Genomic DNA, 56,894 nt, shown 5'->3' on the forward strand with positions numbered 1-56,894 from the left:
AGCACGGCGATCAGCGTTCCGGTGCCGATGGCGGCGACGATCGCGAGGCGGCGAAAATCCGATGCGCGCCGCGTGGTGACGAGGGCCAGCCACACGGCGACCAGCAGCGAGAGCGCGGTCGAGATCCATGCGCCGCGCGAGAACGTGAGGAGAAGCGCAAGGCAGAGCGGCAGGCAGACGGCCGCGGCGATGACTGCATTGCGGATGGGCTCGCGCAATGTCGCCCAGGCTGTTGCCACGATGGCAGGCGCGAGCGCGGCGCCGAGCACGTTCGGGTCCTTGAAGGTGCCGCGTGCGCGCCCGTAGTTCGTGAAGAGGTCGTAGGCGGACGGGATGATGCGGAAATAGCCCGCGAAGGCGGCCGCGGCCGCGAGCAGGCATCCGATGATGTAGAAAATCATGATGAGCCGGAAGCGCGGCTCCGGATCCTGCGCGATGTATCCGGCGAGAACGAAAGCGCCGAGCGCAAGGAACAGCGTCACCACCTGATGCGTGATGGCGGTTCCCATGTTGGTGGAGACCGAGCAGGCGGCAAGGCCGAGCGCGACGAAGATCATCCACATCACGACATTCAGGATCGCGAGGTTGCCGAAGCGGATGACGCCGAGCATCGGCAGGCCGACGATGACGGCCGCCATCAGGATGTCGGCGACGGCCGGTTCCGAGAAGACGATCGAGCTCGTTCCCAACGCAGCGGCCACGGCAATGCCGGCGAGCAGGCTGGCGGAGATGGTCCACGCAGCGCTGCCGTCAACGGGGCGATGGAGGCGTGCGGGTGCCCGGCGTCTGCCGGCCCGCCCGTCGCCCGCCTCTGCGGATGGAAATGAGATGCTGGACGCCACGGTCAGTACGCGTTCTTTCCGGTCATCAGCGCGAACGGCGTGACGGCGATGATGTAGAGGTCGAACAGCAGCGACCAGTTGTCGATGTAGTAGAGATCGGCCTCCACGCGCCGCTGGATCTTCTCATGTGTGTCGGTCTCGCCGCGCCAGCCGTTGATCTGCGCCCATCCGGTCACGCCCGGCTTCATGCGATGGCGTGCGAAGTATTCGCCAACCACGGTCTGGTAGAGGTCGGAGCTGGCCTTGGCCTCGGTGGCGTGCGGGCGGGGGCCCACGAGCGACATCTGGCCTTTGATGACGTTCAGAAGCTGCGGAAGCTCGTCGAGGCTCGTCTTGCGGATGAAGCGGCCGACGGGCGTCACGCGCGGATCGTCCTTGGTGACGAGCTTGCTCGCGGTGGCGTCCGTCTTGTCGGTGTACATCGAGCGGAACTTGTAGACCTCGATCAGCTCGTTGTTGAAGCCGTAGCGGCGCTGCTTGAAGAGGATCGGGCCCTTGCTGTCGATCCGGATGGCAAGCGCGACGAGCGCCATCACCGGGGCTGCCAGCAGGAACAGCAGCGTGCCGAGCACGCGGTCCTCGATGTTCTTGATCACGCGATCCCAGTCGGTCAGCGGGCGGTCCATCAGCGCGAGCATGGGCACGCGACCGATATAGGAGTACGCACGCGAGCTTAGGCGCAGCTTGGAACTCAAGGCGGAGATGCGGATGTCGACCGGCAGCGTGAAGAGAAGCTGCAGGATTTGCATCAAGCGGTTCTCGGCCGTCATGGGGACGGTGACGATCATCAGATCGACGCCAGCGTTTCGGCAGAAGGCCGGAAGCTGATCGAAGGTGCCGAGCTTGGGATAGCCCTTGATGCTGTCGGCCGAGCGCTCATCCGCGCGATCGTCGAATACGCCGAGGATCGAGACTTCCTTCCGGTTGTCGTCCATCAAGGTGGAGATGAGCGTTTCCGCGTCGGGGCCTCCGCCGATGATCACGGTGCGGCGTACGAGCCGCCCGGCGTCGGTGAGGTTTTCCAGAACGCTGGCGAGCGGGAAGCGGAGGGCGGCGATGAGTGCGATCGCAGACATGAGCCACACGGTTCCCGTCAGCGGCTCGAAGGGCGAGAAGCCAATCAGGTAGCCCGCACCTGCAGCCACGCAAAACACGGTGACTGTGCTTTTTACGATTTTTCCGATCTGCTCCGTCGGCAGGCGAAGGGCCTGGATCGAGTAGGACCAGTTGCGGCGCAGCTCCAGCGTGGTGGCGAGCGCGATCAGAGCGATCCAGGTGAGGCTCGCGGGATGTGATGCCGCACTAGCGTCTGCGAACCGGAATGCGAGGAGACCGGTTGCGACGAGAATGAAGGCGTCGGCCAGGCTTGTCGCGAACAGCAGCTTCGGCCGCGAGATGCTGCGGCGCTTGTCGCTGAAGGCGTTGTCGATGACGCGGGCGACGCCCTTTATTGCCTGCTCCAGACCGGAGCGGGCACGGGGCCTCGCGGATGACGAAAGATCGTCTGGTTCATCGTGAGAAAGGATAGCCATGGTCGCACGCCCGCTTACGCAAAACTCTGGCGTCAACCATGAGCAAGGTTCGTCTCAAACCCGTAAAATTATTCCGGATCGGAGTGCGGCAGGGGCGGTTGTGGGCGTAACTCGGAAGTAATGGTTAGGAAAGTCTTGCGGACCGTTTCGGAGTGGGCGAGCGCGTTGCGCAGGCACGGCTTCGCCATGACGCCGGAGCGAGGGAGACACCGGCTTTTGATGCCGCTCAGAGGCGCGAAGCGTCCAGGGCCGCAGAGGGCTTGATGCCGAGGCGGCTTTCGAGTGCCGCTTCGATGGCTGCGGGACCGGCCTTGGCGGCGACGGACTCGGGCACCACCCACGCGCGCCATGTGCTGGTGGCGAACACCTTGTCACAGACGAGTGTGCCACCGGAAACTCGGCAGGAGTGATCGGCCTCCAGCGTCAGCGGCTGGCGGCGGTCGTGACGCATGATCCGGAGATCGATGGGCTGGATCGACGCGGCGCGCGTCTTAAGGTCCACATCGCGAAACACGCAGGCGAGGTGCTGGTTGCACGCGGCCGCGCGGCGGCCGAGCGTGTTGGCCGGGCCGAGCGCCTGGCCGCGCGCCAAGGTGAGCGAACCGCGGCTGGTGCCGGAGCTCACCCAGCAGGTGGGGCCGGAGCAGATGACGGGATCGGCCGTCTTCTTTCCGAAACGGCGGATGCCGTTGGTGCCGGAATCCATGACCAGGAGAATTGTAACGCGCGTGGCCGGCGCGGGGGCCGTGACGACAGCGGTGTGGGGCGACTCCGGCTTTGCGGGTGCCGCGATGAGGGGAGCTGCGGGTGCGCCGAGACCCATGGGGGCTCTCTCCGTGAGCTGCTTGCGCTCGGCTCGTTGCTGCTGGAGCTTCAGAAGCTTCTCAGTCAGGCGAGTGTGCTCAGCCTCCCGTTCGGCCGCGAGACGTTTCTGCCGTTCCTCGGCAATACGTTTTTCTTCAGCGAGACGCTGCTCTTCCGCTACGCGGCGAGCTTCCTCGGCACGCTTCTGTTCGGCGACGCGTTTTTCCTCCGCGAGACGCTGCTCCTCAGCGAGGCGGCTGGCCTCCTCGGCGCGCTTCTCCTCGGCGATGCGTTTTTCCTCGGCGAGACGCTGCTCCTCAGCGAGGCGGCGGGCCTCCTCGGCGCGCTTCTCCTCGGCGATGCGTTTTTCCTCCGCGAGGCGCTGCTCCTCCGCGACGCGGCGGGCCTCCTCTGCGCGTTTCTCCTCGGCGATGCGTTTTTCCTCCGTGAGGCGCTGCTCCTCAGCGATGCGGCGCTCTTCCTCCAGCCGCGCCTCGCGAGCTTCCTCTTCGGCGCGCGCCTTGTCGGCGGCGGCCTTGCGCTCCTCCGCTTCGGCGCGGGCGCGTTTCAGCATCTCGGCTTCCTCGGCCGTCTGGCGCCGGGCGTCCTCAGCCTTTCGTTTGGCCGTTCTCTTCGCCTCCTCCTTCTCGGCGCCTCCGGCGAACCTTTCAGCGAGCGCGTGGGCGGCCTTGTCGTCGGCCGCCGAGATCTCGGCTCCGAGGAAGCACGCCCCAACCATCATCGCCAAGAGCGGAAAGCGTCCTCGACCTGTCATGGAGCGACCTGCATCGGTAAAAAATCACAAATACCAATTGGCTCGAGCCGGACGTTTCCGTGCTCAAACGATATGACTGATCATTCACCGCGATTTCGGCAACAAAGAGGATGGAGCGTGACGGCTTCGCGCCGCTTATCCCTCAGTACCGGCGAGAATGCCGGCAATTCCCTCCCGGTAGGTGGGGAATGCGAGCGTCACGCCAAGGTCGTCGTGCAGGCGCCGGTTCCGGACGCGCCGGTTGTCGGCATAGAAGCTGCGCGCCATCGGAGAGAGGTCGGCGGTCTCGAACGGGATTTCCGGGGGAGCTTCGACGCCCATCAGGCGGGCGGCCAGCAGGATTACATCCTGTGAGGGGGAGGGCTCGTCGTCGGTGACATTGTAGACGCTTTCGCGGCCCGCGCCGTTGGCGGCGGCGGCGAGGACGGTGGCGATGTCCTCCACGTGGATGCGATTGAACACCTGGTTCGGCTTCACGATGCGGCGCGCGGTGCCGTCGCGCAGGTCGTCCACCACGCTGCGGCCGGGACCGTAGATGCCGCCAAGGCGAAACACCTGCACGCGCTTGCCGCTGGCCTCCCCGAATGCCAACCAGCCGTTCTCCGCTTCGAGGCGGCGGCGGGTGCGCTCGGCCCTCGGTTGTGGCGTCGTCGTCTCGTCGATCCATTGGCCGTCCGAGTTGCCGTAGACGCCGATGGTCGACAGGTAGCCGATCCAGCGCAGGTTGGCGGCGCGGGCGAGGTCGTCTCCGTGGAGGCGCAGGACCGGATCGCCCTGCTCGTCGGGGCTCGCGGAGATCAGGACGTGGGTGGCGGATTCGAGAGACGCGGTGGCTTGCGGCGCCGCCGTCAGGCCATCGAACAGGATGGCCTCGTATCCGAACGACGCGATGCGGGCCACGCCCTCCGGCGTGCGGGCGGTTCCCGCGATGGTCCATCCGGCAGTTGCGAGACGGCGCGCGAGGGCTTCGGCGCTATAGCCGAGGCCGAAGCAGAAGAGCTTGGTCATGATGTCGTTCCGGTGTCCCATTCCTTGCGAACGTCGGGGTCGAGCTCACCCGGATAGTGGAGGTTGCGGGCCGCGGCGACGGCCTCGGGTGAAGCGAGGCGCCGGTAAGCCCAGACGGCCATGGCGCGCACGATGGGCGCGGGGTCACCCAAGAGGGAGGCGACGGAGGGAAGCAGGCCGGTGTCGCGGGCGTTTCCGGCCGCAATCAGGCAGTTGCGCACCACGCGGTCGCGGCCTGTTCGTTTCACCGGCGTGCCACGAAAGCGAAGCCTGAATGCCGTGTCGTCGAGCGCCATCAGATCGGCGAGGGGGGGATCGTCCAGCTCGATCCGCGTCGAAAGGCGGGCTTCGCGTGCCTCGCCCGCAAACTTGTTCCAGGGGCAGACCGCGAGGCAGTCGTCGCATCCGAATATCCGGTTGCCGATGGGCTCGCGGAACTCCTCGGCGATATGTCCTTTGTGCTCGATGGTGAGGTAGGCGATGCAGCGGCGCGCATCGAGCTGATAGGGCGCGGGGAATGCCTTCGTGGGGCAGGCGTCGAGGCAGCGGCTGCAGCTTCCGCAGTGGTCGCGCTCGGGTGTGTCGGGCTCAAGATCGGCGGTGGTCAGGATGGCGCCGAGGAACAGCCAGGAGCCCGCATCGCGCGAGACGAGGTTGGTGTGCTTGCCCTGCCAGCCGAGGCCGGCGGCCGCAGCCAGCGGCTTCTCCATGAGGGGAGCGGTGTCGACGAACACCTTCACGGCTTCGCCCGTCTCGCGCTCGAGCGATCCGGCCAGCTCCTTGAGCTTGCGCTTCATCACGTCGTGGTAGTCGGCGCGCTTGGCGTAGGTCGAGACAATGCCGCGCAAGGGCTCGCCGAGCGCTTCCATGGGATCGCGTTCGGGAGCGTAGCTCATGCCGAGCATGATGACCGAGCAGGCTTCGGGCCAAAGCTGCCGCGGGTCGCCGCGCCTGTCGGCATTTGCCTCCATCCAGTCCATGGTGCCGTGGCGGCCATCGGCCAGGAACGCCATCAGCCGCTCGCCCGCCTGCGGAATGGCGCCTGGGCGCGTGATGCGCATGATCTCGAAGCCGGCCGCGCGTGCGCGCTCGCCGAGTGCACGCTTGATAGCGTCGCGCGGGGGAGGGTTCGTCGTTTTCGGTGCGCTGCCGGGCGTGTCGGTCTGCATGTCAGAAATCGAGATCGGCGTAGACAGGTGCGGGCGAGATGCCCGGCATACGGTCGGCCAGAAGCGCGCGGAAGGACGGGCGCGACTTCATGCGGGCGTACCAGGATTTCGCCGACGGGTAGTCCTCCCAGGCAACCTCGCCCAGGTAGTCGATGGAGGAGAGGTGAGCGGCGGCCGCCATGTCCGCAAAGCTCATCTCGTCGCCCGCGAGCCAGCGGCGTTCATGGGCGAGGTGGTTCACGTAGCCGAGGTGGTAGCGGATGTTGGCGCGGATGGCGCGGAGCGCGCCGGGATCGGGCGCGTGGCCCTTGTCCGGGATGAGATGCCCGTATACGCGCTCGTATAGCAGTTCGCGCGTCACCTCGCGATCGAGCTTGCCATGAAACCAGTCCACCAGCCGCCGCTGCTCGGCGCGATCTTCGTTGGAGCCTTGAAACAAGGGGGCGGGCCGGCCTTCCTTCTCGAGATTGTGGAGCAGATCGGCAAAATATTCCGAGACGGCATAGGCGCCGCAGAGGACGAAACCGCCTTCGAGCGCCAGCACCGGCAACTCGCCTGCAGGGTTGAGGGCGAGGAAGGCGGGGCGCCATTCCCAGGGCCGCTCTTCGGCCAGCTCCGCCTCGACGCCGATCTCTGCGAGGGCGATGCGGATGGAGCGCGATTTTGGGCAGAGCCTGAAATGCGTCAACGTGTGCATGGCATCAAAATTCCGCGGGCTTTTCTCGCAGGACCGGAGCTTCTCCCCCGTCGTGTCGAGGGCGGGCAAGTCTCGCGTTGGCGCCGCTTTCCGGTGGCCGACGGCGTGTCATGGGACTGCAGCGCACGAACCGTATCCTCGTTTGGCTAAACGTGCTACCGAGCCTCGTCTCAGTTTTGCCCCTCCCTCCCTGTCCATGTCCCCTGGACTGGATTTCTCGCAACAAACCGGAGAGCGCTCTATATGGCGATCTGGCATGCCATTCTGCTCGGCTTCCTGGAAGGGCTTACGGAGTTCCTGCCCGTCTCGTCTACGGGACACATTCTTCTAGCTGGACATTTTCTGGGCTTCGATAGCCCGGGCAAGACTTTCGAGGTGCTGATCCAGCTTGGCGCCATCCTGGCGATCGTGTTCGTCTACTTCCGGTATCTGCTGGACATGGTGTGGGCGCTGCCGTCCGATCCGCGCATTCAGCGATTTGCGGTCGCTCTCGCCTTGGCGTTCCTGCCGGCGGCGGTCTTGGGCGGCTTGTTGCACGATTTCATCAAGGACGTGCTGTTCGAAACACCGGTGCTCGTGTGCCTGATGCTGATCGCGGGCGGGGTCATCCTGCTCGCCGTCGACAGGCTGGCGCTCACCGTTCGCTATGACGACGCAACGGAAATTCCGCCGGCCCGCGCGTTCGGGATCGGTCTCTTCCAGTGCTTGGCACTGATCCCCGGCGTGTCGCGGTCCGGATCGACCATCGTCGGCGGGCTTCTGCTCGGCGCGGACAAGCGGACGGCGGCTGAGTTCTCTTTCTTCCTCGCCATGCCGACGATGGCGGGCGCCTTCGCCTTCGATCTCTACAAGAACTGGGGGCTGCTCAAGGTGGCAGACGCGCTTCCCATCGGCATTGGCTTCGTGACGGCGTTCCTCACGGCGGTGGTGGTGGTCAAGTTCGCACTCGACTTCATCAGCCGCCACGGGTTCGCCCCGTTCGCCTGGTGGCGCATTGCGGTGGGCTTCGTCGGTCTGGCCGCGCTCGCGGTCTATGGCTAGGGCTGCCTGCCCAAATATCCGGCAAAAAGCAAAAATGGCTGCCTGATTTAACAGGCAGCCAATTTTCTTTTGTGGGTGCCGCGTCTTCACGTCGATTGTGAAGGCGGGGTACTTGGCCGGCGCTCAGGCGGCGTGAGAGGTCGCGGGCTGGAGAAGCGCGCGCTTCAGGCTCGCGAGATCCTTGGCGGTGCGCAGGCGCTCAAGGGCAGCCGGCTCGCGCACCAGGCGGGAGATGCGCGCCAGCGCTTTCAGGTGGTCGCCGCCCGCGTGCTCGGGGGCCAAAAGCAGGAAGATCAGGTCGACGGGCTCGCCGTCCTGGCTCTCGAAGTCGATCGGCTTCGTCAGCCGGGCGAACAGGCAAACAATGCCCTGAATTCCATTGAGTTTGACATGGGGAACGGCAATGCCGCGACCCAGGCCCGTGGATCCCAGACGCTCGCGCTGAAGCAGCGTGTCGTAGATCGTCCGGGGATCGAGGCGGGTCACCTCGGCCGCGTGCGCGGACAGGTCGAGGAGAGCCTGCTTCTTATTCGTTGCTTCGAATGCGGGGTAGATTCCGCCAGGTGCCAGAAGATCGCCTAAGTCCATGTGTCCGGTCCCATCGGGTCTGTGATCGCCAGTGTTCGGCTGTCGATCAACGTTTTCTCTTTGGCGCCTCGGTGCCCCTCGCTAGACGGGGACGCCGTCGTGCGTCTTACCGATCAACGCTCGATTTGCATCAATTTATGCACCAATCGTGCCGCCCGGCAGGCCGGGGCGGCCAAATCGATGTCTGCTGTCAGCTCCAAGACCGCGCTGCCCCTACCTCACTCGTAATGACGCTCAGTTACACGTCCGTCTCGACGAGATTTCAGGTGCTTCAAACGCGTGAGGCCCACCCCACAGTTTCCCCCGACATTGGATCAATCCAGCCGCTTGCCGGCTCGTCGATTTACAACGTTCAGTTCGCCGTGATCTGCGTTCCCTATCCGCCAATCATGGCGATTTGAGTAACATCGAATTCCGCGTCCGGTTCCCGCCGATCTTTTCGGCCTCTGGGGCTCCGGTGCGAAGAGGATACCAGTGTTCGCGGCTCCCGTCTCTCGGGTCATCCCCCGCTGTCTAGCATCAAAATCGGATAGCTTTCCAGCGGCGTCTCGCGTCTATTTTCTTTAATTATTCCAATTCTTTAGTTTTGGGTGTCCGCCTGCGCGGCGCACGATTGCGTCACGCTAGGCCGGGCTGCGGGGGGAGTCAATCTTGCGCCGCGGAACAGGTGATGTGTCGCGGCAACTCACGCGTACAAGCGGCCGTTCGCGTGAAACCAAGCCAGTTCGATTTACGCGCGAACTCAGAATCTTACGCAGTGGTCTGCGTATGTGTTCGCAGGCCCTGGGCGTCTGCGACTTGCGGTTGATAAGTCTGGGATACCCTTTGGGTTTCTGACGCGGGTCAGCGCGCCATGCGCTCGGCGAGCTGTTTTTCGCGCCGCCGCTGCACGGAGGACGGGATGCGCATGGCCTCCCGGTATTTGGCGACGGTGCGCCGGGCGATGTCGATGCCTTCCGCTCTCAGCTTCTCCACCAGCTTGTCGTCCGAGAGGATCGATTTGGCGCTTTCGCCGTCGATCATCTGCTTGATGCGGTGGCGGACGGCTTCCGAGGAATGGGCCTCGCCTTCGCCGGATGCCTGGATGGCTGAGGTAAAAAAGTACTTGAGCTCGAAGATGCCGCGCGGGGTCGCCATGTATTTGTTCGAGGTGACGCGCGAGACGGTGGATTCGTGCATCGAGATGGCGTCGGCGACGGTCTTGAGGTTCAACGGCCTCAGATGCTGGACGCCATAGGTGAAAAAGGCGTCCTGCTGCCGGACGATCTCTTCGGCGACTTTCAGAATGGTGCGGGCCCGCTGGTCGAGGCTTTTGACGAGCCAGTTCGCGGTCTGCAGGCATTCGAGCAGATAGCCGCGATCCTTCTCGGTGCGCGTCGTCTTGTTGACCTGTGCGAAGTAGGTGCGGTTCACGAGAACGCGCGGGAGCGTGTCGCTGTTGAGCTCGATGATCCAGCCGCCGTCCGAACCCTGGCGGACGAGCACGTCGGGCACCACAGGCTGAAGCTGGACGGAGCCGAACTTCAGGCCAGGCTTCGGATTGAGGTGCTTGATCTCCTCGATCATGTCGGTGATCTCGCTCATGTCCGCGCCCACGGCCTTGCGCAGGGCGGGCAGATTGTGAGCGGCCAGGAGATCGAGGTTGTCCAGCAGGGCAGCGATCTGGGGATCGTAGCGGTTCTGCTCCTTGAGCTGGAGGGCGAGGCACTCGGCCAGAGAGCGCGCGAACACGCCAGGGGGATCGAGCGTCTGCAACGTGGCGAGAACTTTCTCGACGAGAGCGAGGGGTGCGCCGAGCTTGGTGGCAAGTTGGTCCAGGTCGGCGTGCAGGTAGCCCGCCTCGTCGACCATGTCGATCAGGTGCTGGCCGATGAGGCGCTCGACGTGATCCTTGACGGCCAGCGGGAGCTGCTCGCTCAGATGATCGCGGAGCGACGGCTCGCTCGAGACGAAGGCTTCGGGATTGATGTCGTCGTCCGAGAACGAGTTGCTGCGCTGGCGCAGGCTGGCCCAGCCCGACTCGCCGCCGTCGGGGCCGTTGGGCGAGGCACCGTTGTCAACGAAAGCGCCGTCATAGTCACCGTCGATGCCGCCGTCGGCTTCGGCCACGGGTTTGCCGAGATCCAGCCATTCGTCGTCGCCCGCCTGCTCGCTGCGCTCGGACGGCGTTTCGGGCTCTGCTTCGCGCTCGGCCTTGGGGGCCGCCTCGGGCGTGTCGTCCATCTCCAGGAGGGGATTGCGTTCAAGCTCGGTTTCCACGAACTGGCCGAGCTCGAGATTGGAAAGCTGAAGCAGGCGGATGGCCTGCTGCAACTGGGGTGTCATCACCAGTTGCTGGCCTTGCCTCAGCTCGAGCTTTGCCGTCAGCGCCATGCTCAGACTTTCAATTCCGGCGGTCGCTCAGACAGCAGCCGAAGGCGCGATACTGCACGAAGAAAGCCCGGGGCGAATTTGTCCCGAGATGCGATGCGCATGCATCGCGGTGTCTGGGTGCGCAAGGCTTCGGGCCTATCCAGGCTCATCAGTCCACGGTCCAAGGCTTGTCCAAGGCCCAGGCTATACTCAACGTGTGTTAACGAACATATCTCCCAGATAGACGCGCCTGACATCTTCATTCGCTATGATTTCCGCGGGCTTACCTTGTGTCAAAACCTGACCATCGTAGATGATGTAGGCGCGATCGATAAGGCTCAGTGTCTCACGTACATTGTGATCCGTGATGAGGACGCCGATGCCGCGGTCCGTCAGGTGGCGGACGAGCTGCTGAATGTCGCCCACCGCAATCGGATCGATGCCCGCGAACGGCTCGTCGAGCAGGATGAACGAGGGGCGAGAGGCGAGTGCGCGCGCGATCTCGCAGCGGCGGCGCTCACCGCCCGAAAGCGCCATGGAGGGCGACTTCCTGAGGCGGGTGATGTGGAATTCCTCAAGCAGGCTGTCGAGCTGCTCTTTGCGCTGCTTGCGGTTCGGCTCCACCAGCTCCAGCACGGCCATGATGTTCTGCTCGACCGACAGGCCGCGGAAAATGGAGGCTTCCTGAGGTAGATAGCCGATGCCGAGGCGGGCCCGCCGGTACATCGGAAGCCGGGTTACGTCCTGGCCGTCGATGGAGATGCGTCCGGCGTCGGCGGGAACGAGGCCGGTAATCATGTAGAAGACGGTGGTCTTGCCGGCGCCGTTGGGGCCGAGGAGGCCGACGGATTCACCCCGGCCGACCGCGAGGCTCACGCCCCGCACGACCATGCGCTTCTTATAGCTTTTCTGAACGTTCTCGGCGACGAGCCATCCCTGGTGGGATGCCAAGGTCTGATCGTCGGCCGTGTATCCGTAGGGGTCGCCCGCTCCGTTTTGCGCGCCGTACGGATCGGCGTCCTGTGCAACGGGTGCGGAGCGGAAGGGCCACAATTTCATGCTGGCAATCTGCCGTGCTCAAAATCCAAAATAGGGCACCATCGACCTCGATGCTCGGTATTCGAGCCGGTTCCGATGGCAGATGTCAATTCGCCGGCGCGGTCGCGGAGTTGGGTTCCGCCGTCGCAGACCAGCCGTCGGTCGCCGCGCTTGGGGCTTTCGCCTTGCTCTTGGCGCTGCTGTCCTCGTCCTTCTTCAGCTCCTGCGGGAAGAACACGGCGCTGGCGCGGCCTTTCCCTTCGCCCGCGGGTTCTGCCGGTGTCTTCGTCACCCATCCGCCGCCCGAGGGGGCCGAGACGGTGTTCTGGGGCGCGGTGTCGATCTTGCTCTCGCCCGTCGTCATGTCGATCAGAAGGCGGGTGCCGCGTACCATGCTCTTGCCTTTCGACAGCACGACGTTGCCGCCCATCGTCACCTTGTTGGTCTTGGTGTCGAAATCGGCCCAGTCGCCGGTCGCCGTCTGGCCGTCCTTGGAGGTGACCTGAACGTCTTTCCGAGCCTCGATGCGGGTCAGCTCCGCACTCGATTTCTCGCCGTTGCCCGGGGTGGCGCCTGGGTTGGCGGCATCCATGAGACCGGCGGCGCCCTTGTAGTAGGCGGAGAGCTGCGCGCAGCGGATCTTGAACGTGTCCTGGGAGGCGTCCACGTCACCGCGGAAGACGGCGACCTTGCGCTGCTCGTTCACGTCGAGGCTGTCGGCGGTGATTTCGACGGGGGCGTTCGGATTGGTCTTGAAGGAGCCGAAAGCGCCTGCGCCATCCGCTTCTGCCTGATCGGATTTGGCCGGCTGCTTCTTGCGATTGGGCGTGTCGGGTCCGCGCAGAAGACGCGCGCTGATCCGTCCCGGTCCGTAGGAGGCTTCGGGAGGGGTGGTCAGCTCGGCCGTTCCCTGCGTGCGGTTGATGGCGAGGCGGCCGCCCCTCAGCTCGTTGCCGCCCTGGGTGACGACGACATCGCCGGTCAGCAGGATGGTTCCCGCCGTCTCGTTGATCTCGACGCGCTCGCTCGCGGCGCGCCGGTCGGTGCCGGAGGTCATGATCACCTCGCCGGTGAGAACGGCGGTTTCGGCCTGGGCATCGAAATCGGCGGTGTCGCTGGTGACGACGTCGCCGTTGGCGCGTTTCATCACCACGGGCTTCTTTGCCACGATACGGCGCACCTTACCGGACTGAGCTGCCGGGCCGGACTGAGACGGCGCGGCGCCGTCGGCGGCCTGCGGGCTCGGCGCCGTTGCGCCCATCATGCCCTCCCCCTCGTAGGAGACCTCGAGCTCGGGCGTGGTGATGTGCGAGTCGCCCTGGCGTGCGCGGACGCTTCCGGTGAACAGCGCGGTCTTGCTGCCGTCGTTGAGGTCGAGGCGGTTGGCGTCGATGTTGATCGGGCCGTTGGCAGGCGTGAACAGCGCGCTGTTGTTCGGATCCTTCGGGGGCGCGGCCTCGGCAGCCGGGTCTTTCTGTTTCTCGTCCGGCGGAGGCGTGAGCTCAACCAGGACGTCTCCGACGAAGGTGGCCTCGCGCGCTTTCTGGCGCAGCGTCATCTCCTTCGAGCGAACGGAGCCGCTCGGAAATTCCACCACCACCGGCTGGGGCGATTTCAGAAGATCCTCGTTGATAAGAATAGTCGCGCGCGTGAGCTTCGCCTTGAGGCCGCTTTGCGAGACGACGTTGATTTCGTCGAAGAGATCGAGCACGCGCTTGGTGTTGTTGAAGATGCCGCGGCTGGCGGCGATGTCGGTTCTTGTCTTGTCGGCCTGGTAGACCTCGCCCGTGATGCCGTTGAGCTTGATGACGTTCGGGGTCTTCAGATCCTGCTGGGCGGTCTTCGCCATGAAGACGTAGCTACCGCCGTCCTTGTTGTAGCCCTCGTAGCGCGGGTTCTTCATCGAGAGGTCTTCGGGGAGGATCTTGCGGACGGCGATCTCTGGCAAAGTCTCGCTGCCGACGAGCCCTGCGGTGCGCGCGATCGTCAGTCCGTAGATGCCGAGCAGGCCGATCGCAAGGATCGGACAGGCGAGGCGAAGCGTGCGAACGACAATGGTGCGGCGGCGTGCCTTGCGAAACTCGCGCGTGCGGTCGACCTCGGCCATGACGAGGCCATCGCCGGTGCGGCGGCCTGCCATCGGTGTCATGTTCTGGTCGGCAGTCATAACCATCGGGGTTTCCCGCGTTCGGACATCACGGACCTTGTCCGCGAGCAAACCGGCGGAGGGCTCCTATGCTCAAGTCCCTGGGTACACGCACACAGCCTATGGCGCGGCGGCTCAAGGCGGGCAGTGTTGCACGTGCGAAGGCTGGCGGACAATCGCGTGAAATTGGGGTGAGATTGGGACTGTAAAAGCGGCCAGCCCCCTGAAATCCTCAGATGTTTCCTTCTTTCAGATGCAACGCCTCCGCCGAGGCGGTACCCCGCTCAGTGGGAAAAAATGTCCATCTCGCCGTAGCCTGCCAGATCGAGCTTGGCTTGTGTGGGCAGGAACTCGAAGGCGGCTTTGGCAAAATGGGTGCGGCCCTCGCGCTCCAGCATGGCGTCCAGTTTCGCCTTGAGGGCGTGCAGATGCAAAACGTCGGCGGCCGCATAGGCCAGCTGCTGCTGGCTGAGCGTCGCGGACGCCCAGTCCGAGCTCTGCTGCTGCTTGGAAAGCTCGATGCCCAGGAGCTCGGAGGTGATGTCCTTCAGGCCGTGACGGTCTGTGTAGGTGCGAACGAGCTTGGAGACGATCTTGGTGCAGTAGACGGGAGACACGGTGACGCCGAGGTACTTCTCGATGACGGCCAGATCGAAGCGCGCGAAGTGAAAAATCTTGGTCACCGAAGGGTCGGTGAGGAGGGCCTTGAGACGCGGGGCGTCGTAGCCGCCGGGATCGAGCTGCACGAGATGGGCGGTGCCGTCGCCGGCGGAGAGCTGGATGAGGCAGAGCCGGTCGCGCTGGGGGTTGAGGCCCTGCGTTTCCGTGTCGATGGCGACGCTGCCCTTGAACGTGACGTTGGCGGGAAGATCGCCTGTGTGGAGCGTGATGGTGGGGGCTGACATGGCTCGGGCCTCGGGGGTCGGAATGGCGGCACACCCACGAATACTCAACCCATTGAAATTTATCGTGGATTTTGCCTTGATCTGTTGCCGGGTGTAGCGGTTCTGCCGGTCAATTGCAAGGGAATGGCGCGCTTCATCCGCTAAATCCCCGTGCGGACGCAGTTATCCTCGCCGATGCGCGCGCCGCCATAGTGTCGATCCAACGCCCTCGCCGATGAGTTTTTGCGACCCATGGATCAGACCTCGAATCTCAAGCTGCCGTACATTCTCGCTGCGCAGTCGCAGAAGCATGTGACGCACAACGAGGCTTTGCGCGCGCTGGATGCGCTCGTGCAGCTGTCGGTGATGGACAAGGATCTCGCTGCGCCTCCGGGCTCGCCTGCGGAGGGAGCCCGCTACATCGTCGCGGGGGCTCCGACGGGGACCTGGGTCGGTCATGCGACTCACATCGCGGCTTACCAGGATGGCGCGTGGGCCTTCCATGTTCCGCTCGAGGGCTGGCGGGCCTGGGTGTCGGACGAGGATACGGTCTACGCGTTCAACGGCACGACCTGGGTGGCGAGCGGCGGAGGCGTGAACCCGGTGCCGCTCGTGGGCGTGAACGCGACCGCGGATACAACCAATCGCCTTTCGGTCGCATCGCCCGCGTCTCTCTTCAATCACGAGGGGGCGGGCCACCAACTCAAGATCAACAAGGCCGCGGCTGCCAATACGGGAAGCGTGCTGTTCCAGACGGGGTTCTCCGGACGGGCGGAGTTCGGTCTCACGGGCGACGACGACTTTCATGTGAAGGTCAGTGCCGACGGGAGCGCCTGGCAAGAAGCCATCGTCATCAGCAGGAGCACGGGCGGCGTTGCGTTCAAGTCCGGTCAGGTGGATGTGGCGTCGGCGGCGACGTGCGACGTCGGGGCGGCGGGCTCTCAGCGCGTGCGCATCACCGGCTCGACGACGATCACGAGCCTCGGCACGGTTCCGAACGTGCTCCGCTGCGTTCTGTTCGCAGGGGCGTTGACCCTCACGCACAATGCGGTGTCGCTCATCCTCCCCGGTTCCGACAACATTCTCACGGAAGCGGGTGATACGGCCGTGCTCGCCTCCGACGCATCCGGCAACTGGACCTGCCATAGCTATACGCGCAGGCGGCAGGCTCCGCGCGCGAATCTCATCTCGAACTTCGCCATCAATCTCTATGCGGATAGCGGCCGCTTCGGCGGAAACTCGGCGGCATCGGAAACCATCGGAGCCTTTTCGTTCCCGTCCTATCTCTCCGTCTACAATGGCTCGGTTGCCGCCGATGCCGGGAAGTTCATCACCAACAACAACGATTATGGCGGTGCGGCAGGAGCGCTGAGCGCGAACATCAAGGCGCTGATCGACAAGATCCGGGGGGCTTCCTATCGCCGCTACGGCGTGGAGTTTCGCGTCGCGCAGATCACGATGGGATCCGGCACCGCGTCGTCGCCTCAGACGCTCGCGAGCACGAACTATTATCTCTCTCTGTTCCCGTCGTTCGGTCCCCGTCCGCCGGCCGCGACCTTTCATATGTACCTGCTCGCGCTCGATGCCCCGGTGCTGTGGCGGGTCGTCGACAATCAACGATCGTACAAGGATGGCGTTCTGCAGTCGGCGGGCAACTATCTCGTGAGCCCTGCCGATGGCTGGGTTTCGCTCTGCAATCAGGACAGCCAGCCTCCCTATCTCACGACCGGCTATCAGCCGTCGGCGATGAACATTTACGCAGCGCTGTCGGGGCACCGCTATCTCATTGCGTGCCCGGCGCTCATGGGCGGCTTGACCGATGTGGACGCGAACATCGGAGTCATTCCGGGTGTCAATCGTTGGCTGGTGTAGGAGGCCCGAATGCAGAGACTGTGGGACGTGGACTTCGGCGGCGGCGCGAGCAACCTTTACACGGAGGAGCAGTATCTGGGTCTCGCGGCTGCGGGCCTGCTCGAAGGCGTTTCAGCGCAGGCGGTCGTCACGGCGGATACGGTGCGGGCCGAAGCTCAGCGTCGGATCATCGCGCTCACGGGCGGAGGCGACCTGCAATCCTGCATCATCAAGCAGCTCAACGCGCAGATGCGTGCGACAGAGCTCGTGAACAAGCGGGCGCTGGGTGACGTGCTGAGCTCAGAGGAGCTTGCGGAGGCCGCCGCGCTGCAGGCGCTGGCGGATGGGATCAAGAGAATACGCGCGCGCTCGAATGAGCTCGAAGCCGATCCGCCCTCCGACTACGCCGACGACAGCCACTGGTCGCCGTGACGGGCCAATAGCGGAGAGTTGGCTAAGCGTGTTAGATAAGGGCTTCGAGCGGAGACGCGAAGGCCTGTCATGCTGAAGTTTCTCGACGATGCGCCTGTGCCGGTTTGGCTGTTTTTCTTGATTTATTTCTCGGGCTCACGGGATCAGCGCTGGCTGCCGTCAGAAGCTTCTCGGCCGATCAAGTTCTGACGGCGTTCGAAGCGGCTCCAAGGGTTCGGACTGATTGCCCGCTTACGCCCGCGGGCCGCGCGTCAGGCCCGAGGGTCCGCTCGCCTATGGAGACGACTATGCGCGCTGGTCTTGCCGTTTTCGCGCCGCGTGTCCTGCTCTTGGCGCTGATCGCGTTCGCCGCCGGCCCGGCTTCGCTCCGGGCCGAGGACCCTCTATCGGATTTGCTGCCCTCCTGGAACGACGGCAAGTCGAAGACGGCGATCGTCGATTTCGTCGACCGCGTGACCCAGGAAGGCGGGCCGGATTTCGTGGCGCCAGCCGAGCGCATCGCCGTGTTCGACAACGACGGGACGCTGTGGGCGGAGCAGCCTGTATATTTCCAGCTCGCTTTCGCGCTGGATCGGATTGCTGCGCTGGCGAGCGAGAATCCTGAATGGAAGCAGAAGCAGCCGTTCAAGAGCGTGCTCGAGGGTGACATCAAGGGCGTCGCGGCGTCCGGGGAGCACGGGCTGCTCGAGATCATGGCGGCCACGCATGCCGGGCTCACGACAGAGAAGTTCGGCGACATCGTCGACGGCTGGCTCGAGAGCGCCGAGCATCCGCGCTTGAAGCGTCCCTACACGTCGCTCGCTTACCAGCCGATGCTGGAGCTTCTTTCCTATCTGCGCGCTCGCGGCTTCAAGACCTTCATCGTCTCCGGCGGCGGAGTGGAGTTCATGCGCCGCTTCGCCGAAAGGGTTTACGGGATACCGCCCGAGCAGGTGGTAGGCTCGTCGGGCGTCGTGAAATTCGATATCGGTCCGGATGGCATCGCGCGGCTGACGAAGGAGCCGAAGATCGAGTTCGTCGACGACGGTCCTGGCAAGCCGGTCGGCATCAACCGCTACATTGGGCGCCGCCCGATCCTCGCCTTCGGCAACTCGGACGGCGATCTGCAGATGCTGCAGTACACGGCAGCGGGACACGGTGCGCGTTTCATGGGGGTCGTCCATCATACCGATGCGGATCGGGAGTGGGCCTATGACCGCGCGTCCCATGTCGGGAAGCTCGACAAAGCGCTTGATGAGGCGACGGCGAAGGGCTGGACGGTCGTCGATATGAAGAGCAATTGGAAGACGGTGTTCCCGGACAAGTGAGACTGGGTTTCCTGACCGCCGCGCATGGCCGGCACGAATGGCGAAGTCTCGAAAATGCTCTCCAGGCTGCCGCTCGCGGGCGCAGTGCCAGAGCGCCGTGTTGAGGAACTGGCCGTAATAGCGGACTCCCAAAAAAAGAGTGCGCCTTCAGGCGACGCGCGCTGAAGTTCGGGTGCGCTCGCCTCTCAGCTCCCTTGTGTCACGCAGGGCTTGCGTTCCGAATTTATATCGTAATACGATATTTATTTCGAGGTGGCGCCGTGCGCGACAGGCGCGTGGAGGGTTTGAGATGATCAACCAGCAGTATGACGAAGATGCCAGCGAGCACGGCCTGTTCGCCTCCCCGCCCTGCCTCATGCACGATATCGATCCCGCGAGCGGCATGATCATGCCGGATGCCGCACAGGCCAGGGATGTCGCCCGATGGCGCAAGGGGGAACGAGAACGTCTCATTGCCGCCCGGCTCGCCCTCTCCCCGCGCGATCGAGAGCTCCATTCCGAGCGCGTCGCCCGTGATCTCGATGCACTCGTACCACGTGCGCGGCACCTGATCGTAAGTCTCTATTGGCCGTTCCGCGGTGAGCCCGATCTCAGGCCGTGGATGGAGAGGGCGTACGCGGCGGGCCTGCGCCCGGCCTTGCCGGAAGTGGCGGGAAAAGGGAAACCTCTACTGTTTCGCGCGTGGGCACCCGGCGCGCGGCTCGAACGGGGCGTCTGGAACATCCCCTATCCGGCCGACGGCGATCTGGTTGCTCCCGCTGTGATCATTGCGCCGCTCGTCGGCTTCGATCGCGCCTGTTACCGGCTGGGCTACGGCGGCGGATTTTTCGACCGCACGCTTTTCAATCTCAGGCCGCGACCGCTCGTCATCGGTGTGGGGCACGAGAGCGGTGCAGTTGCCACCATCTATCCTCAGCCGCATGACATTCCGATGGACTGGATCGTGACCGGGAACTCCGCTCCGCAGCGGCGGCATTTTCCATAGATTACAAACGGAAGGCGAAGGGCGATGTTTAACTTGGGGACTGACTGCTTCGGGGCCGGCTGATTATTTGCCGGCGTCCGGCAGCGAGCCGGTGTCGAGCAGATACTGCTGCAGGCCCGACGCGAAGTTCAGCGCCGCGCGAGCCGATGCAGGAGCCTGCTCGGGCCTGAAGCTCTCCCGGCTTACGAGGCGCGGGCCCTGCACAAGCCGGACGCCCCGGCTCACCGGCCGCGGGGGTGAGCGCAACATCATGAGCTCGCGGGCGAGCGACGGGGAGACAGCAAGTCTCGGCTTCGGCACCAGGGCGGCAATGTCGTCTGCCGCGTCCGCGGGCTGCTGCTCGCCATCCTCACGAACGTCGAGGCGCTCTTGCGCGGCCTCGATAGCCTTGTCGAAGGTCTCGTACTTGCCGAGATGGCCCGGAACGCTCGGGTAGACACGCCGGCGCACGTAGCTCGCCTCGGCCTGGGTGGGAGATTGGAGAACGCTGATGACGAGTGCCGCCACTCCCTGATTGCGGAAGCCGAGCTTTTCCGCGGCCGCGCGCGAGACGTCGAGCTTGCGCTTTCCACTGTAGGGGCCTGCGTTGGTGATGCGCAGCACGGAGGCGTCGCCGGTCTTGGGATTGTAGGCGAGGATGACGGTGCCGTCCGGCAGCAGCGGGCTTGCGGCGTTGTCGGGAAGATCGGGGCGAAACACGGCGCCCGAGCTCGTCAGTCCGCACGGGTTCAAGCGGTCGAGCCGGCAGCTATCGTAGTAGGAAGCAAGCAGGTAGCCGCGCCATCCGACGAGTGTGTCGGTTTGCGCAAGCGTGCCTACGCGGTGACATAGGCCGTGGAAGCAATAGCGCGAGCCGGGAGACTTGGCATCGGCGGTGGTCACGGCGGCAGTTCCGCCGGTCAGGGCCGCGGCGACAGCTATCCAGGCCGGCAGCGTAAGCCGCCGATGCGTGGCAAAACCCGAGGCTGCTCTACGCAGCGGATGCATTTCCCGTGGCATGTGACGCGGGCCCGCTCGCTAAGACGAGTTTCTGACTTGCGAGACAACCGTGGCGAATGTTTGAGCAGCCTCGCTCACACACAGTAAACGCGCGCTTAACGGCCTCGCGCCAAGGCCTTCGTACATGGCCTCAAGTGTGCGGATTGCTGGCCAATTCCGGTGACGACCCCTGCTCAGCCATCCTGGCGGCGCGCCGGGGTGTCACTGCGGTAGGCTGATTGCCGACTTTCCGCTAGACTGGCAGCACACTGGACGAGTTGAGCGCAACGGGGGGCTGCCGATCGGAGGTACCGATGTTTCGCCGGACTACTCTCCTTGCCGCCCTTTTTTGTCTCACGCCCGCTGCCTACGCTGCCGAGCCGCCGGCCCTCACGCTCTTCGAGAACGTTCGTGTTTTTGACGGTAAGAGCGAGCGCCTCGAAGAGGGCATGAATGTCCTTGTTCGCGGCAACACGATCGAAAAGATCTCGAAGGACCCTCTTTCGACCGATGGCACTCCATCTGTTCAGGTCATTGCGGGTGGCGGGCGGACGCTCATGCCAGGTCTCATAGACGCGCATTGGCATGCGATGCTGGTCCGGCCAACGCCGGCCGCGTTGCTCACGGACGATGTCGGCTACCTGAACCTGGTCGCAGGCGCCGAGGCTAGGGATACCCTGATGCGCGGGTTCACCACGGTTCGCGATGTGGGCGGGCCCTCGTTCGGGCTCAAGCGCGCGATCGATGAAGGCATTGTCGCCGGGCCCCGCATCTTTCCATCCGGCGCCATCATCTCGGTCACGAGCGGTCACGGCGATTTCCGCCAAGCCAACGAGCTGCCCCGCGTCGTCGGTGCCCCTCAGTCACGCCAGGAGCAGACCGGGGCTTCCATGATCGCCGACAGCCCGGACGAAGTCCGCGTGCGTGTGCGCGAGCAGCTTCTGAAAGGCGCGTCACAAATCAAACTCACGGCGGGCGGTGGCGTCGCGTCACCCAACAGCCCGCTCGACGTCTCCACGTTCACGGAGGCCGAGCTACGTGCGGCGGTGGAGGCAGCCGAGAACTGGGGCACCTATGTCACGGTGCACGCCTACACGCCCGTCGCGATCCAGCGCGCGATCAGCGCCGGGGTGAAGTGCATCGAGCATGGCCACCTCATGGACGAGGCGACGGCGAAGCTGATCGCGGAGCGAGGCATCTGGCTCAGTACGCAAGCATTTCCGGATGAGATGGCGGATGCCTTTCCTCCGGGGTCTCAGGAGCGGGCCAAGGCATTTACGGTGTTTGCCGGCACGGACACGTCCATCACGCTGGCCAAAAAGTACAAGCTCAAGACGGCGTTCGGCACCGACATCCTGTTTTCAAAAAGGCTCGCGCAGCGCCAGGGCGAATTGCTCGTCAAGTTCACGCGCTGGTATACGCCGGCCGAAACGCTCGCCATGGCGACCGGGACCAACGGCGAGCTGCTGGCCTTGTCGGGAAAACGCAATCCCTACCCGGGCAAGCTCGGCGTCGTAGAGGAAGGTGCGCTCGCCGATCTTCTCCTGGTCGACGGCGATCCCGTTTCCAACATCGAGCTCCTTCAGGACCCGGCGAAGAACCTTCTCGTCATCATGAAGGACGGAAAGATCTACAAGAACAGCCTAGCTCCTTGAATGCGGTTGTTCGCCCTTGCTTCTGTATTGATCTGGCTTCGGGGCGTCCTGCGGACAAATCGCTCTCAGAGTTTTGAAATCCGCCCGTCGACAAGCTCGATGATACGGTCACAGCGCCGTGCCAAATCCAAGTTGTGCGTGACGATCAGGAATGCGGTACCTTCCCTTCGATTGACCACCCGCATCATCTCAAACACTTGATCGGCTGATTTGGTGTCGAGATTTCCAGTCGGCTCGTCGGCGAGGATGAGAGCCGGGTTCATCGCGAGAGCGCGCGCGATAGCGACACGCTGCTGCTGCCCTCCGGACATGTTGTTGGCGAGGTTGTTTTCCCAGGGCGTCAGGCCAACCTCGTGCAAGAGGGCCCGGGCGCGTTCACGGATCTTCTCGCTGGGGAATTCGTTCTCGACGAGCAGCGGCATCATCACGTTCTCGAGGGCCGTGAATGCGCTGATGAGATAGTGGTACTGAAACACGAAACCGAGACTGCGACCGCGGAGCCTGGTAATGGCCGCATCGTCGAGCGTGCTCGTTTCGCTTCCCTCGATAAAGAGGCGGCCCGATGTCGGGCGATCCAAGAGGCCGATGATGTTCAGAAGCGTACTTTTTCCCGAGCCTGACGGACCCATGAGTGCGACGAACTCCCGGCGGCGGAGCACGAGGTCTATGTCGCGCAGCACCTCTACCTCGACAGGCGTTCCGACGTTGTAAGATTTGCAAACGCCTACGAGGCGCAAGACTTCCTGACTTTCCTCATCCACGGATCGCGACCACAGGATCAAGCTTTGCGGCCCCGAAGGCGGGGAACGCCGCTGCGGCCACTCCAGTCACGGCCGCTATCAAAATTGCTTCCACGAACAGCATGGGGTCGATGACTAGCGGAAACAGCTCGGTGCCGTCCGGTTGCCGCAAATAGCTGTGCCAGAAAACTATGGCGCATCCGCCTGTCGATGCTCCGACAATCGCACCGGCAAGAGCGAGAAGGCCGCCCTGCAGCAGAAAAATCCGGAGAATCTGACCCTGGGCTGTACCCATCGCACGCAGGATCCCGATATCCTTCGACCGCTGGATGACCGAGACGACGAGGACGCTGGCAATGCCGAAGGCAACCGACAAGCCGACGAATATCCGGATTACCGTGTTCGACAATGTCTGCGCGTTGACCGCGGTGAAGAACTGGGAATTGGTCTTGATCCAGCTGTCCGCCTCGACTCCGGTGGCCGCACCTATGGTATTGGCAATTTTGTCGGCCGCGTAGACATCCTTCACGGTCAGGTCGATTGTCGTAACGCCGCCGACAAGATTCGATAGGGCCTGGGCCGTTCTCAAGGCAACGAACGTCGAGCGCTGATTGGCGGCCTTGTTGCCAAGATCGAAAATGCCGGTAATCGTCAGAACGCGAGAGGCGCCGGTGGCCGCCGAGACGATCATCTTGTCGCCGAGCTTCACGCCAAGGTCGCGGGCAAGCTCGGTGCCGATCAAAATGTCGTCAGTCAGGACACGCGTCTGCCCCGCTACGATGTAGTCGGGGATCTTCACGATCCTGAAATAGATATCAGGGTCGATCCCGGTGACTGTAATCGACCGGTTTGAATCACCCCGGACGGCGAGTGCGGAGGTCACCATCGTTGGCGACACATTGGTGATATCGGGCCACGTCTTCAGCAACGCGGCGATCTTTTGCCACTGATCGATGGAGCGAATCCGCTGCGCGGGGCGCTGGACCGTTGCGGCTACGGCCAGCCCTGGTCGATCAAAGCGCTGCGGCCGGGCGATCTCGTCGGGCGGAATAAGCTGGATATGCGGCTGAGATGTCAGCACGCGTTTGATGAAATTGGCTTGCAGGCTGGCCAGCAAGGCCGACATGAAAACAATGACGGCTACGCCAATCGCCACCGCGGTGATGATGAAAAGCGTCTGCGTTCGACCCTCCTTGAGAAAGCGGATCGCAGCAATCCATTCGAAGGGCAGCCATCTATTCATGTGGAAGGAGCCGCGATCTTTGCCCTCACTCGGCGCCCATCATAGTCCGATGGGACAGTCGTGGGGACGATCAGGTCATTCACGCTCAGACCGTCGAGGATCTCTGCCTTGCCGTCGCTGACGATACCAACCTTCACCCTTTGCCGCTTAACCCGTCCCCCGTCGATCTTTAAAACAAACGGCTCGATGTCAACGTTCCGCAAGCAGGCCGCAGGAATGATCAATGTGTTGGGATGCTCTGCAACAGCTATATCTACGGAGATCGTCATGTCCTCCCGCAGGTAGCTTGGCGGGTTTTTCGCTCCGAGCTTAACCTCGACCGCTGCTGTCTGCAGATTGACCCCCGGATTGATGTAGACCACCTCGGCTGGGAATGACTGCTTGGGATAGGCATCGGCGGAGGCGATTGCCTTTTGGCCGAGTGCGAGGAGGCCGAGATTTCTCTCGTCTATCTGAACGACGAGCTGAGTATCGCCGAAAGGCGCTAGCTTCATGAGGACATTGGAGGGCTCGACGACATTGCCCTTTTCGACGGAGCGGGAAATCAGGGTGCCGTCGCGGGGCGCAGAAATGACGGTGTAGCTGAGGCGCGACCGGGCTGAAGCCAGATTGGCCGTGGATTGGTTGAGGAGCATCTCGGACATCGTGTAGTCGCTTCCCCCAGGGCGATTGGTGGCGACTTGAAATTCGGCATTGCGGGCCTGGGCCTTCGCGACATCGAGAGATTTCGTCGCGTCATCCAGGGCCGCTTGTGTCCCAAAGCCGTCTTTGGCGAGGGCTTGCGCCCGATCAAAGGACTGCTGTGCGTTGACGAGGTTTGCCTGCGCCTGCTTCAGAGCCTCCTCAGCTTGCGGCAGCGATAACTCGCGCAGCTGTCTCATGCGCGCATCGGCTGCCGACACGACATTCTCGGCCTGACTAACCGCGGCGCGCGCGTCCCGGTCGTCGAGCTCGATCAGTGTATCGCCCGCCTTGACCGTCTGGCCCTCCGAAACGGGAACATTGGCGACGACGCCGGTGATCTGGCTTCCAATATTGATCCGGAAGGGCGCTTCGACGTGGCCGCTCGCGACGACCGTCTGGACGAAATTAGCCCTGACGACGGGCCGCGTCTCGATCAGGGGGCCAAACAGCAAGAATGGGACCGCGTAGATGCCGGCGCCAAGAGCGGCGATTACAGATGCCACTCGCCAGCGATGTGACCATACGCCTCGCAAAATACGCAGAGCAACGTGGGGGTGCGGTGGAGACGCTTTTGAAGGCTCCTGGTCGGTCCTAAAGTGCCGGCTCTTGCCGGGCGCCTCGATTTCCAGCCTCTGGTTCATGGCCAGCCGGTCCTGCATCGCTGCGAAACGCCCCGCTCAATGTTTCAATTAGCAATCGGCTCGGAGCGCTCTATTGACGTCGATCAAGGAGTGCCGCCGATGGACTGCATCCGAGCAGTGTGTCGGCAGCCTAACGTCCGACGCATAATGTCTTTTGTTGGGATCGGGATAGGCCGCAACGGCACGTTCGAATTGCTCCACAGAAACGCCGTGCCGAAGTTGGATCAGGGCCGCGTGTTCGGTGCGGAGCGACATCAGAATATCGGTTCCGGTCTTCGCACGGCAAGCCGCAGCAGAACGCGTTTGTCGGGAGTTTCAACGGTCGGCTTCGCGACACGCTCTTGAACGAGACGTTGTTCTCCACGCTCGACGAAGCGAGAGCGCTGCTGGCGGCATGGCGCGACGATTACAATCGTGTCTCACCCTCTGACTGGATGAGAGAAGGGCAAAAAGAAGGAATGGCGCCGAGTGATGCCGCCAATCCACTTCCTTTACTCCCAGCTCAGTGCGCCACCGTTCTGGTACTCGATGACGCGGGTCTCAAAGAAGTTCTTCTCCTTCTTGGGATCCATGACCTCGCTCATCCATGGGAACGGGTTTTCTGTATCCGCGAACACTGGCGCGAGGCCGAGCTGGCCGCAACGCCGGTTTACGATGAAGCGCATATACTGCTCGCAGAGCTTGGCATTAAGACCGAGAAGCCCTGTCGGCCATCGACGTCATCAATCAGATCAAGGCCGAAAAACCCCATCTCGCTGCGCGCGAGGGCGCGTGTGTCCGGTGACATACCATAAACTCATATTGCTCATTGCGTTGGCGTGATCTCTCGTGGCGCTCGGCGTCGGCAGGGTGACGATGGATGACGGTCCCAAGAACGGAAGCTGGTTCGCCGCGATCGGGGACGCCGCAGCCATCGCCGATCACGTCAGCTTTCTCGGCTTAGCCGTATCGAACTCCGGCACGGTCCATCGGCCACATCGAGGACGACTGTGCTGGCACGTGATCCAAACCAAGTGGCGGGGCGTTGTTGTGAAAACGACAAATGAGGTCCGCCGTGAACTATGCGCTCGCGTATGTCGCCTCTCTTCTTCTGTTTGCCGCTGTCGACATCACTTGGCTCATGACGATGGGCGCGCGTCTTTACAAGCAGACATTGGGCGACATTCTCCTTCCAACCGTCAATATTGCGCCGGCCATTGCCTTCTACGCTATTTATCCGGTCGCTCTCGTCTATTTCGCGATCATGCCGGCCCTGAAGTCGGGCTCGGTAGCACTCGCCCTTTTTAATGGCGCGCTGTTCGGATTTGTCGCCTATGCGACCTATGAGCTGACCAACTTCGCGACACTGCGCAATTGGACGCTCCAGATCACGGTAATAGATATCGTCTATGGGGCGGTTGCCTCTGGCCTGGTCTCCGCGGTTGTGGCCGCGGCACTTATGGCGTGGCGAGGCTAGCGGCGTGCAAGTGCCGGCTTGAGGCGGTAGTGGCTGACGCCCCATTCGCGGCCGCTGTCGAACCCGAACAAGCCAGACGTTGCCAGGAAGAAGTAGCGCCACCGGCGCTGCCAGATGTCCTGCTCTGTGCCGTAAGTCTGATGCAGGATCTGTGCGGCGGCATCGCGCCCCCCGTCCAGGTTCTTGAGCCAGTCTTCAGCCGTGCGCGCATAATGCGTTCCGGCCCAGTACCACTCTTCCTCCACATCGAATAGGTCTGGGAAGCTGCGGATGAGTGTGCGGCTCGGCATGCAACCGCCCGTGAAAAAGTGCTGTGCGATCCAATCGTCCTTCTCGGCGTGATCGAAGCGATACGGCGTGCTGCGGTGGGTAAACACATGCATGAACATGCGCCCGTCAGCCGCAAGCCAGTTCCGGCAACGTCTCAAGAGTTCGCGCCAGTTGGCCATGTGCTCGAACATCTCGATCGACACGACGCGGTCGAACTTTCGCTCGGTATCAAAATGGTTCATGTCGGCGGTGACGAGCTCGATATTGTCCAGACCTTCGTCACGCGCCTTGCCCTCGATGAAGGCACGCTGTGAATGCGAGTTGGAGACCGCCAGGATGCGCGCGCGCGGATAGGTCCGCGCCATCCAGAGGCTGAGGGAGCCCCATCCGCACCCGAGCTCCAGAATAGTCTGGCCGTCGCTCAGACCAGCGTGCTCGGCCGTCAAAGCGAGCGCGCGCTCCTCGGCTTGGGCGAGCGTCGTGTCTGATGCTTCGTAATAGCAGCAGGAGTATTTCCGTTGGGGGCCGAGCACGAGCTCGAAAAAGGAAGCAGGCACCTCGTAATGCTGCTCGTTCGCAGCATCCGTGTGTACCGCGATCGGGAGCAGCTCAAGCTCTCTGGCAAAGCTCTCGGTTGCGGTTTGCCCGGCCAGCGCAAGCTGGCGGCTCGTCCGACCGACAAGGGCCCCAATTCCGAGCCGGACGATGGCGTCAGGAATCGGGACGCGTTCTGCGAGATCGTATGCGCTTTTCCAGAGCGTCATTGAGATGCGTCTCCGTAAGTCGTCCGCTGCGGTAACGGAAAAAACGCGCTTGTGCGCGCCTGATAGCGGCGATAGGCGTCACCGCGCGAGCGGAGCATGTGCTCCTCGAGCGGTGGAACGCCGGAGACATGTCTGAGAAGCCAATACATGCAGATAGGCCCAGCGATGGCGACCCAGCCCAGCGGGTAGCCGCCCGTGATGTCGATGGCGATCAGCGGGTAGGCAATCCAACCCAGCCACTCGAAAAAATAGTTCGGATGGCGCGACCATCGCCACAAGCCCGCGTCGCACACTTTGCCGCGAATGGCAGGAGACGCGCGAAATCGGCGCAACTGATGATCGGCTAAGGCGGCTCCCGCGATTGCCATTAGAAACACGGCTACCCCGAGCCAATCCTGTGGGCGCAACTCTGCGGCTGGGTTGTGCGCAGCTAGGAGCATGGACGCTGCCAGCGGTATCGTTACAAGCGCCTGTTTCTGCAGCAGCCAGAACATCTGCCGGCTCGCGTCCGCACCCCAGCCCCTGATGAGTTCTGCGTACCTTGGATCGTCGGTGATGCGGAGAGACCGGTTCGCAATATGAACGCCGAGCCTCAGCGCCCAAAGCGAAACCATCGTGGCGACGAGAACCTGCCGCGAACCGGCTTCGCTGAAGCCATTCGGAGCGAATGCTGCGATGACGCCCACCAACCCAAGGCCGAAGGTCCAGATCGTATCCACCCAGCCCGAGTTTCCGCTTTTCTGCTGGACGATCCAAGCGCCAGCCATGATGGCCGATAAGGCAACCGACTGAAGCAGAACCGCGATGAGGACTGTCGAAATGGACATCGGTTCGTCACATCCGAACGAACGGCTGCATGACACGTCCCAACGGCCCCAGAAGCCTCAACTGCCCTTCCATCGCGACAAGACAGATACACTCCTCGCCCGGTTGGACGACCGGCTGGTGATCGACCGTTCCGTCCGCTTCTTCGAAGTCGCCGGCGCCGAACCTGCCACCCTCGTGCGCGTACGCGCCTTGCAGGATGAGCGTGAGTTCGGTCCCCGTATGCGTGTGATTAGGCAGGCTCGTACCCGGCGCCGCTTTCAGCATGAACACGCGCGCGCCGCGGTCGGCTGGCACCGAGACCGACCGCCAGTGCACACCAGGACCAATCCAGCGCCACGGACCGAGTTCATAGCTCGAAAGAGCGTTGAGGCCGAATGAGACGCCTTTTGCATTCTGCGCCGCTGGCCGACGCTCCTGGCCAGCCGCATTGGCGTCGATACGCGCGAGCGCGGTTTGCAGGGCATCGCTCCGAAGGGGCGCTGGCTGCGCTGCCTCCAGAATGGATCCCGCAATGTGATCGGAAGCCGCGACTAAGGCTGCACAGGACGCACAAAGCTCGACATGCGCGGCAACGAGCACATGCCTGCCTTCGTCCAGGCTGCCGCGGATGTATGCCGCGAGGGTCTCGTCGGAGGGATGGCGATGTGTGGTTTTCATTGTTCGTCCAACAATTCGCGTAGCCTCTGCATCGCGAGCCGTATGCGCGATTTCACGGTACCAAGCGGAATGCTCAACTCTTTGGCGATTTCTGAGTGAGGCTTCTCTTCAAAAAACGAGAGTGTGATCACGCGGAGCTGTTCGGGGCTGAGTGCTGCGATTGCAGTCCGTACGCGTGCTTCCATATACCGGTCCGAAACGATCGCGTCCGGCTGCGGGACGTCATCGTTCTGCACCGGCAGGTCGGCTGTCGCGGCAGCGGATCGGTGGTCGCGGCGCAGTTCGTCGACATAGAGATTTTTCGCAATCCGATAGATCCATCCTGACGCGCTCGCTCCGGCCGGATCGAACAAGCCCGCCTTCCTCCAGACAGCAAGCATGGCGTCTTGCGTGATCTCTTCGGCCCGTCCAGACGACGCGCCGATACGCATGAGGAGCGTCTTGAGGCGAGGCGCAAAATATTCGAAGAGCTGCGCAAAGGCGGCCCGGTCCCCGGTCTGGGCGATCGCCACAATCAACGCCGCGTGGTCAGCCGGCACAAACGCCCCTTTCTCCTGGCTAGATGTCACCACCGGCCTCGCCTTTTTGACGCCCCAAACCATGGGTGTCGCCCCGGGCCGCTCGCGCGTTCGCGCTCGCGTTCGAGGTCGCCGCGGACCGATATGTCTTGCCTGAGACCACATGCGCAAAACAACGCTCGGGATCGTAACCTGGATCACCGGGCGCTTGTGATCCAACCCCCGCCGCCATTCGTTGGGTTTCTAGATTGTGGTACCGTGCGAGCATAAATGGACGTCTCATCAGCACCAGCTCTCCGGATCGCCGTCGTGGGATCTGGTGTTTCCGGGCTTTCCGCTGCGTGGTTGCTCAGCGCTCGCCATGACGTGACGCTTTTTGAGCAAACGGACCGGCTGGGAGGCCACGCCAACACGGTCGTCGTGGACGGACCCCAAGGGCAGATCGAGGTTGATACGGGCTTTATCGTCTACAATCATCAGACCTATCCAAATCTCGTAGCGCTATTTGACTGCCTCGGTATCGACTCCTACGAAACAGAAATGTCGTTCTCCGTCTCCCGGGATGCTGGGAGGCTCGAATACGCTGGAACGAGCGTTGCGGCGCTGTTCGCCCAGCCCGCAAATATCGTCCGGCCGGGGTTCTGGGCCATGCTGCTCGAGCTGCGCAGGTTCTACGCGAACGCCCCGCGCGACTTGCCGGAACTCGCCGTCCGGCCGCTCAGCCTGGGAGAATACCTCGATCTGCGAAAGTATGGAGCGCAGTTTCGCAACGACCACCTTTTGCCTATGGCGGCAGCAATCTGGTCGGCACCACCCGCTACGATGCTCGACTATCCCGCGGCGTCGTTCATTCGCTTCTACGAAAACCATGGTCTTCTGAAACTTCACGCGCGGCCAGCATGGCATACGGTCGTCGGGGGGAGCAAGGTATACGTCCAGAAACTGGCGCAGCGGCTCGGCGGGAATATCCGGAGCGGAAACAAGGTTGTGGGGGTGGCGCGGGACGCACGCGGCGCCGTTGTGCGCACGGCGGACGGACGAGCAGAGCGCTTCGACCATGTTGTCGTCGCCACTCACGCCGACGAAGCCCTCGCCCTGCTGGGCGATGCTACGGACAAAGAGCGCCGGCTTCTGGGCGCCTTCCGCTATTCGAACAACCGCGCGTTCCTCCACACCGACTCTCGCTTAATGCCCCGGCGCCGGGGCGTCTGGTCGAGCTGGAACTACGTTGAAAGCGGCGACGGCGCCTACGTGACGTACTGGATGAACCGTCTGCAACGCATACCGGCCGCTCCGCCGTTGTTCGTAACGCTTAACCCATCTCGCCCGCCGGAGCAGGCCTCGGTAGTGACAGTCGCTGAATATGCGCACCCAATCTTCGACGGGAAGGCGGTCGAGACTCAGAAGCATCTTTGGTCACTGCAGGGCGAGCGAAACACGTGGTTCTGCGGGGCATATTTCGGGTCGGGCTTCCACGAGGACGGGCTCCAGGCCGGGCTTGCCGTCGCTGAGGATCTTGGTGGCGTTAAGCGGCCGTGGAGCGTGGAAAACGACTCCGGCCGGATCGTGCGCGGTTCACGTGTCACGCCCCCCGTACGTGAGGCCGTGTCATGAGCTTCAGATCATCCATCTACAGCGGATGGGTCATGCACAGCCGCCGTATGCCGCGCGTGCACGCCTTCCGCTATCGCGTCTGGTGGATGCTCGTTGATCTCGACGAACTCGAGGGTGTCGATGGCGCGTTGCGCCTGTTCTCCCACAACCGGTTCAACGTTTTCTCGCTGTACGACAGCGACTACGGGCACGGCAAAGGAAGTCTTCGCCGGTACGTAGAAGAGCGACTGAGCGAAGCCGGCTTATCGCATGCCGGGGCGCGCATCGAGCTTCTCACGATGCCGCGCCTATGCGGCTACGCGTTCAACCCGCTGAGCATCTATTTTTGCCATGACCATTCGGGCGGCGTCGCGGCGGTGATCTACGAGGTTCACAACACGTTCGGCGAACGTCATTCCTACCTTATCGAGGCATCAGCCGATCCTTCGGGTACGCTGCACCAGACCAGTTCGAAAGCATTCTACGTCTCCCCGTTTCTCGACGATGAGCTGACCTACAAGTTTCGATTGCGCGCTCCGGACACGCGGATCGTCGTGACGATAACGGGGCTTGATGGCGGGTCCAAACCTGTAATCCACACGGCCATGCATGGGACGCGGATGCCGCTCACGAGCGCGGAACTGCTGCGCCGATGTCTTTCCCATCCCCTGCTGACGTTCAAAGTCATAGGCGCGATCCACTGGGAAGCTCTCAGAATTTTCTCCAAAGGAATTCGCATCCGGCCACGCACTCCCGTGGACGGTCATGGTGCAACAATTGGGAGCCACACAAGGTACGCGCAGGGGGACAATGGCTGACCAAGCGACGGTAAAGGCTCTGCCGAATAAGGCGTCTGACGCACGGTTGAGCACGGTCTGGGAATGGTTCATGCGCCGGATCGTCGGCCCCTTCCCAACGGGCTCGTTGAGTATCGATCTGCCGTCGGCACGGCGCATCGAGCTCTCAGGTGACCGGCCTGGACACAATGCGCATATCGCGGTGCATAGCTGGCGGGCACTTCCCCGCCTTGCGTTCGGGGGCGATGTTGGGTTTGCCGAGGCATTGGGAGACGGCGACTGTAGCAGTCACGACTTGAGCACGTTGCTGCTTTGGGGCATCGACAACACGGACCCCGGGCGCTCCGTTGGAGACTCGCATGTCGCGTGGCGCATGTTCTCCCGTCTTCGCCACGCGTCGCGTGCCAATACACGCTCGAACAGCCGCCGCAACATCGCGGCTCACTACGACCTCGGAAATGCATTCTATGAGGCATGGCTCGACGACGATCTGAACTACTCGTCCGGGATTTACGACGCCCCGGAAACCACGATCGAAGCAGCGCAGAAGGCCAAACTCAGGCGTGTTGCCGAGCTTCTTGACCTCAGGAGCGGCGAAAGCGTTCTGGAAATTGGATGCGGTTGGGGCGCACTCGCGCAGCTGCTCGTTTCGGAGCATCGCTGCCATGTAACCGGCCTGACGCTCTCCACACAGCAATTGAGCTATGCTCGCAGGCGCTTGAGCGCATTCGACGGTCGCGCCGACATACGCCTCCAAGACTACCGCGATGTGACCGGGACGTTCGACCGGATCGTCAGCATCGAAATGCTGGAAGCGGTGGGAGAAGCGTTCTGGCCGGCCTATTTTTCCAAGATTGCCTCGTGCCTTTCTCCGGGCGGCACGGCGGTGATCCAGGCTATCACCATTGATGAAGCACGATTTGACGGCTACCGGCGTCAGCCGGATTTCATTCAGCTGGCCATCTTCCCCGGTGGCATGTTGCCGACCAAGACCATCATCGCTTCGCAAGCCGAGCGTGCCGGACTTTCTGTCGTGCGATCCGAGCATTTCGGACCGAGCTATGCGCGCACGCTAGCCGACTGGCGCATCCGCTTCGATCGAGCCTGGCCAGCGATCCAAGCCCTGGGCTTTGATGAGCGGTTCCGGAGGCTCTGGGATTACTACCTCGTCTATTGCGAGGTCGGCTTCGAGGCAGGATGGCTGGATGTCGGACTGTACCAGATCCGGCATGCCGCGCGATCGAGTTAATCCACGCCCATTCCTCCACGCCCGTCAATTCAGGAGCCGCCATGCAATTTTCTCAGAAGGAGTTTGACCTGGAAACTCGGAGGGTTCTCAATTCTGCACTCGAGACTGCGCGGGTCAGGCTCAAGCTAGCCCGCAGCGCCAAGCAGGAATTGCAGAGCTTGGCGGACATTATAGCCGCTCATGCCAAGCTAGGCCTTTTCGACGCCGAAGGATTGGCGAGACAGGCCGTACGAGGCTTTCGTGGGGAACACGACAAGTCGTCAGCCGCTTCGCAGAATTGTGAAGCGCCGTAGCTCTAGGCAGGCGCGTCACGGAAGCCCACGACGTTAAGACTGAGTACCTTGGGGCGAGATCTGGACTGGTTTGGTCTCGGACCCTTACCGATCCTGTTCGCTGTGGAGCCAATGCGCTGGTTCAAAGTCAGCTTACTTCAGCTTGGTGATGGGCAGTATTGAAGTCAGCTTTCTCGGCACTGCAGAAGTTTTTCGCGGTACTTCAGCAACGAATCGTCCACTCAGGGTTACCAGCGACGGCTCTGCGATGGGGCCGGACTGCAACAGTTGACCCCTGCGCGCACCTGCTGGAACGTGATCGGACTTGTCCGGGGGCAGCGAGGTGCCCTATCAGGGCTGAAGCGATCAACCGGTTGCGGAGCGCTTATGGAATTGCGCGCAACGTGTTTGGCTTTGGCGGCCTACGTCGCTCTGCTTGCGGGGCCGGCGGAGGCGCAGTTCGTCAGCGACTCTGTCGCTGAGCATGATGCGCAAATGCGGGAAGCGGAGCGCATTGAGCGCGAAGCGCGCCGTGCAGCCTACGAGCCCGTTATCTATCCCAAGCATATGGACGGCGGAGAACGGCCTGACATCGCGCCTGCCGCGCCGCCGGTTGTCTATTTCGACCGCAGCGAAGAGCCCGGCTCCATCATAATCGATACGCAATCGCGCAAGCTGTATTTCGTGCTGCCCAACAAGCAAGCCTACGAGTATCCCATCTCGGTCGGCCGCGAGGGCTTCACCTGGACCGGCACACAGCGCATCAGCCGGATCGCATCCTGGCCATCGTGGACCCCGCCGCCTGAAATGCACGAGCGTGTGCCGGGCCTGCCACTTACGGTCTCGGGCGGGCTCAAGAACCCGCAAGGCGCGCGCGCGCTCTATCTCGGCAATACCGTGTACCGTATCCATGGCACCAACAACGATCGCACCGTCGGGCGCGCGAATTCGTCGGGCTGCTTCCGCCTGACGAACGAGCACGTCGTGCACTTGGCCTCGATTGCGAAGGTCGGCACGAAGGTGAGCGTGCTGCAAGCTTATACCGGTGGCGTGAGCGAGACCATGCCGTTGTCTTCGCTGTTCGACTTCGGCCTTTTCAGCTCCCCTCCCGCAAAGCCCAAGGCGAAAAAGCCGGCGGCGACCAAGAAGAAGCCAGCGGTTACCACGACCGCGGCGACGCCTACGGCAACCCAGCCCGCCGCAGCGGGCGCGGCCGCCGCTCCCGCAGCGAAGAAGTGACCAGCGGGTAGCCGCTAGGTCAACGTGCAGTTTGCGGTAGATTTCTCGGTTTTATGCCCTGTTACGGGTTCGACGCGGCGCCGGCGAGCAGCTTGTTCCAATGCTGTCGCAGCTTGTGATCATGCTGGCGCACGATGATCTTGGCGCGGATCGCACGAGGGTCGTCGTGCACGGCGATGCCCGTGCTCCAGACAACGGTGCCGCGTCCGTCCAAACGTGCGAGGTGCTTCGGCACGCGTCGCACGAAGTACCGGACGTCATTGCGTTCGATGGGGCGTTCGTCTTTGAGCTTGTTGGCTATGTCCGTCCTTCCGCTGGTCGCGGCAATGTGGACGGATGAGCAGTCGACGCATATGTCGACGTAATAGTCCCGCGTTAGTACACTTAGAGCTTAAGTGATGGTGCCCAGAAGAGGACTCGAACCTCCACGCCTCGCGGCGCTAGTACCTGAAACTAGTGCGTCTACCAATTCCGCCATCTGGGCAAGCCGTAAGCTCGCGGGCGCCATGAGTTACGGGGAGTGGCCGCCGTTGTCAATGAGAGTACCGCCTCAAAGGGGGCAAGTGCGCATTTTGCGCGCCCGCGAGGTTGGACTCGTCACGTTTCGGGTCCATAAGCTAGTCCCTGACCTGAGCCGCTTTGGCCTTTGATCGAATCGGTGTCGCGCGCGCAAACGTGCTCTATGTCGTTGTTCTGGAGTCTGATTCACGCGTCTGGTGCGGACATGGAGGCTCGGCTGGCTTGGCGATCAGGTGAGGGCCGCTCTTGCGGATGCTCCGGTTTTGATCGGCGTGCGGGAACGGACTAGACCTTTGTTTTATCGTGCTTCCCGGTGGAAAGCGGGGCCTCGGTTTTCCGGAAGCATATGAGGGACTTACGGCTCCAAAGGCTGAGGCGCCGGGGCGGGAGAAGCGGAATGGCAGCGGGAAGCGGCAACAACAAGCTGGTCACGATTTTCGGAGGGTCGGGTTTCGTCGGCCGTCATACTGTCCGGGCGCTCGCGAGAGAGGGCTACCGCATCCGGGCCGCGTCGCGCCGCCCCGATCTTGCGGGCTATCTGCAACCCATGGGCAATGTGGGGCAGATCCAGCCGGTGCAGGCCAACCTGCGATTCCCCGAGTCGGTGGCCCGCGCGGTGGAAGGCGCCGACATCGTCATCAACGCGGTCGGTATCCTGGCAGGCAGCGGCCGGCAGACCTTCAAGGCCGTGCATGACGAAGGAGCCCGGGCTGTCGCAAAGGCGGCGCGGGCAGCCGGCGCGTCTCACTTCGTCCATATCTCGGCGATCGGGGCGTCTGCCTCCTCGCCCGCGCGCTATGCGCGCTCGAAAGCCGCTGGAGAAGCCGCGGTGCTCGAGGAGTTTCCTGGCGCGATCATTCTGAGGCCGTCGATCGTGTTCGGTCCCGAGGATGAGTTCTTCAACCGGTTCGCTGCGCTTGCGCAGATGTCGCCCGTGCTGCCGCTGATCGGGGGCGGACGCACCCGCTTTCAGCCGGTCTACGTGGGCGACGTCGCCGAAGCGGTCGTGCAGGTTCTCCAAAGCGCGAAGCCCGGCGCGGTCTATGAGCTCGGCGGGCCGGAGGTGCTCTCCTTCCGCGAGCTTCTGGAGCGCACGCTGTCCTATGCGGGACGCAAGCGCGGCTTCATCTCGCTGCCGTTCTGGCTGGCGAAGCTTCAGGCGCTCATGACGTGGCCGTTGCCGAACTCGCTTCGCCCGCTCACCGTCGATCAGGTGCGGCTGCTCCAATCCGACAACGTCGTGAGCGCCGAGGCCGCGAAGGACGGGCGGACGCTGGCTGGGCTCGGTGTCGTGCCGCAGCAGTCGATCGGATCGGTGGTGCCGTCCTATCTCGAACGCTTCAGACCGAAGGGGCAGTATTCGCACTACCGCGGATAGGGCCTGCGCCTGCCGTATTCCGGATGCCTCGGGGGGATCTCATGAGTCGATCGCGCGCACCAGCCACGGGAACGCCGGTTTCGCGGCTTTTCAAGATGCGATCGCTCGGATCGATCGGCTTCGTCGCCGTGCTGGCGTTCTATGTCGCCTGGCCGCTCTATGCGGGCTACGAGATCAAGTCGTCGCTCGAAGGCCACAACGTGGAAGGGCTGGTTGCGAGGATCGATTTTCCGAGCGTGCGGGCTTCTCTCCGCCCCGCCGTTGCGGCCAAGGTCGACAAGGTGATCACGGATACGCTGCACAAGGCGGGAACTGCGGGCGGTGCGCTGAGCGATCAGCTCAAGGCGCGCGTGATGCCCCGGATCGTGGACGGTGTGCTCGCGTCGCTGGTCACGCCGGAGATGCTCATCCGCATTCATGCTAGCGGGAAAACGTTCAAGGAGGCGCTGGACAGCCTCGTGATGGACCGGGCGTCCCGCGCAGATGGGCTCGGCGGGTTCCTGATCGTGTCCGAGGATCAGTCCGGAGGCGGGCGCAGCCGGCTCGACGAAATCGCCGGGAAGCTCGGCATCGATACGCATAAAGTGCTTGGCGGCGCGGATGCGAAGGCAACCGACGTGCAGCCGCAGCCGGGTGCCGAGATCGAGGTTCTGCCGGCGCTCAACGAGTCCCGCGCGCGGCCGAAGTACGGGCTCGGCAACATCAAGCACTTTTCACTGACGGGACCGCTGGGGCTCTCCGTGGGCGTGGCGCGCGACGCGACGGCGAGCAAGGCGGAGATCACGGCGGAGCTGAGCTTCGTCAACGGATCGTGGATGCTGACAGGTCTCGTGCCGCAGACCTGATCCGCATCCTGCCACGCTACGAGGTGGCGGCGCGGCATTCCTCATCGGCGGGAAGAGGATCGCAGGACGCGGAGGCGACGCAGATTTCGAGCGCTTTGCGCACATCGCGCGTGTAAAGGCCGTCGATCGGGCCGGAATAGATGCCCTGTGCCTCCAGTCCGCACTGGTAGAGTTTCACGAGGTGCTCGCCGCCGTAACGCATGGCCTGCTCGTAGTCGCGGAGCGCGGCCGTGCGCTCGCCGAGTGCCTGGCGGATGTGGGCGCGGGTGTCATGCGCGTGCGGACTGGCAGGGGCCAAGCGGAGCGAGCGCTCGACGTCGCTCATGCTCTCGGTCAGCCGGTCGAGCTTGTAGAGCACCCAGGCGCGGTTGTTGAGGGCCATGGCGGAGGCGGGGTCGAGCTTGATGGCTGCGTCGTAGTCGGGCAGGGCGTCGCTCAAGGCGCCGGTGAGCGACAGGGCGAGGGCGCGCATGGCGTAGGCGAGGCTCTTGGTGCCGGCGTCCAGGTTGGGGTTCTCGATGAGCTCCGTGCAGCCGGCGATGCGGCGCTGGTTGTTCTCGCTGAAGCATTCGGCGACGGTGTTCGAAGACGCGACGGAGGGAGCCCCGCACACCGCGAGCAGGGCGGCGATGGCCAATACAAGTTTCCGGCTCTGGCGTTCCATCCTGAGGAGCCTCATCGGTAACCATCGTGGTCCGGTCGTTGAACCGGCAAAGCGCGTGATATGGTAGCATAAATGATAGGGTGCCGGCTGGCCGCAATTGCGGCATGTTTCGGCTTTCAGGGACCGGATGCGCGGATATGCTCGTGCCCGCGTCGTCCGTCCTGCCCTTAATATAGGCGCTCCATCGAGGTCGGCTTGGCTCGAAATTCCATGAAACGCGTGCTGCTCATCATCGGCGGCGGCATTGCCGCCTACAAATGCCTGGATCTCATCCGCAGGCTAGGTGAGCGCGGATTCGCCGTCCGGTGCGTCATGACCAAGGCCGCGCAGGAGTTCATCACGCCGCTGGCGGTGGGGGCGATCAGCAACGAGCGTGTCGCGACAGATCTCTTCGACCTCGAAGGCGAGCGGGAGATCGGACACATCCGCCTCGCGCGGGAAACGGATCTCGTGGTGGTGGCGCCGGCGACGGCCGACCTCCTCGCGCGGATGGCGCAGGGGCAGGGGAACGATCTCGCCACCGCCGTGCTGCTCGCCACGCGGGCACGCGTGCTGGCGGCTCCCGCCATGAACCCCGCCATGTGGAGCCATCCGGCGACGCAGCGCAACGTGCGCCAGCTCGAAGCGGATGGCGTCCAGTTCATCGGACCCAACGCGGGCGAGATGGCGGAGAAGGGCGAGGCTGGTGTCGGGCGCATGGCCGAGGTCGGCGAGATCGTGGCGCGCATCGAGAGCCTTATCGCCGACAACGAGGAGAGCGCGAGTGGCTTCGGCTTTCTCAACGTTTCCGGATCGCGCGCGAAACCAGAGCCGAGCCTTCCGCTGGCGGGGCGCCACGTGCTGGTGACGAGCGGGCCGACGCACGAGCCCATCGATCCGGTGCGCTACATTGCCAATCGTTCTTCAGGAAAGCAGGGTCATGCGATCGCTGTCGCCGCGCGGCGTCTTGGCGCGCGGGTGACGCTCGTCACGGGGCCGGTTCAGCTCGCCGATCCCGATGGTGTCGAGACGCATCACGTGGAGACCGCGAACGAGATGCTGGCTGCCGTCGAGGCGGCGCTTCCCGCGGATGTCGCGGTGTTCGCTGCCGCGGTCGCGGACTGGCGCGTCGCCGCGCCGGGCCGGGGCAAGATCAAGAAGGCGCCCAACGCAGGGCCGCCGCAGCTCGAGCTCGTGGAGAATCCCGATATCCTGCGCACCATCGCCAAGCGTACATCGCGCCGTCCCACGCTCGTCGTCGGGTTCGCCGCCGAGACCAGCGCGGTGATCGAGAACGCACAAGGCAAGCGCAAGTCGAAGTCGGTGGACTGGATCGTCGCGAACGACGTCTCCGAGGAAACCGGGGTGTTCGGCGGCGAGCGGAACCGGGTGCATCTCGTCACACCGCAAGGTGTCGAGAGCTGGCCGGAGATGAGCAAGGCGGAAGTCGCGGATGCGCTGCTCGCGCGCGCCGCCGGTTTTCTGACGGAAGCGCGGGAGCAGGTGTAGCGGGGATGGCCAAGGGGGTTTCCAAGGGACGCGTGCGCATTCGTGTGGTGGTGCTGGCGCATGGCGAAGGATTGCCGTTGCCGGCCTATCAGTCCGATGAGGCGGCTGGGCTCGATCTTGTCGCGGCCGTTCCGGAGAGCGAGCCGGTGGTCATCAAGCCGCGCAAGCGCGTGCTGATCCCGACGGGCCTTACGCTGGAATTGCCGCCCGGCTTCGAAGGGCAGGTGCGGCCTCGCTCTGGGCTGGCGCTGAAGCACGGCATCACGGTGCTCAACAGCCCGGGGACGATCGATTCCGATTATCGCGGCGAGGTGAAGATCATCCTCGTCAATCTCGGAGAGGCGCCGTTCTCCATCCATCGGGGCGAGCGCATCGCGCAACTCGTCGTGGCGCCCGTCACGCGCGTGGCGCTGAAGCGCGTCGAAGTGGTGGGCGAGACCCGGCGGGGCGCGGGCGGTTTTGGCTCCACGCGCGGAGCCAAGGGCCTGGCGCGGCGCGCAGCCACTCCCGCAAAAAGCCAAAAAAAGGCATTGAAGCGTAAGGTTTAGCTGCCTATCTCCGCCATGATACGGAGAGGGTTGCCGGTGCAGGAAACGCGTAGGCAGCCCTTTGGATGGGCACGAATATGTGCGAAAAGAAACTTTAGGAAACCCCGGACCAATCAAGGCAGGCTAGAGCGATGACCGATGCGACCGAAATCAAGACCTTGAAGGCAACCCAGAGCTGGGGCCGCGGACGGGTCTTTTCCGATATCACGGAGACAATCGGACATACGCCGCTCGTTCGCCTGCAGCGCGTTGCCAAGCAGGCCGGTGCCAAGGCGGACGTGCTCGTCAAGCTCGAGTTCTTCAATCCGCTGTCGAGCGTCAAGGATCGCATCGGCGTCGCCATGATCGACGTGCTGGAAGCCGAGGGCAAGATCACGCCCGGCAAGAGCGTGCTGGTGGAGCCCACATCAGGCAACACGGGCATCGGCCTCGCGTTCGTCTGTGCGGCGCGCGGCTACAAGCTCATCCTGGTGATGCCGGAATCCATGTCGATCGAGCGCAGGAAGATCCTGACGCATCTGGGCGCGGAGCTGGTGCTCACTCCGGCGGCGGGCGGTATGCCCGGCGCCATCGACAAGGCGAACCAGATCCTGGCTGAGACACCCGGCGCCGTGCAGCCGAGCCAATTCGAGAACCCGGCCAATCCGCTCGTGCACGAGAAGACCACGGCCGAAGAGATCTGGACCGACACCCAGGGCAACGTGGACGCGATCGTGATCGGCGTCGGCACGGGCGGCACGCTCACGGGATGCGGTCGCGTGCTCAAGGCGCGCAAGCCGTCGCTCAAGGTGATCGCGGTGGAGCCCGAGGGCAGTCCCATTCTCTCTGGCGGCGCGCGCGGTCCGCACAAGATCCAGGGCATCGGCGCGGGCTTCGTGCCGAAGGTGCTCGATACGAAGTTCATCGACGAGGTGGTGCGGGTTTCGAACGAGAAGGCCTTCGAAACGTCGCGATCGTTGGCGAAACTCGAAGGGATTCCGGGCGGTATCTCCACCGGAGCGAATGTGGCTGCGGCGCTCGAGGTGGCGGCGCGGGACGAAATGCGCGGCAAGACGGTGGTGACGTTCGCACCCTCGTCGGCCGAGCGCTATTTCTCGAGCGAGCTCTTTGTCGAGCCGCCGCAGAAGGTGTGAGTCGGTTTTACGAGTTCTTTGGCAAAGGGGGTAAGGGTGCGGTTGCGGCCGTTTCTCAATGCGGGAGCTGTTGTGCTCGCTGCGGCGTGTGCCGTGGCGTCTCAACCTGCGCTCGCGCAGCGGTGGACACCGCTGACCGGCGTGCTGACGCCCGAGGGTGAGCCCACCGAGCGCCCCAAAGAAACCAAGGAGCCGGAGCGGAGCACCCCCGCCAAGACGCCGGCCGAGCCGGCCAAGAGCACGCCTTCCTCTTCAACGGACGTTGCGACGGAGAAGCTGTCGCTCAAGGTTACCCTGACGAAGACCGTGACGGACGGGCAACCGCATGGCGGTCTTGGGGTCCGGGTGACGACCGTCGACGCGGATCTCGCCGACGCGCTGGGTCTCGGCACCGAGCGCGGCGCGCTGGTTTCCGATGCGCCTCAGGGCAACACCGGGGTGCGTGCCGGCGACGTGATTCAGAAGGTCGATGGGCGCGAGGTTGCGGATTCAGACACGCTGACGGCCGTGCTTCGCGGGCTCAACCCGGATCAGTCGGTCACGGTCGACGTCTGGCGCGCGGGACAGGGTGCTGCGGATCTCAAGCGCTTCCTGATTGCGCGGGCGGACGCGGGCAATGTCGGCGCCTCGGCGAGCCTCGGGCGGCTGTTGTCGCTCGGGCTGGTTCTGGGGCCAAAGGATTTCGCCGAAGCGGCCCGTTACTATCTCAAGGCCGCCGAGGCGGGGCACCTCGCCTCCATGACGCGCTACGGGCTGTTCGCGAAGGACGGCATCGGCATTCCCAAGAACGAGACGCTGGCCGCCAAGTGGTTCCTTCAGGCAGCCGAGGGCGGGCAGGAAGCCGCGATGACCAATCTCGGCACGCTCTACGAGACGGGGCGGGGCGCGACGCAGGATTACGCCGAGGCGGCGCGCTGGTACCGGCGTGCGGTGGACAAGGGGCATATCTTCGCCATGCACAAGCTCGCGCTCCTCTACGAGACGGGCAAGGGCGTGCCGAAGGACGACCAGGAGGCGGTGAAGCTTTTGCGTGAGGCGTCCGACAAGGGGCTCAGCGAGGCGACGTCATGGCTCGCGGAGAAGTATGAGCTGGGGCGTGGGATTCCCAAGGATGAGGCGGAAGCTTTCCGTCTCAATGCGCGTGCCGCCGATCAGGTGCGCCGCTCGGCGGAGCTCGGGAATGCGGTGGCGACCTTCAATCTCGGTGTTCTCTATCGCATCGGCAAAGGCGTGAAAAAGAGCGATACGGAGGCGGCCTATTGGGTGGTGCGCTCGCTCAAGCTCGGCGACAAGTATCTGGTCTCGGAGCTGATGCGTAATCCGAACGTGCTGTCACTCGGAGACCGGAAGTGGCTACAGGAAGTCCTTCGCGACGAAGGCGCCTACAAGGGGCCGATCAACGGCAGCTTCACGCCGGAGGTTCGCACCGCGATGGAATCGCTCGCCGGGCGGGCGTGATCTTCCTCGCCGAACGGAACAAAAGAAAAGCCCTCCGGCTGGTGTGCAGCCGGAGGGTTTTTTCGTTCATGGCTGCCGATCAGGCGGCCTTCGCGAGGGGGCGTGCGCTGTCTGCGATGTAGGCCATCGCAGCCTGCACGCCGCCCTTCTTGTGCGGCACGCCAGCAAGCTCGAGACCCATCTCCACGCCGGTGAGGGCGCCGAGAACGGTGAGCTCGTTGGTGTCGCCGAGGTGAGCGATGCGGAAGGCCTTGCCGGCGAGCTTGTTCAGGCCGGTGCCAAGCGACATGTTGAAGCTTTCGAGCACGAGCTTGCGGAAGGCGTCGGCGTTGTGGCCATCGGGCATGAGCACGGTGGTCACGGCCGGGCTGTCGTATTTCTCGTCACGGCAGTTGACCTCGAGGCCCCAGGTGCGGACCGCGATGCGCGTTGCCTCGGCGAGACGCTCGTGGCGGGCGAGCACGTTCTCCAAGCCTTCCTCGTGGATCAGCTTGATCGACTCGTCGAGGCCATAGAGCAGGCCGGTCGCCGGCGTGTAGGGGAAGTAGCCGTCGCCGTTGAACGCGAGCATGTCGTCCCACGAGAAATAGGAGCGGGCGAGCTTCGCGGTCTTCGAGGCGGCGATGGCCTTGTCGGAAATGGCGGTGAACGACAGTCCCGGCGGCATCATCATGCCCTTCTGCGAGCCGGAGACCGTGACGTCGATGCCCCATTCGTCATGGCGCAGATCGGCGGCGGCAAGGCCCGAGATGGAATCCGTCATCAGGAGCGCCGGGTGGTCGGCAGCATCAATGGCGCGGCGCACCTCGTCGAGGCGCGTGCGGCAGCCGGTCGAGGTTTCGTTGTGCACGACGCACACGGCCTTGATGGTCTTGGCCTTGTCCTTGCGGAGATGGGCTTCGATCTCGTTGGCGTCGGCGCCAATGCGCCAGTCGGTCTGGATGACCTCGGCGCGCAGGCCGAGACGGTCAACCATCTGCTTCCAGAGAACGGCGAACTGGCCAGTCTCCACCATCAGCACGCGGTCGCCGGGCGAGAGCGTGTTGGTGAGAGCGGCTTCCCATGCGCCCGTTCCGGACGAGGGATAAATGATCACGTGGCCCTGCGTCTTGAACAGGGTCTTTACGCCGGAAAGAACGCGCTTGCCGAGCTTCTGAAATTCAGGACCGCGATGATCGAGGATCTGGCGGGCCATGGCCGCGATGATCCGCTCGGGAATGGGAGTCGGACCTGGAATTTGCAGGAAGTGCCGGCCCGGGCGGCGTGGCTCGTTCGACATATTCGTCCCCTTCTCCGCTCGCTGCGTAGCGGCCGCTTGTCCTGCGGAGGGTTGCTCCGAAGGAGGAGAGGCCTGCCATGTTTTTGGTTCATCTGCGCGAGCAGCGGCTTCTTAAAGATTGAAAGGCGGGGCGCCGTCAAGGCTGTTTGCCCCGGCCAAGGTGCCATACGGCCGCAGTTTTTCGTATTTTTCGACTTAAAGACGTTATGTCGCGAACGCGTTTTGCGAAAACGTCATTCGAAATAGAAAAAAATGCTGATCAGGTTTTTACGGGCTGGGGTTCTCGAACCGCCGATACGAGATAGTTCACGTCGGTGTCGTCGGCGAGGCTCCACTGATCGCGGAGGGGGCTGTAGACGAAACCCTTGAAGCGGGTCTCGCCGAGACCCGCGCTCGCGATGTGGCGGCCCAACTCGTCAGGCGTCACGAAGCGATCCCATTGATGCGTACCTCTCGGCAGCCATCCGAGCACGTACTCGGCGGCCACAATGGCGAGCGCGTAGGACTTCAGCGTGCGATTGATGGTCGACAGCACGAGCATGCCGCCAGGGCGGACCAGGCTCGCGCAGGTTTTCACGAAGGCGCCAACGTCGGGGACGTGCTCGACGACCTCGAGACAGACCACAGCATCGTAAAGCTCGCCAGCGGCTACGAGCGCTTCCGCCGTCGTCACCCGGTAGTCGATGTCGAGGCCCTGAGGCGTGGCGTGGTCGCGGGCGATGGCGATGTTCTTGTCGCCCGGATCGATGCCGGTTACGCGCGCGCCGAGGCGGGCCAGGGGCTCGGACATGAGGCCGCCGCCGCAACCCACGTCGAGAACGCGGAGATCCTTCAGGGGGCGAAGGCCCGACGTCTCGCGTCCGAAGTGACGGGTCAGCTCGTCGCGGATGAAGGTGAGCCGCGCGGGGCCAATCTGGTGAAGCGGCCGGAATTTTCCGAGCGGATCCCACCAGGCCTTGGCGAGGCGCTGAAAGCGCTCGATCTCCGCGTCGTCGAGATTGGCCGGCCCCGCACCAGGAGTGGCGCCGGCGGCTGCGGGGGAGTTCGGTTCGGTGGAGGTCTGGACGGGCTGGCTCATGGGCGCGAAGGTGACAGGGTGGACGCGATTGTCAATGTCGCGAGGTCGGCCGTCTGCTCCAGGCCGGCTTGCGGCCCTTCCGGCAGGCGAACCCCCAGGTGCTCCATCGGAAAATGCTTCGTTGCAGCGATCCGGCGTTCCCGGTAAGAGAACGGCCGAAACGAGGTCAAGTCCCCTTGCGGCTCCGCCAGTGGACAGGCCCTCAAGACGATCTTCCAGACAGAACCGGGTTTTTGTTCAGAACCGGGCTTCGAGCGGTTAGGCCATGGCTGTTGTCGTGATGAAATTCGGTGGCACCTCGGTTGCCAACGTCGAGCGCATCAAGAACGTTGCGCGCCACGTCAAACGCGAGGTCGACGCCGGCAACAAGGTTGCCGTGGTGGTTTCGGCGATGTCGGGTGCGACAAACCAGCTCGTCTCTTGGGTGAACGAGGCGTCTCCGCTGCACGACAAGCGCGAGTACGACGCGGTCGTTGCGAGCGGCGAGCAGGTCACGGCGGGTCTGACTGCGATCGTTCTCCAGTCGATGGGCGTCAAGGCGCGCTCCTGGCAGGGATGGCAGGTTCCGGTCGAAACCAGCACCGCCCACGGCTCGGCCCGCATCACGGGCATCGCGGGCGAGGATCTCAAGCGCTCGCTCGATGCGGGCGAGGTGGCGGTGATCACCGGCTTCCAGGGCGTGGAGCCCAAGTCCAAACGGATCGCGACGCTCGGGCGCGGCGGATCGGATACGAGCGCGGTGGCCATCGCGGTCGCGCTCAAGGCCGACGTTTGCGACATCTATACGGACGTCGATGGTGTCTACACCACGGACCCCCGGATCGTGCCCAAGGCGCGGCGCCTGCCCAAGGTGAGCTACGAGGAAATGCTCGAGATGGCATCCTCCGGCTCCAAGGTGCTGCAGACGCGCTCGGTCGAGCTGGCGATGGTGTATCAGGTCAAGACGCGCGTGCTGTCGAGCTTCGTCAAGCCCGAGGACATGGCGCCGGTCAGGGCCGGCAATCTTGAGAATATCGGGACAATCGTTTGCGGCGAGGATGAGATCGTGGAAAGCCAAGTCGTCAGCGGCATCGCCTACGCTCGGGATGAGGCGAAAATCACCATGCTGAAGCTCGAGGACAAACCGGGCATCGCGGCGCGCATTTTCGTGCCGCTGGCCGAGGCCTCGATCAACGTGGACATGATCGTCCAGAACGTCGCCGCAGACGGCCGCCACGCCGATATGACGTTCACGGTGCAGGCCGCCGAGCTTCCCCGGGCGCTCGAAGTGCTCAAGGCGGCGCGCGCCGACATCGGCGATTTCGAGCTGCAAAGCTCCGCGGACGTGGCAAAGGTCTCGGTGATCGGCATCGGCATGCGCAGCCACGCGGGTGTTGCGGCGCAAATGTTCAAGGCGCTCTCCGAGAAGGGGATCAACATCCTGGCGATCTCCACTTCTGAGATTAAGATCAGTGTGTTGATCGATGCGGCTTATGCGGAGCTCGCGGTCCGGACACTGCACACGATCTACGGTCTCGACGCAGCCTGACCGACCGGCGCGAGCCGTTAAGGTCTGGCTATCGCTTTTCCGGCAGCATTTCCGCATTCGCGCTCAAATTAACGTATAACGGCGCATGACCCCTGGGGTACCTAGGGGGGTGCGGATCCATATTTCAACGGCTATTGCCTTATGCACTCGAGACGCGGCGACGAGCCCCGTGTGATGCCAACCGAGCCGGCGCTGCGTGTCATCATGCGCCGGCTGCGGGACATCATGGCCGAGCCGGCGGACGGGCAGCAGCGGCTCGACAAGATCGTGCGCCAGATCGCCGGCGTGATGGTGGCCGACGTCTGCTCGATCTACCTGAGGCGTCAGGACGGATCGCTCGAGCTGTTCGCCAGCGAAGGCCTCAACGCTTCCGCAGTGCACAATACGATGCTGAAGCGCGGCGAAGGCCTCGTGGGCCGGTGCGCCGAGCTCGGGGTGCCGATCAACGAGCCGGACGCCTCGAAGCACCCCGCCTTCTCCTACCGGCCCGAGACCGGCGAAGAGATCTACCACTCGCTGCTGGCGGTGCCGATCCAGCGCAGCGGGCAGGTGCTCGGCGTGCTGGTCGTCCAGAACCGCACGGTCAAGGAATACTCGGACGAGGACGTCGAGGTGATGCAGGCAACGGCGATGGTCGTTGCGGAGCACCTCGTGTCCGGCGCGGTGAGCGGGGTCGGATCGGCGATCGAGATCTCGCGGGCGCTGTCGAAGGTGGTGTCCGGCGAGCCGATCTCCGAAGGCATCGCGCTCGGCCACGTGATGCTGCACGAGCCCAGGATCGTCGTCACCAAGCTGATGGCCGACGATCCGGCGGCGGAGTTGCGCCGGCTCGAGGACGCCATCCTGGAGCTCAAGACCTCGCTCGACGACATGCTGAGCCACGAGCTTCTGTCAGGCGCGGGAGATCATCGCGACGTGCTCGAAGCCTATCGCATGTTCGCCCACGATCGCGGCTGGGAGCGCCGGCTCAGGGAGGCGGTGCAGAGCGGCCTCACGGCGGATGCGGCGGTGGAGCGCGTCAAGAACGGCACGCGCGCGCGGATGCTGAAGCAGGCCGATCCCTTTTGGCGCGAGCGCCAGCGCGACCTCGACGATCTATCGGACCGGCTCTTGCGCATTCTCGCGGGCGTTCCCACCGGCCTCATCAATCCGCCGGAAATGCCCTCAGATACCATTCTGGTGGCGCGGAACATGGGCCCGGCGGAGTTGATCGACTATGACCGCTCGCGGCTGAGGGGCCTCGTCATCGAGGATGGCAGCGGGCAGAGCCACGTGGCGATCGTCGCCAAGGCGCTCGGCATTCCGGCGGTGGGCCAGGCCGAGGGCATCGTGGAGCGGGTGACGGCTGGCGATGCGATCATCGTCGACGGCGTGATCGGCGAAGTGCACGTGCGCCCTTCGAGCGAGGTGGTCTCCGCCTATACCGACAAGGTGCGTTTCCGGGCGCGGCGGCAGAAGCAGTACGAGGCGCTGCGCGATCTTCCGGCCGAGACGATGGACGGCGAGCGCATCACGCTGCAGATCAACGCCGGTTTGCTCGCGGATATGCCCCATCTCAAGGAATCCGGCTCCGACGGCATCGGTCTGTTCCGCACCGAGCTCATGTTCATGCTCTCGCACAGCTTGCCGCGGGTGGACCGGCAGACGCAGGCTTACGAAGCCATTCTGACGGAAGCGGACGGCAAGCCGGTGGTGTTCCGGTCGCTCGACATCGGCGGCGACAAGGTGCTTCCCTACCTTAGCCACGTGCCGGAGGAAAATCCGGCGATCGGCTGGCGGGCGATCCGCATGTCGCTCGACCGGCCAGCGCTGTTCCGCATGCAAGTGCGCGCCCTTCTGCGGGCCGCAGCCGGCAAAGAGCTGCGCATCATGATTCCGATGGTCTCCGTCGCCACGGAGATGGACGAGATCAGGGTTCTGATCGAGAAAGAGCGTGACATCGCCGCGGCGCGGGGCATCGCGCCTCCGAGCAAGCTCCTGATTGGGGCCATGATCGAGGTTCCGAGCGTCCTGTTCGAGCTGGACGAGCTTCTGCAGAGGGTCGATTTCGTCTCGGTCGGCAGCAACGATCTTACCCAGTTTCTGTTCGCGGCGGACCGCTCGAACCCGCGCGTGGCAAGCCGGTTCGACTCGCTTTCGGTTGCCTCGCTCAGGGCGTTGAAGCAACTCGCGAGGGCCTGCCGCAAGCACGGGGTCGCGCTCACGCTCTGCGGTGAGATGGCCGGGCGCCCGGTTGAGGCCATGTGCCTCATCGGCCTCGGTTTCAGGACGCTCTCCATGGCGCCGGCGTCGATCGGTCCGGTCAAGACCATGATCCGCTCGCTCAATGCGGAGGCGATCACGCTGCTGCTCGACCGCCTGCTGGTCGGCCGGTCGGGCAGTCTCCGGAGCGAGCTCGAGGCGTTCGCGGCCGAGCACGGCGTCGAAATCTAGGCCGGTACTCCATCCGCCGAGGGAATTTGCTTGCAGGCCAGCCCGGTTGGCTGCATGTCGCGGGATTAGCGAAGGCTCCAATACAAGAAGACCATGAGTGTCATTCCCAAAGAGAAGCTCGCACGGCTCATCGAGCGCTACGAAACTATCCAGGCCGAGCTGAACGAGGGCGCCCCTCAGGCGACCTATGTGAAGCTTACCAAGGAGTTTTCCGAACTCACCCCGCTCATCACGGCGGTGCGGGAGCTGGAGGCGGCCGAGCAGGAGGTGCGTGATCTCGAAGCGCTGATCAAGGATCCCGCCCAGGACAGGGACGTGGTGGATCTCGCCCGCGAGGAGCTCACGCAGCTTGGCCCCCGGATCGAGGCGATGGAGCAGGGCCTACGGATTCTGCTGCTGCCGAAGGACGCCGCCGACGAGAAGAGCGCCATTCTCGAAGTTCGCGCAGGCACCGGCGGCGACGAGGCGGCGCTGTTTGCGGCGGATCTGTTCCGCATGTACCAGCGCTATGCCGATACCAAGGGATGGAAGACGGAGATCATCTCCGTGTCGGAAAACGATCTCGGCGGCTACAAGGAAATCATCGCGTCAATCACGGGGCGGGGCGTGTTCGCGCGGCTCAAGTACGAGAGCGGCGTGCATCGCGTGCAGCGCATTCCGGCAACCGAGAGCGGCGGGCGCATCCACACCTCGGCAGCGACGGTGGCGGTGCTGCCGGAGGCCGAGGACATCGACATCGAGATCAAGGACCAGGACATCCGGATCGACACCATGCGTGCGGGCGGAGCCGGCGGGCAGCACGTCAACAAGACGGACAGCGCCGTGCGCATCACGCATCTGCCGACCGGCATCGTCGTGGTTTCGGCCGAGAAATCCCAGCATCAGAACCGCAGGCTCGCCATGCAGGTGCTGCGTTCGCGCATCTATGAAGCGGAGCGGGAGCGTGCCGACAGCGAGCGCAGCCAGGCGCGCAAGAGCCAGGTGGGATCGGGAGATCGCTCGCAGCGCATCCGGACCTACAACTTCCCGCAGGGGCGCGTGACGGATCACCGGATCAATCTCACGCTGCACAGCATCGACAGGATCATGGAAGGCATCGGGCTGGACGAGATCATCGATCAGCTCATCGCCGAGCATCAGGCCTCGGAGCTTGCCGCGATGGAAGGCCATGGCGCGTGAAGCGGGCGATCCCGGCTTGTCTTTGTTCGGCGGGCTCGAAGCGCGCGAGGCGGTGACGACGCTGGCGCGCGTGCTGGCTGACGCCGGCATCGACGGAGCCGCGCGCGATGCACGCTTGCTGGTGCTGGCCGCGCTCGGTCTTTCGGCGACCGATCTCATGAGAGAGCCCGAGCGTGCCGTTCGGCCCGAAGAGGCCCGGAGGCTGGCGGAATTCGCCAACCGGCGCGCGGCTCACGAGCCTGTCTCACGCATTCTCGGCGAGCGCGGCTTCTACGGCAGAACCTTTCACATCACGCCCGCGACACTCGATCCGAGGCCGTGCACGGAGACCGTGGTCGAGGCGGCGCTGGAGGTCGTGGAGCGGGAAGGCTGGCGCAACAGGCCGATCCGCATTCTCGACGTCGGCACGGGCTCGGGGGCGCTGCTCGTCACGCTGCTCGCTGAGCTGCCTCTGGCGACGGGGCTCGGCACCGACATCAGCGATGCCGCGCTCGACGTGGCATGTGCCAATGCGGAGCGCCTCGGCGTGGGGGTGCGCGCCTCCTTTCAGAATCGCCGCTCGCTTGGCGGCGTGGAGGGCACTTTCGATCTCGTCGTGTCGAATCCGCCTTACATTCCAAGCGGAGAGATCGGCGGCCTTGATGCGGATGTGCGCGACTACGATCCGCTCGGCGCGCTCGATGGCGGAGCCGATGGTCTCGCCATCTACCGGGAGCTGGCGGCTGGGGTGCCGAGGGTCGTGCCGGAGGGCTGGGTGTTGCTGGAAGTCGGAGCTGGGCAAGCCCCGGATGTCGAGGCAATTTTCCGCGAATCCCTGGGGATGGGTTCACTGGCGGAGACGAGGACCTGGCAGGATCTCGGGAAACACACACGCTGTGTTGCGGCTAGGACACATCGTTAGCCATGAAACTAAAATCACTTGGATTTGGTGGGCGGCAGGTTTAATGTGCGGTCTAGAGAATTTAATTTCATGCGCAGTTGGTTGTTGGCAGCGGCCCGTTCGGTAACCCGGCTGTCATTATTTAGCGCATGATGGAATGCGAAACAGGCGGATGAGTGCCGTCGATGGTGCCGCACTTAGCAGGCACACGGCAGCAACCTTGAGCGCCATTCGCATTCATGCTCCTCCCTTTCGGACATGCCACTGTCGTTCGAGCGCGTAAAGGAACACGGATCTGGGTGGCGGGCGTCGGGGTCCCGCATGAACCTGGTCGCTGCATGGATGCTGCAGCCTATTTGGGGGTTTTTGGAGTCTGCCGGGCAACCGGTTTAGCGAGGACGCGGGCCGAGGGGACCGCGAGGGAACGATCGTACTCACTGCTGCGGTTTGAGCGCGGCAGCCTATTTTCCACAACTGTCGAGAATGGAGCCCATGAGGCAGGGACAGCAGAACCGCAGAGGACGCGGCCGCAACAACAACAATAATGGTAACAATAATCAGAACCGCAAAGGTCAAAATCCTTTGACGCGAAGCTTCGAAAGCACGGGGCCGGACGTCAAGTTGCGCGGTACGCCTGCTCATATCGCCGAGAAATACATCGCGCTCGCGCGCGATGCCCAGTCTTCCGGCGACCCGGTTCTTGCCGAAAACTATCTTCAGCACGCCGAGCATTATAACCGCATTATCATGGCCTTCCGCGAGCAGCAGATGGCGCAAGGCGGCGGTGACATGCAGAACGGCATGGGCCGTCCGCGGCCGGCGGGCTTCGGTGAGCCGGTGTCGATGAACGACGATTTCGGCGACGAGGATGGCGACTTCAATGCCGAGGGCCAGCCGCAGCAGCCTTACGCGGCGCAGCCTTCGCGTGGAGAGGGGCAGAGCCGTCACGAGGGGCAGCGTTTCGAAGAGCGCGGCCCGCGCACCCAGCATGAAGGGGGCGGCCGTCAGTTCCACAATCGCGACCGTCACGGCGGGGACCGCGACCGGGATCGTGACCGCGGCGACCGTGGCTATTCCGAGCGGCACGACAGAGGAGATCGCGACCGTGATCGCGGCGAGCGCTTCCAGCGGGGCGAGCCGCGCGGCGACCGTCCCGAGCGTATAGAGCGTGTGGACAGGGCGGATCGTCCTGATCGTGCGCCCCAGCCTGACGTGAATATGGAAAGTGTTCCGGCACCGCGGCGAGAGCGTGCGGCGGCCGTTCCCCACCACGAGCAGCCCGAGTTTCTGCGCCGTCCTGTGCGCCGTCCGCGCCGCGAATCCGCGAGCGGATCGGGCGAAGAAGGCGGCGCGCCGACGCCGACCCCTGCCGTGGAAGGCAGCGGGGACTGAGCAACGGCTTCGCAACGATCGGGTTTACGGGGAGCCGCGGGCAGACGTCCGCGGCTTTCGCGTGTCTGGAGAGGCTGGGGACGTTCTTCTGCATTCCGACATGCGTGCTGCAGAGTCATTCCGCAGGGTTCGGAAAAAGACTTCATTTGCAGTGCGCTGATCTTTTGTGTTCCGCATACGGTCGTTTGCTCGCCTGCAACGCAATTGTGTACTAATTTTGTAGACAATGTTTCAGTGACCCGTTTTAATCCCCCGCGAAGTTGTTGTTTCCCGGGGGGTTATAGGGATGAACGCAGTTAAATCGAGTTTATCGACGCTTGCACTGGCGCTTGTCTTGGGCGGGCCGCATCTCGCCTTTGCTCAGGAGGCGGTTCCGTCCACGGAAACGGAGGGATACACCGAGTTGCCGGGCCTGGTCGTCGAGGCGCCCGCCAAGCGCAACGTCAAGAAGGCGAAGCTGCGGAAGAGCGCGCCGCAGTCGGCCGGTCAGGCCGCCGGGGAAGCTTCCGATACGGCTCTCGAGCAGCAGGTCATCGAGGGCGAGAAGGTCGTCCGCACCCTCCGCGACACTCAGACCAGCGTCGCCGTTGTCACGGGGCAGGACATTTCCGAGCGGCAGATCCGCGATCTCGACGAGGCGATCGGGCAAGCCGCCAACGTCGTCACCACGCAAGACCCGAACGCCGGCTTCGCCGTGCGGGGTCTCAACTCCGAAGGGCAGACGGGCTTACAGCACATTTCCGGCGTGCCGGCGATCGGCGTCGTGGTTGACGGCGTGACCCAGAACCCCGATGCCGTGCGCCGCGGTGCGCGTGCGTTGTGGGACGTCGAGCAGGTCGAAGTCCTGCGCGGGCCGCAGTCGACGCTGCAGGGACGCAACGCGATCGGCGGCACGGTCGTCGTCAAGACCAATGATCCGACTTACAAGCTCGGCGGTGTCATCGAGGGAACGGTCGGCACCAACGATCTCTATGGCGCCGGGTTCGTTTTGAATGCTCCCATCGTCGCGGGGCAGTCGGCCTTTCGCATCTCCGGTTACAAAACCGAGCGTGATCGCGGCATCGACTATGCCGATCCCGAAAACCAGGACATGGGGATCGACGCGTACGATACGCTGCGCGGCAAGCTTCTGATCGAGCCCGACAGCCTGCCGGGCTTCAGCGCGCTGTTCACGGCCGCGCGCACGCACGATGCGCCAGGCAGCGGCCTCGTCTCCGGTCCCAATTTCCTCGAACGCAAGCTCAACTACACCTCCTCGTTCACGGACTTCCGCGAGGCGACGGTCGAGAACTATGCGGCCGATCTCTCATATGAGTTTGCGCCGGGGCTTACCGTTCGCAGCATAACCGCGTATGCGGAAACCGATTCCGAAATCTACACGGCCGCGGGCGCTGAACTTATCCGTGACGGCGACAACGTCGCGGGAACGGACTTCACGCAGGATCTGCGGCTCGAAATCGAAAACCGCGGCAACGGACTATCCGGCGTGCTCGGTCTCTTCTACGGGAATTTCGAGCGCACCGCGTTCAACGACACGTCGCTGCACATCCCGTTCCTGGGGGGTATTCCCAGCGTTCAATACCTCGTCAATCTCACAGGAAGGTCGCTTCCGGACATCACCCTGCCGTATCAGGACGGGACGTCGGGTTCCGACACGACCACCATCGCCGCCTATGCAGACCTTCGCTACCGGTGGGATCGCTGGGTCTTCAATGCGGGTGGCCGATTGCTGAGGGATGAGGTCAAGTCGACCGAGACCTCGGTTGGCATGAATGCCTTCAACTGGCTCTATAACTATTTCGGAATCCCTTTCCAGGGGGACATCTATTTTCCGACCGATACGAATTCGAAGGCGACGTTCGAGGAATTTCTGCCCAAGGCAGGTATTTCGTACGATGTAACGGACAATCAGACGATCGGCGTATCCTACAACAAGGGTTACCGGACGGGCTTCCAGCAGTGGATTGCGCTGCCTCCTCAAGCCGGCGGCGGGTGGCGTACCTCGACGGTCGCTCCCGAGTATCTCGATGCGTATGAGCTGTCCTACCGCTCGAACTGGCTCAGCAAGACGCTCGAATTCAACTCCAACTTTTTCTATTACGATTACACCGATCAGCAGGTCGTTGTGCTCGACAGCTCCTATCGCGTGAGTGAAGTTCTCAACGCGGCTGCCTCGCACGCCTACGGCGCAGAGTTCGAGGCGCGCTGGCGCCCGATCCCGCCGCTGCAGCTCTTCGCCTCTCTCGGCTTGATGCAGTCCAAGTTCGACGACTTCGTAAGGGGTAACAGACCGGGCGAGAACTTCACCGGCAACGAGTATCCGGAAGCGCCGGGCTATACGTTCGCGGCGGGCGCGATGTATCGCTCGGCTGCCGGTTGGTTCTTGGGCGCAAACGTGCGTCACACGGACGGCTACTACAGCACGGGCGATGTCGACAACAGCCCAACGCAGTTCGTCGATAGCTTCACCGTGGTCGACGCGCGGGCAGGTTGGGAGTGGGAGAACTACACGCTTACGGTGTTCGCCAAGAACCTGTTCGACGAGAAGTATCTTACGGCCGTCGAACGGACTGACGATCCGCCGCTCTACCCCGCGTACGGGATGGCGGGCGACGAGCGGCAGTTCGGCTTGACGCTGACAGGCCGGTTCTGAGCGGTTGTGTTTTGCGACGATGGCGTGCCGCCGGAAGGTGGCATGCCTTCGTGCTTTTTTGGGCGGCGTATCGACGGCCGCTCAATCTTGAAGCCTGAGCGCATCGCCGATCGCGAGCTCGCCGTCGGTCAGGATCTTGGCGTAAACGCCGAAATCCATGTGGCCCCATTCGCGCTTGAGAGCCGCCGGGATGTCCATGTCGCGGTTGCCGGTCTTGGGGTCAACGTTGGGGGCGGCGCAGCGCGTGGCTTTTTCCAGAACCGCCATCCTGACCGGCCCAATCGTGATGTCTTTGCCGAGCCAGTCGAACTCCGACCACGGGGGGAAGCCGTCAACGATGATGTTCGGGCGAAAGCGGAGCGGGTCGATGGGGCGGTCCGAGACGCGTTCGAGATCGCGCACGGTCGCGAGGTTCACGATGTGGGCGACTTTGTCGCCGGTCTCGATGAAGGTGTGGCCGGGGGCGCTCACGATCTTGGGGCGGCCGCGAAGGCGGTCGGCCATGAAGGCCGCGAAAAACTGCTCGATGATCTGCCGGCCGGAGGGGGTGGAGAGGATGCCGCTGGCCACCTGCCGCCCGTTGCGCAGCAGGATGAGACGCTGGGTCTCCTCCTCGAAGCGCGCTTCCAGCGCGGCGAGGCGCTCGTCGCGCATCAGGATGAGAAAGCTGATGTCAGGCACCGGCTTGGGGGCGGCCGGGTCGAAGCGGCTGGGGCCGTTCTCGATGGCCCACATGCGGTCAAAGGGAAAGGGCTCGCCCGCGGACAGAGCCACCCGTTCGAGCGGCTGGGCGGAGAGACCCTTCACGGGGTAGCGAAAGAGTCCGGAAACCACGCCTGCCATTCGATCCCCTGCGGTCCGTTGATCGTGCTCATACTACCTGACGGAAGCCCCTTTATACGCGAGGTACCCGCCCTATATCTCGCTGAGGTGGTTTGGAGCCGGGCGCCGGAATGGGTCCGGATCGGGCTACGAAACAGTCCATCGAGATGGCGTTTCGAACCGAGCCTCAGATGAGGGCGGCGAAGCGCGCTGAGGAGGTAATACCATGGATTTCGAAAGGTTTACGGATCGCGCCAAAGGGTTCGTGCAGTCGGCCCAGAACTTGGCGCTCCGTGAGGGACACCAGCAATTTTCTGCCGAGCACCTGCTCAAAGTTCTTCTGGAGGACAGCGAGGGGGCGGCCGCGGGTTTGATCGCGCGCGCCGGCGGGCGGCATAAAGACGCGTTGGATGCGGTGGAGCGTCTGCTCGCCAAGCGGCCGAAAGTGAGCGGCGGCGGGGCCGGACAGCTCTACCTTGCGCCCGAGCTCGCCCGCGTGTTCGACACGGCTCAGAAGATCGCCGAGAAGGCCGGCGACCGGTACGTCACGGTCGAGCGGCTGCTGCTGGCGCTTGCACTCGA

The 56,894-nt window shown here is 63.7% G+C and carries 48 protein-coding genes, 1 tRNA gene and 2 pseudogenes (2 of these 51 only partly in view); 25 read left to right on the forward strand and 26 right to left on the reverse strand.

Translation table 11 applies throughout. From position 1 onward, the window contains the following. The 6 genes from PE058_RS03045 to PE058_RS03070 all read right to left on the reverse strand — a co-directional run. A protein-coding gene (locus PE058_RS03045) for an O-antigen ligase family protein (RefSeq protein ID WP_020083995.1) crosses the window boundary here: on the reverse strand, positions 1-842 show its 5' portion. Its footprint begins 475 nt before the window's first position; only the first 842 of its 1,317 coding nucleotides appear in the window; the start codon lies at positions 840-842; the stop codon falls past the left edge of the window. A 2-nt stretch (positions 843-844) separates the two neighbouring features. Continuing rightward, positions 845-2,374 (reverse strand): undecaprenyl-phosphate glucose phosphotransferase, encoded by a 1,530-nt coding sequence (locus PE058_RS03050; RefSeq protein WP_271029803.1) that lies wholly within the window; start codon positions 2,372-2,374, stop codon positions 845-847. A gap of 226 nt (positions 2,375-2,600) precedes the next feature. Beyond that, positions 2,601-3,953, reverse strand: a complete 1,353-nt coding sequence (locus PE058_RS03055) for a hypothetical protein (RefSeq protein ID WP_271029804.1) — start codon at positions 3,951-3,953, stop codon at positions 2,601-2,603. 135 nt (positions 3,954-4,088) lie between these two features. Beyond that, positions 4,089-4,961 (reverse strand): SDR family oxidoreductase, encoded by an 873-nt coding sequence (locus PE058_RS03060; RefSeq protein ID WP_271029805.1) that lies wholly within the window; start codon positions 4,959-4,961, stop codon positions 4,089-4,091. After that, positions 4,958-6,130 carry a tRNA epoxyqueuosine(34) reductase QueG gene (gene queG, locus PE058_RS03065; protein WP_271029806.1) on the reverse strand — a complete coding sequence of 391 codons (1,173 nt, stop codon included), beginning with the start codon at positions 6,128-6,130 and terminating at the stop codon, positions 4,958-4,960. The genes PE058_RS03060 and queG overlap by 4 nt, the downstream gene beginning before the upstream one ends. 1 nt (position 6,131) lies before the next feature. Then, positions 6,132-6,827 (reverse strand): glutathione S-transferase family protein, encoded by a 696-nt coding sequence (locus PE058_RS03070; RefSeq protein ID WP_020083999.1) that lies wholly within the window; start codon positions 6,825-6,827, stop codon positions 6,132-6,134. 243 nt (positions 6,828-7,070) lie between these two features. Here PE058_RS03070 and PE058_RS03075 point away from each other — a divergent pair, with 243 nt between their 5' ends. Beyond that, a complete protein-coding gene (locus tag PE058_RS03075) occupies positions 7,071-7,868 on the forward strand; it encodes an undecaprenyl-diphosphate phosphatase (RefSeq protein WP_020084000.1) in 798 nt (265 codons plus the stop codon). 123 nt (positions 7,869-7,991) lie between these two features. Here the strand turns inward: PE058_RS03075 and PE058_RS03080 are convergent, their stop codons facing one another. From PE058_RS03080 to PE058_RS03100, 5 genes are all read right to left on the reverse strand, one after another. After that, positions 7,992-8,456: a PTS sugar transporter subunit IIA gene (locus PE058_RS03080; RefSeq protein WP_020084001.1), complete on the reverse strand. Its 465-nt coding sequence runs from the start codon at positions 8,454-8,456 to the stop codon at positions 7,992-7,994. An 843-nt stretch (positions 8,457-9,299) separates the two neighbouring features. Beyond that, complete coding sequence (gene rpoN / locus PE058_RS03085; RefSeq protein WP_020084002.1) at positions 9,300-10,829, reverse strand: RNA polymerase factor sigma-54; 1,530 nt, start codon at positions 10,827-10,829, stop codon at positions 9,300-9,302. A gap of 189 nt (positions 10,830-11,018) precedes the next feature. Beyond that, a complete protein-coding gene (gene lptB, locus PE058_RS03090) occupies positions 11,019-11,867 on the reverse strand; it encodes an LPS export ABC transporter ATP-binding protein (protein WP_020084003.1) in 849 nt (282 codons plus the stop codon). Positions 11,868-11,952: 85 nt separating this feature from the next. After that, positions 11,953-14,019, reverse strand: a complete 2,067-nt coding sequence (gene lptC, locus PE058_RS03095; protein ID WP_271029807.1) for an LPS export ABC transporter periplasmic protein LptC — start codon at positions 14,017-14,019, stop codon at positions 11,953-11,955. A gap of 257 nt (positions 14,020-14,276) precedes the next feature. Next, positions 14,277-14,897, reverse strand: a complete 621-nt coding sequence (locus PE058_RS03100) for a ribonuclease D (RefSeq protein WP_020084005.1) — start codon at positions 14,895-14,897, stop codon at positions 14,277-14,279. 231 nt (positions 14,898-15,128) lie between these two features. On the opposite strand from PE058_RS03100, the gene PE058_RS03105 reads away from it, so the two are divergent. The 4 genes from PE058_RS03105 (at position 15,129) to PE058_RS03120 (ending at position 19,451) form a co-directional block, all read left to right on the forward strand. Then, positions 15,129-16,748: a DUF2793 domain-containing protein gene (locus tag PE058_RS03105; RefSeq protein ID WP_271029808.1), complete on the forward strand. Its 1,620-nt coding sequence runs from the start codon at positions 15,129-15,131 to the stop codon at positions 16,746-16,748. Positions 16,749-16,757: 9 nt separating this feature from the next. Next, positions 16,758-17,159, forward strand: coding sequence for a hypothetical protein (locus PE058_RS03110; RefSeq protein ID WP_020084007.1), 402 nt, complete (start codon positions 16,758-16,760; stop codon positions 17,157-17,159). 287 nt (positions 17,160-17,446) lie between these two features. Continuing rightward, positions 17,447-18,466: an HAD family hydrolase gene (locus PE058_RS03115; RefSeq protein ID WP_271029809.1), complete on the forward strand. Its 1,020-nt coding sequence runs from the start codon at positions 17,447-17,449 to the stop codon at positions 18,464-18,466. 289 nt (positions 18,467-18,755) lie between these two features. Then, the gene (locus tag PE058_RS03120; protein WP_020084009.1) at positions 18,756-19,451 is read left to right on the forward strand and encodes a 5-formyltetrahydrofolate cyclo-ligase; all 696 of its coding nucleotides are present in this window, start codon (positions 18,756-18,758) and stop codon (positions 19,449-19,451) included. 63 nt (positions 19,452-19,514) lie between these two features. On the opposite strand, the gene PE058_RS03125 is transcribed toward PE058_RS03120, so the two are convergent. Further along, positions 19,515-20,333 carry a septal ring lytic transglycosylase RlpA family protein gene (locus PE058_RS03125; protein WP_271029810.1) on the reverse strand — a complete coding sequence of 273 codons (819 nt, stop codon included), beginning with the start codon at positions 20,331-20,333 and terminating at the stop codon, positions 19,515-19,517. Between the two features lie 410 nt (positions 20,334-20,743). Here PE058_RS03125 and PE058_RS03130 point away from each other — a divergent pair, with 410 nt between their 5' ends. Further along, entirely contained in the window at positions 20,744-22,084 is a 1,341-nt protein-coding gene (locus PE058_RS03130; RefSeq protein WP_271029811.1) for a metal-dependent hydrolase family protein, read from the forward strand. Positions 22,085-22,149: 65 nt separating this feature from the next. On the opposite strand, the gene PE058_RS03135 is transcribed toward PE058_RS03130, so the two are convergent. From PE058_RS03135 to PE058_RS03145, 3 genes are read right to left on the reverse strand one after another with little or no spacing between them, the layout of a single operon-like run. Next, positions 22,150-22,845: an ABC transporter ATP-binding protein gene (locus PE058_RS03135; protein ID WP_020084012.1), complete on the reverse strand. Its 696-nt coding sequence runs from the start codon at positions 22,843-22,845 to the stop codon at positions 22,150-22,152. After that, positions 22,838-24,067: an ABC transporter permease gene (locus PE058_RS03140; RefSeq protein ID WP_271029812.1), complete on the reverse strand. Its 1,230-nt coding sequence runs from the start codon at positions 24,065-24,067 to the stop codon at positions 22,838-22,840. The genes PE058_RS03135 and PE058_RS03140 overlap by 8 nt, the downstream gene beginning before the upstream one ends. Next, the gene (locus PE058_RS03145; RefSeq protein WP_271029813.1) at positions 24,064-25,392 is read right to left on the reverse strand and encodes an efflux RND transporter periplasmic adaptor subunit; all 1,329 of its coding nucleotides are present in this window, start codon (positions 25,390-25,392) and stop codon (positions 24,064-24,066) included. The genes PE058_RS03140 and PE058_RS03145 overlap by 4 nt, the downstream gene beginning before the upstream one ends. A 281-nt stretch (positions 25,393-25,673) precedes the next feature. On the opposite strand from PE058_RS03145, the pseudogene PE058_RS03150 reads away from it, so the two are divergent. Continuing rightward, positions 25,674-25,817, forward strand: a pseudogene (locus PE058_RS03150) (integrase core domain-containing protein); the annotation flags it as partial. Between the two features lie 66 nt (positions 25,818-25,883). Here the strand turns inward: PE058_RS03150 and PE058_RS03155 are convergent. Continuing rightward, positions 25,884-26,102: pseudogene (locus PE058_RS03155) on the reverse strand (ribonucleotide-diphosphate reductase subunit beta); the annotation flags it as partial. A gap of 344 nt (positions 26,103-26,446) precedes the next feature. Between PE058_RS03155 and PE058_RS03160 the strand changes: the two are divergent. Beyond that, a complete protein-coding gene (locus PE058_RS03160) occupies positions 26,447-26,848 on the forward strand; it encodes a DUF2177 family protein (protein ID WP_156827157.1) in 402 nt (133 codons plus the stop codon). On the opposite strand, the gene PE058_RS03165 is transcribed toward PE058_RS03160, so the two are convergent. Genes PE058_RS03165 through PE058_RS03180 form a run of 4 tightly spaced genes read right to left on the reverse strand, consistent with a single transcriptional unit; the run spans position 26,845 to position 29,969 of the window. Continuing rightward, positions 26,845-27,882 (reverse strand): SAM-dependent methyltransferase, encoded by a 1,038-nt coding sequence (locus PE058_RS03165; protein WP_020084017.1) that lies wholly within the window; start codon positions 27,880-27,882, stop codon positions 26,845-26,847. The genes PE058_RS03160 and PE058_RS03165 overlap by 4 nt on opposite strands. Continuing rightward, positions 27,879-28,709 (reverse strand): DUF1295 domain-containing protein, encoded by an 831-nt coding sequence (locus tag PE058_RS03170; protein WP_271029814.1) that lies wholly within the window; start codon positions 28,707-28,709, stop codon positions 27,879-27,881. Before PE058_RS03170 ends, PE058_RS03165 begins: the two co-directional genes overlap by 4 nt. Positions 28,710-28,716: 7 nt before the next feature. Continuing rightward, positions 28,717-29,367: a ChrR family anti-sigma-E factor gene (locus tag PE058_RS03175; protein ID WP_271029815.1), complete on the reverse strand. Its 651-nt coding sequence runs from the start codon at positions 29,365-29,367 to the stop codon at positions 28,717-28,719. Continuing rightward, positions 29,364-29,969: a sigma-70 family RNA polymerase sigma factor gene (locus PE058_RS03180; RefSeq protein WP_271029816.1), complete on the reverse strand. Its 606-nt coding sequence runs from the start codon at positions 29,967-29,969 to the stop codon at positions 29,364-29,366. Before PE058_RS03180 ends, PE058_RS03175 begins: the two co-directional genes overlap by 4 nt. Positions 29,970-30,155: 186 nt before the next feature. Between PE058_RS03180 and PE058_RS03185 the strand changes: the two genes are divergently transcribed. From PE058_RS03185 to PE058_RS03200, 4 genes are all read left to right on the forward strand, one after another. Beyond that, positions 30,156-31,499, forward strand: coding sequence for an NAD(P)/FAD-dependent oxidoreductase (locus PE058_RS03185; protein ID WP_271029817.1), 1,344 nt, complete (start codon positions 30,156-30,158; stop codon positions 31,497-31,499). Further along, positions 31,496-32,296 carry a DUF1365 domain-containing protein gene (locus PE058_RS03190; protein ID WP_271029818.1) on the forward strand — a complete coding sequence of 267 codons (801 nt, stop codon included), beginning with the start codon at positions 31,496-31,498 and terminating at the stop codon, positions 32,294-32,296. The genes PE058_RS03185 and PE058_RS03190 overlap by 4 nt, the downstream gene beginning before the upstream one ends. A gap of 70 nt (positions 32,297-32,366) precedes the next feature. Further along, positions 32,367-33,524 carry an SAM-dependent methyltransferase gene (locus tag PE058_RS03195; RefSeq protein ID WP_245257595.1) on the forward strand — a complete coding sequence of 386 codons (1,158 nt, stop codon included), beginning with the start codon at positions 32,367-32,369 and terminating at the stop codon, positions 33,522-33,524. A 659-nt stretch (positions 33,525-34,183) separates the two neighbouring features. Continuing rightward, positions 34,184-35,035 (forward strand): L,D-transpeptidase, encoded by an 852-nt coding sequence (locus PE058_RS03200; RefSeq protein WP_020084025.1) that lies wholly within the window; start codon positions 34,184-34,186, stop codon positions 35,033-35,035. Positions 35,036-35,096: 61 nt separating this feature from the next. Here the strand turns inward: PE058_RS03200 and PE058_RS03205 are convergent, their stop codons facing one another. Both PE058_RS03205 and PE058_RS03210 read right to left on the reverse strand, forming a co-directional pair. Continuing rightward, on the reverse strand, positions 35,097-35,270 hold the full coding sequence (locus tag PE058_RS03205) for a hypothetical protein (RefSeq protein WP_156827158.1): 174 nt from the start codon (positions 35,268-35,270) through the stop codon (positions 35,097-35,099). 164 nt (positions 35,271-35,434) lie between these two features. Next, positions 35,435-35,519, reverse strand: a tRNA-Leu gene (locus PE058_RS03210). Between the two features lie 432 nt (positions 35,520-35,951). Between PE058_RS03210 and PE058_RS03215 the strand changes: the two genes are divergently transcribed. Both PE058_RS03215 and PE058_RS03220 read left to right on the forward strand, forming a co-directional pair. After that, positions 35,952-36,932: a complex I NDUFA9 subunit family protein gene (locus PE058_RS03215; protein WP_020084027.1), complete on the forward strand. Its 981-nt coding sequence runs from the start codon at positions 35,952-35,954 to the stop codon at positions 36,930-36,932. A 41-nt stretch (positions 36,933-36,973) separates the two neighbouring features. Continuing rightward, positions 36,974-37,777, forward strand: a complete 804-nt coding sequence (locus tag PE058_RS03220; RefSeq protein ID WP_271029819.1) for a DUF2939 domain-containing protein — start codon at positions 36,974-36,976, stop codon at positions 37,775-37,777. Positions 37,778-37,793: 16 nt separating this feature from the next. On the opposite strand, the gene PE058_RS03225 is transcribed toward PE058_RS03220, so the two are convergent. Then, positions 37,794-38,456, reverse strand: a complete 663-nt coding sequence (locus tag PE058_RS03225) for a tetratricopeptide repeat protein (RefSeq protein ID WP_156827159.1) — start codon at positions 38,454-38,456, stop codon at positions 37,794-37,796. A 195-nt stretch (positions 38,457-38,651) separates the two neighbouring features. Here PE058_RS03225 and PE058_RS03230 point away from each other — a divergent pair, with 195 nt between their 5' ends. The 4 genes from PE058_RS03230 to PE058_RS03245 all read left to right on the forward strand — a co-directional run bounded on the left by PE058_RS03230 (position 38,652) and on the right by PE058_RS03245 (position 43,068). Next, positions 38,652-39,929 (forward strand): phosphopantothenoylcysteine decarboxylase domain-containing protein, encoded by a 1,278-nt coding sequence (locus PE058_RS03230; RefSeq protein ID WP_271029820.1) that lies wholly within the window; start codon positions 38,652-38,654, stop codon positions 39,927-39,929. Positions 39,930-39,934: 5 nt separating this feature from the next. Beyond that, positions 39,935-40,477, forward strand: a complete 543-nt coding sequence (gene dut, locus PE058_RS03235; RefSeq protein ID WP_020084031.1) for a dUTP diphosphatase — start codon at positions 39,935-39,937, stop codon at positions 40,475-40,477. Positions 40,478-40,608: 131 nt separating this feature from the next. Beyond that, complete coding sequence (gene cysK / locus PE058_RS03240; RefSeq protein WP_020084032.1) at positions 40,609-41,610, forward strand: cysteine synthase A; 1,002 nt, start codon at positions 40,609-40,611, stop codon at positions 41,608-41,610. 93 nt (positions 41,611-41,703) lie between these two features. Then, entirely contained in the window at positions 41,704-43,068 is a 1,365-nt protein-coding gene (locus tag PE058_RS03245; RefSeq protein ID WP_271029821.1) for a PDZ domain-containing protein, read from the forward strand. A gap of 79 nt (positions 43,069-43,147) precedes the next feature. On the opposite strand, the gene PE058_RS03250 is transcribed toward PE058_RS03245, so the two are convergent. After that, positions 43,148-44,347 carry a pyridoxal-phosphate-dependent aminotransferase family protein gene (locus PE058_RS03250; protein ID WP_020084034.1) on the reverse strand — a complete coding sequence of 400 codons (1,200 nt, stop codon included), beginning with the start codon at positions 44,345-44,347 and terminating at the stop codon, positions 43,148-43,150. Between the two features lie 259 nt (positions 44,348-44,606). Further along, entirely contained in the window at positions 44,607-45,425 is an 819-nt protein-coding gene (gene ubiG, locus PE058_RS03255) for a bifunctional 2-polyprenyl-6-hydroxyphenol methylase/3-demethylubiquinol 3-O-methyltransferase UbiG (RefSeq protein ID WP_271029822.1), read from the reverse strand. A gap of 265 nt (positions 45,426-45,690) precedes the next feature. Between ubiG and PE058_RS03260 the strand changes: the two genes are divergently transcribed. The 6 genes from PE058_RS03260 to PE058_RS03285 all read left to right on the forward strand — a co-directional run bounded on the left by PE058_RS03260 (position 45,691) and on the right by PE058_RS03285 (position 55,490). Then, positions 45,691-46,953, forward strand: coding sequence for an aspartate kinase (locus PE058_RS03260; protein ID WP_271029823.1), 1,263 nt, complete (start codon positions 45,691-45,693; stop codon positions 46,951-46,953). Between the two features lie 174 nt (positions 46,954-47,127). Continuing rightward, entirely contained in the window at positions 47,128-49,386 is a 2,259-nt protein-coding gene (gene ptsP, locus PE058_RS03265) for a phosphoenolpyruvate--protein phosphotransferase (protein WP_271029824.1), read from the forward strand. Positions 49,387-49,479: 93 nt separating this feature from the next. Further along, a complete protein-coding gene (gene prfA / locus PE058_RS03270) occupies positions 49,480-50,565 on the forward strand; it encodes a peptide chain release factor 1 (protein ID WP_020084038.1) in 1,086 nt (361 codons plus the stop codon). Next, positions 50,555-51,466, forward strand: a complete 912-nt coding sequence (prmC, locus tag PE058_RS03275) for a peptide chain release factor N(5)-glutamine methyltransferase (RefSeq protein ID WP_271029825.1) — start codon at positions 50,555-50,557, stop codon at positions 51,464-51,466. The genes prfA and prmC overlap by 11 nt, the downstream gene beginning before the upstream one ends. Positions 51,467-51,937: 471 nt before the next feature. Continuing rightward, positions 51,938-52,837, forward strand: coding sequence for a DUF4167 domain-containing protein (locus PE058_RS03280; protein ID WP_020084040.1), 900 nt, complete (start codon positions 51,938-51,940; stop codon positions 52,835-52,837). Between the two features lie 286 nt (positions 52,838-53,123). Continuing rightward, the gene (locus PE058_RS03285) at positions 53,124-55,490 is read left to right on the forward strand and encodes a TonB-dependent receptor (protein ID WP_271029826.1); all 2,367 of its coding nucleotides are present in this window, start codon (positions 53,124-53,126) and stop codon (positions 55,488-55,490) included. Between the two features lie 81 nt (positions 55,491-55,571). On the opposite strand, the gene PE058_RS03290 is transcribed toward PE058_RS03285, so the two are convergent. Continuing rightward, positions 55,572-56,333 carry an MOSC domain-containing protein gene (locus PE058_RS03290; protein WP_271029827.1) on the reverse strand — a complete coding sequence of 254 codons (762 nt, stop codon included), beginning with the start codon at positions 56,331-56,333 and terminating at the stop codon, positions 55,572-55,574. A 205-nt stretch (positions 56,334-56,538) separates the two neighbouring features. On the opposite strand from PE058_RS03290, the gene clpB reads away from it, so the two are divergent. Beyond that, positions 56,539-56,894 carry the 5' portion of an ATP-dependent chaperone ClpB gene (gene clpB / locus PE058_RS03295; RefSeq protein WP_271029828.1) on the forward strand. It continues 2,281 nt past the right edge of the window, so only the first 356 of its 2,637 coding nucleotides appear in the window; its start codon is at positions 56,539-56,541; its stop codon lies off the right edge, out of view.

This window comes from Hyphomicrobium sp. DMF-1 (assembly GCF_027886585.1).
Lineage (GTDB): Bacteria > Pseudomonadota > Alphaproteobacteria > Rhizobiales > Hyphomicrobiaceae > Hyphomicrobium_C > Hyphomicrobium_C zavarzinii.

Bases quoted from the DNA above. Each gene is read 5' to 3' on its own strand.
- PE058_RS03050 (WP_271029803.1), bottom strand. From the start codon at position 2,374: ATGGCTATCCTTTCTCACGATGAACCAGACGATCTTTCGTCATCCGCG.
- PE058_RS03055 (WP_271029804.1), bottom strand. From the start codon at position 3,953: ATGACAGGTCGAGGACGCTTTCCGCTCTTGGCGATGATGGTTGGGGCG.
- PE058_RS03060 (WP_271029805.1), bottom strand. From the start codon at position 4,961: ATGACCAAGCTCTTCTGCTTCGGCCTCGGCTATAGCGCCGAAGCCCTC.
- queG (WP_271029806.1), bottom strand. From the start codon at position 6,130: ATGCAGACCGACACGCCCGGCAGCGCACCGAAAACGACGAACCCTCCC.
- PE058_RS03070 (WP_020083999.1), bottom strand. From the start codon at position 6,827: ATGCACACGTTGACGCATTTCAGGCTCTGCCCAAAATCGCGCTCCATC.
- PE058_RS03075 (WP_020084000.1), top strand. From the start codon at position 7,071: ATGGCGATCTGGCATGCCATTCTGCTCGGCTTCCTGGAAGGGCTTACG.
- PE058_RS03080 (WP_020084001.1), bottom strand. From the start codon at position 8,456: ATGGACTTAGGCGATCTTCTGGCACCTGGCGGAATCTACCCCGCATTC.
- rpoN (WP_020084002.1), bottom strand. From the start codon at position 10,829: ATGGCGCTGACGGCAAAGCTCGAGCTGAGGCAAGGCCAGCAACTGGTG.
- lptB (WP_020084003.1), bottom strand. From the start codon at position 11,867: ATGAAATTGTGGCCCTTCCGCTCCGCACCCGTTGCACAGGACGCCGAT.
- lptC (WP_271029807.1), bottom strand. From the start codon at position 14,019: ATGGTTATGACTGCCGACCAGAACATGACACCGATGGCAGGCCGCCGC.
- PE058_RS03100 (WP_020084005.1), bottom strand. From the start codon at position 14,897: ATGTCAGCCCCCACCATCACGCTCCACACAGGCGATCTTCCCGCCAAC.
- PE058_RS03105 (WP_271029808.1), top strand. From the start codon at position 15,129: ATGGATCAGACCTCGAATCTCAAGCTGCCGTACATTCTCGCTGCGCAG.
- PE058_RS03110 (WP_020084007.1), top strand. From the start codon at position 16,758: ATGCAGAGACTGTGGGACGTGGACTTCGGCGGCGGCGCGAGCAACCTT.
- PE058_RS03115 (WP_271029809.1), top strand. From the start codon at position 17,447: ATGCGCGCTGGTCTTGCCGTTTTCGCGCCGCGTGTCCTGCTCTTGGCG.
- PE058_RS03120 (WP_020084009.1), top strand. From the start codon at position 18,756: ATGATCAACCAGCAGTATGACGAAGATGCCAGCGAGCACGGCCTGTTC.
- PE058_RS03130 (WP_271029811.1), top strand. From the start codon at position 20,744: ATGTTTCGCCGGACTACTCTCCTTGCCGCCCTTTTTTGTCTCACGCCC.
- PE058_RS03140 (WP_271029812.1), bottom strand. From the start codon at position 24,067: ATGAATAGATGGCTGCCCTTCGAATGGATTGCTGCGATCCGCTTTCTC.
- PE058_RS03145 (WP_271029813.1), bottom strand. From the start codon at position 25,392: ATGAACCAGAGGCTGGAAATCGAGGCGCCCGGCAAGAGCCGGCACTTT.
- PE058_RS03165 (WP_020084017.1), bottom strand. From the start codon at position 27,882: ATGACGCTCTGGAAAAGCGCATACGATCTCGCAGAACGCGTCCCGATT.
- PE058_RS03170 (WP_271029814.1), bottom strand. From the start codon at position 28,709: ATGTCCATTTCGACAGTCCTCATCGCGGTTCTGCTTCAGTCGGTTGCC.
- PE058_RS03175 (WP_271029815.1), bottom strand. From the start codon at position 29,367: ATGAAAACCACACATCGCCATCCCTCCGACGAGACCCTCGCGGCATAC.
- PE058_RS03180 (WP_271029816.1), bottom strand. From the start codon at position 29,969: ATGGTTTGGGGCGTCAAAAAGGCGAGGCCGGTGGTGACATCTAGCCAG.
- PE058_RS03185 (WP_271029817.1), top strand. From the start codon at position 30,156: ATGGACGTCTCATCAGCACCAGCTCTCCGGATCGCCGTCGTGGGATCT.
- PE058_RS03190 (WP_271029818.1), top strand. From the start codon at position 31,496: ATGAGCTTCAGATCATCCATCTACAGCGGATGGGTCATGCACAGCCGC.
- PE058_RS03195 (WP_245257595.1), top strand. From the start codon at position 32,367: ATGCGCCGGATCGTCGGCCCCTTCCCAACGGGCTCGTTGAGTATCGAT.
- PE058_RS03200 (WP_020084025.1), top strand. From the start codon at position 34,184: ATGGAATTGCGCGCAACGTGTTTGGCTTTGGCGGCCTACGTCGCTCTG.
- PE058_RS03215 (WP_020084027.1), top strand. From the start codon at position 35,952: ATGGCAGCGGGAAGCGGCAACAACAAGCTGGTCACGATTTTCGGAGGG.
- PE058_RS03220 (WP_271029819.1), top strand. From the start codon at position 36,974: ATGAGTCGATCGCGCGCACCAGCCACGGGAACGCCGGTTTCGCGGCTT.
- PE058_RS03225 (WP_156827159.1), bottom strand. From the start codon at position 38,456: ATGAGGCTCCTCAGGATGGAACGCCAGAGCCGGAAACTTGTATTGGCC.
- PE058_RS03230 (WP_271029820.1), top strand. From the start codon at position 38,652: ATGAAACGCGTGCTGCTCATCATCGGCGGCGGCATTGCCGCCTACAAA.
- dut (WP_020084031.1), top strand. From the start codon at position 39,935: ATGGCCAAGGGGGTTTCCAAGGGACGCGTGCGCATTCGTGTGGTGGTG.
- cysK (WP_020084032.1), top strand. From the start codon at position 40,609: ATGACCGATGCGACCGAAATCAAGACCTTGAAGGCAACCCAGAGCTGG.
- PE058_RS03250 (WP_020084034.1), bottom strand. From the start codon at position 44,347: ATGTCGAACGAGCCACGCCGCCCGGGCCGGCACTTCCTGCAAATTCCA.
- ubiG (WP_271029822.1), bottom strand. From the start codon at position 45,425: ATGAGCCAGCCCGTCCAGACCTCCACCGAACCGAACTCCCCCGCAGCC.
- PE058_RS03260 (WP_271029823.1), top strand. From the start codon at position 45,691: ATGGCTGTTGTCGTGATGAAATTCGGTGGCACCTCGGTTGCCAACGTC.
- ptsP (WP_271029824.1), top strand. From the start codon at position 47,128: ATGCCAACCGAGCCGGCGCTGCGTGTCATCATGCGCCGGCTGCGGGAC.
- prfA (WP_020084038.1), top strand. From the start codon at position 49,480: ATGAGTGTCATTCCCAAAGAGAAGCTCGCACGGCTCATCGAGCGCTAC.
- prmC (WP_271029825.1), top strand. From the start codon at position 50,555: ATGGCGCGTGAAGCGGGCGATCCCGGCTTGTCTTTGTTCGGCGGGCTC.
- PE058_RS03280 (WP_020084040.1), top strand. From the start codon at position 51,938: ATGAGGCAGGGACAGCAGAACCGCAGAGGACGCGGCCGCAACAACAAC.
- PE058_RS03285 (WP_271029826.1), top strand. From the start codon at position 53,124: ATGAACGCAGTTAAATCGAGTTTATCGACGCTTGCACTGGCGCTTGTC.
- PE058_RS03290 (WP_271029827.1), bottom strand. From the start codon at position 56,333: ATGGCAGGCGTGGTTTCCGGACTCTTTCGCTACCCCGTGAAGGGTCTC.